Origin of the sequence: Streptomyces sp. NPDC051310, assembly GCF_044455245.1 — a bacterium.
Classification (GTDB): Bacteria; Actinomycetota; Actinomycetes; order Streptomycetales; family Streptomycetaceae; genus Streptomyces.
On record NZ_JBITEO010000019.1, the window covers coordinates 1 to 57,671 of the forward strand.

General features: G+C 72.3%; 47 protein-coding genes and 1 riboswitch (1 of these 48 running past the window's edge). Of the genes, 36 read left to right on the forward strand and 11 right to left on the reverse strand.

What is annotated here, in order from left to right; genetic code table 11:
- Positions 1-117: 117 nt before the first annotated feature.
- The 3 genes from ACIA79_RS24725 to ACIA79_RS24735 are packed head-to-tail and all read right to left on the reverse strand — an operon-like array spanning position 118 to position 2,661.
- A complete protein-coding gene (locus ACIA79_RS24725; RefSeq protein WP_399430504.1) occupies positions 118-1,566 on the reverse strand; it encodes a DUF2079 domain-containing protein in 1,449 nt (482 codons plus the stop codon).
- Positions 1,567-1,589: 23 nt separating this feature from the next.
- The gene (locus tag ACIA79_RS24730; protein WP_399430505.1) at positions 1,590-2,177 is read right to left on the reverse strand and encodes a hypothetical protein; all 588 of its coding nucleotides are present in this window, start codon (positions 2,175-2,177) and stop codon (positions 1,590-1,592) included.
- The gene (locus tag ACIA79_RS24735; protein WP_391812118.1) at positions 2,170-2,661 is read right to left on the reverse strand and encodes a SigE family RNA polymerase sigma factor; all 492 of its coding nucleotides are present in this window, start codon (positions 2,659-2,661) and stop codon (positions 2,170-2,172) included. Before ACIA79_RS24735 ends, ACIA79_RS24730 begins: the two co-directional genes overlap by 8 nt.
- Before the next feature lie 184 nt (positions 2,662-2,845).
- On the opposite strand from ACIA79_RS24735, the gene mfd reads away from it, so the two are divergent.
- The gene (mfd, locus tag ACIA79_RS24740; RefSeq protein WP_399430506.1) at positions 2,846-6,376 is read left to right on the forward strand and encodes a transcription-repair coupling factor; all 3,531 of its coding nucleotides are present in this window, start codon (positions 2,846-2,848) and stop codon (positions 6,374-6,376) included.
- Between the two features lie 64 nt (positions 6,377-6,440).
- On the opposite strand, the gene ACIA79_RS24745 is transcribed toward mfd, so the two are convergent.
- Together ACIA79_RS24745 and ACIA79_RS24750 are read right to left on the reverse strand one after the other, a co-directional pair.
- Positions 6,441-7,001, reverse strand: coding sequence for a dihydrofolate reductase family protein (locus ACIA79_RS24745; protein ID WP_399430507.1), 561 nt, complete (start codon positions 6,999-7,001; stop codon positions 6,441-6,443).
- A gap of 170 nt (positions 7,002-7,171) precedes the next feature.
- A complete protein-coding gene (locus tag ACIA79_RS24750) occupies positions 7,172-7,753 on the reverse strand; it encodes a TetR/AcrR family transcriptional regulator (protein WP_399430508.1) in 582 nt (193 codons plus the stop codon).
- Positions 7,754-7,887: 134 nt separating this feature from the next.
- On the opposite strand from ACIA79_RS24750, the gene ACIA79_RS24755 reads away from it, so the two are divergent.
- From ACIA79_RS24755 to ACIA79_RS24810, 12 genes are all read left to right on the forward strand, one after another.
- Complete coding sequence (locus tag ACIA79_RS24755; RefSeq protein ID WP_399430609.1) at positions 7,888-8,724, forward strand: hypothetical protein; 837 nt, start codon at positions 7,888-7,890, stop codon at positions 8,722-8,724.
- 23 nt (positions 8,725-8,747) lie between these two features.
- On the forward strand, positions 8,748-9,497 hold the full coding sequence (locus ACIA79_RS24760; RefSeq protein WP_399430509.1) for an HNH endonuclease family protein: 750 nt from the start codon (positions 8,748-8,750) through the stop codon (positions 9,495-9,497).
- A gap of 200 nt (positions 9,498-9,697) precedes the next feature.
- Positions 9,698-10,060 carry a hypothetical protein gene (locus ACIA79_RS24765; protein ID WP_399430510.1) on the forward strand — a complete coding sequence of 121 codons (363 nt, stop codon included), beginning with the start codon at positions 9,698-9,700 and terminating at the stop codon, positions 10,058-10,060.
- Between the two features lie 59 nt (positions 10,061-10,119).
- Positions 10,120-10,671 carry a BMP family ABC transporter substrate-binding protein gene (locus tag ACIA79_RS24770; protein WP_399430511.1) on the forward strand — a complete coding sequence of 184 codons (552 nt, stop codon included), beginning with the start codon at positions 10,120-10,122 and terminating at the stop codon, positions 10,669-10,671.
- A gap of 234 nt (positions 10,672-10,905) precedes the next feature.
- Complete coding sequence (locus ACIA79_RS24775; RefSeq protein WP_399430512.1) at positions 10,906-21,552, forward strand: LamG-like jellyroll fold domain-containing protein; 10,647 nt, start codon at positions 10,906-10,908, stop codon at positions 21,550-21,552.
- A gap of 77 nt (positions 21,553-21,629) precedes the next feature.
- On the forward strand, positions 21,630-22,646 hold the full coding sequence (locus ACIA79_RS24780; RefSeq protein ID WP_399430513.1) for a hypothetical protein: 1,017 nt from the start codon (positions 21,630-21,632) through the stop codon (positions 22,644-22,646).
- A gap of 27 nt (positions 22,647-22,673) precedes the next feature.
- The gene (locus tag ACIA79_RS24785) at positions 22,674-23,048 is read left to right on the forward strand and encodes a hypothetical protein (protein ID WP_399430514.1); all 375 of its coding nucleotides are present in this window, start codon (positions 22,674-22,676) and stop codon (positions 23,046-23,048) included.
- Positions 23,049-23,092: 44 nt separating this feature from the next.
- A complete protein-coding gene (locus tag ACIA79_RS24790; RefSeq protein WP_399430515.1) occupies positions 23,093-23,866 on the forward strand; it encodes a tetratricopeptide repeat protein in 774 nt (257 codons plus the stop codon).
- Positions 23,867-23,905: 39 nt separating this feature from the next.
- The gene (locus tag ACIA79_RS24795) at positions 23,906-24,508 is read left to right on the forward strand and encodes a hypothetical protein (protein ID WP_399430516.1); all 603 of its coding nucleotides are present in this window, start codon (positions 23,906-23,908) and stop codon (positions 24,506-24,508) included.
- A 23-nt stretch (positions 24,509-24,531) separates the two neighbouring features.
- Positions 24,532-25,500, forward strand: a complete 969-nt coding sequence (locus ACIA79_RS24800; RefSeq protein ID WP_399430517.1) for an SUKH-3 domain-containing protein — start codon at positions 24,532-24,534, stop codon at positions 25,498-25,500.
- A gap of 29 nt (positions 25,501-25,529) precedes the next feature.
- Positions 25,530-25,895 (forward strand): hypothetical protein, encoded by a 366-nt coding sequence (locus tag ACIA79_RS24805; RefSeq protein ID WP_399430518.1) that lies wholly within the window; start codon positions 25,530-25,532, stop codon positions 25,893-25,895.
- A 93-nt stretch (positions 25,896-25,988) separates the two neighbouring features.
- Entirely contained in the window at positions 25,989-26,114 is a 126-nt protein-coding gene (locus ACIA79_RS24810) for a hypothetical protein (RefSeq protein WP_399430519.1), read from the forward strand.
- A gap of 3 nt (positions 26,115-26,117) precedes the next feature.
- On the opposite strand, the gene ACIA79_RS24815 is transcribed toward ACIA79_RS24810, so the two are convergent.
- Positions 26,118-26,408: a GntR family transcriptional regulator gene (locus tag ACIA79_RS24815; protein ID WP_399430520.1), complete on the reverse strand. Its 291-nt coding sequence runs from the start codon at positions 26,406-26,408 to the stop codon at positions 26,118-26,120.
- A 159-nt stretch (positions 26,409-26,567) separates the two neighbouring features.
- Between ACIA79_RS24815 and ACIA79_RS24820 the strand changes: the two genes are divergently transcribed.
- The 5 genes from ACIA79_RS24820 (at position 26,568) to ACIA79_RS24840 (ending at position 28,966) form a co-directional block, all read left to right on the forward strand.
- Positions 26,568-26,897, forward strand: coding sequence for a hypothetical protein (locus tag ACIA79_RS24820; protein WP_399430521.1), 330 nt, complete (start codon positions 26,568-26,570; stop codon positions 26,895-26,897).
- Entirely contained in the window at positions 26,894-27,184 is a 291-nt protein-coding gene (locus ACIA79_RS24825; RefSeq protein ID WP_399430522.1) for a hypothetical protein, read from the forward strand. The genes ACIA79_RS24820 and ACIA79_RS24825 overlap by 4 nt, the downstream gene beginning before the upstream one ends.
- A 58-nt stretch (positions 27,185-27,242) precedes the next feature.
- Entirely contained in the window at positions 27,243-27,782 is a 540-nt protein-coding gene (locus ACIA79_RS24830) for a hypothetical protein (protein WP_399430523.1), read from the forward strand.
- A gap of 171 nt (positions 27,783-27,953) precedes the next feature.
- Positions 27,954-28,370, forward strand: a complete 417-nt coding sequence (locus tag ACIA79_RS24835) for a hypothetical protein (RefSeq protein WP_031068953.1) — start codon at positions 27,954-27,956, stop codon at positions 28,368-28,370.
- A 116-nt stretch (positions 28,371-28,486) separates the two neighbouring features.
- On the forward strand, positions 28,487-28,966 hold the full coding sequence (locus ACIA79_RS24840) for a hypothetical protein (RefSeq protein WP_399430524.1): 480 nt from the start codon (positions 28,487-28,489) through the stop codon (positions 28,964-28,966).
- Between the two features lie 97 nt (positions 28,967-29,063).
- Here ACIA79_RS24840 and ACIA79_RS24845 read toward each other — a convergent pair whose 3' ends face one another.
- Complete coding sequence (locus ACIA79_RS24845; protein ID WP_399430525.1) at positions 29,064-29,804, reverse strand: hypothetical protein; 741 nt, start codon at positions 29,802-29,804, stop codon at positions 29,064-29,066.
- Between the two features lie 171 nt (positions 29,805-29,975).
- Between ACIA79_RS24845 and ACIA79_RS24850 the strand changes: the two genes are divergently transcribed.
- The 3 genes from ACIA79_RS24850 to ACIA79_RS24860 all read left to right on the forward strand — a co-directional run bounded on the left by ACIA79_RS24850 (position 29,976) and on the right by ACIA79_RS24860 (position 34,341).
- Complete coding sequence (locus ACIA79_RS24850; protein WP_399430526.1) at positions 29,976-32,015, forward strand: N-6 DNA methylase; 2,040 nt, start codon at positions 29,976-29,978, stop codon at positions 32,013-32,015.
- Between the two features lie 125 nt (positions 32,016-32,140).
- Positions 32,141-32,815, forward strand: coding sequence for a hypothetical protein (locus tag ACIA79_RS24855; protein ID WP_399430527.1), 675 nt, complete (start codon positions 32,141-32,143; stop codon positions 32,813-32,815).
- The gene (locus ACIA79_RS24860) at positions 32,812-34,341 is read left to right on the forward strand and encodes a protein kinase (protein WP_399430528.1); all 1,530 of its coding nucleotides are present in this window, start codon (positions 32,812-32,814) and stop codon (positions 34,339-34,341) included. The genes ACIA79_RS24855 and ACIA79_RS24860 overlap by 4 nt, the downstream gene beginning before the upstream one ends.
- A 22-nt stretch (positions 34,342-34,363) precedes the next feature.
- On the opposite strand, the gene ACIA79_RS24865 is transcribed toward ACIA79_RS24860, so the two are convergent.
- Together ACIA79_RS24865 and ACIA79_RS24870 are read right to left on the reverse strand one after the other, a co-directional pair.
- Entirely contained in the window at positions 34,364-35,167 is an 804-nt protein-coding gene (locus ACIA79_RS24865; RefSeq protein ID WP_399430529.1) for a class I SAM-dependent methyltransferase, read from the reverse strand.
- Between the two features lie 10 nt (positions 35,168-35,177).
- Complete coding sequence (locus ACIA79_RS24870) at positions 35,178-37,622, reverse strand: YfhO family protein (RefSeq protein WP_399430610.1); 2,445 nt, start codon at positions 37,620-37,622, stop codon at positions 35,178-35,180.
- 127 nt (positions 37,623-37,749) lie between these two features.
- On the opposite strand from ACIA79_RS24870, the gene ACIA79_RS24875 reads away from it, so the two are divergent.
- The 15 genes from ACIA79_RS24875 (at position 37,750) to ACIA79_RS24945 (ending at position 54,943) form a co-directional block, all read left to right on the forward strand.
- A complete protein-coding gene (locus ACIA79_RS24875) occupies positions 37,750-38,727 on the forward strand; it encodes a glycosyltransferase family 2 protein (protein ID WP_399430530.1) in 978 nt (325 codons plus the stop codon).
- Entirely contained in the window at positions 38,724-39,143 is a 420-nt protein-coding gene (locus tag ACIA79_RS24880) for a GtrA family protein (RefSeq protein ID WP_399430531.1), read from the forward strand. Before ACIA79_RS24875 ends, ACIA79_RS24880 begins: the two co-directional genes overlap by 4 nt.
- A 142-nt stretch (positions 39,144-39,285) precedes the next feature.
- Positions 39,286-39,924, forward strand: a complete 639-nt coding sequence (locus ACIA79_RS24885; protein WP_399430611.1) for a SurA N-terminal domain-containing protein — start codon at positions 39,286-39,288, stop codon at positions 39,922-39,924.
- 9 nt (positions 39,925-39,933) lie between these two features.
- Positions 39,934-40,902 carry a nucleoside triphosphate pyrophosphohydrolase gene (locus tag ACIA79_RS24890; protein WP_399430532.1) on the forward strand — a complete coding sequence of 323 codons (969 nt, stop codon included), beginning with the start codon at positions 39,934-39,936 and terminating at the stop codon, positions 40,900-40,902.
- A gap of 46 nt (positions 40,903-40,948) precedes the next feature.
- Entirely contained in the window at positions 40,949-43,201 is a 2,253-nt protein-coding gene (locus ACIA79_RS24895) for a tetratricopeptide repeat protein (protein ID WP_399430533.1), read from the forward strand.
- Positions 43,198-44,529: a cytochrome P450 gene (locus ACIA79_RS24900; protein WP_399430534.1), complete on the forward strand. Its 1,332-nt coding sequence runs from the start codon at positions 43,198-43,200 to the stop codon at positions 44,527-44,529. The genes ACIA79_RS24895 and ACIA79_RS24900 overlap by 4 nt, the downstream gene beginning before the upstream one ends.
- A 161-nt stretch (positions 44,530-44,690) precedes the next feature.
- Positions 44,691-45,578: a transglycosylase family protein gene (locus ACIA79_RS24905; RefSeq protein ID WP_399430535.1), complete on the forward strand. Its 888-nt coding sequence runs from the start codon at positions 44,691-44,693 to the stop codon at positions 45,576-45,578.
- Between the two features lie 260 nt (positions 45,579-45,838).
- Positions 45,839-46,006: riboswitch (cyclic di-AMP (ydaO/yuaA leader) on the forward strand.
- 3 nt (positions 46,007-46,009) lie between these two features.
- Complete coding sequence (locus tag ACIA79_RS24910; protein ID WP_399430536.1) at positions 46,010-46,687, forward strand: transglycosylase family protein; 678 nt, start codon at positions 46,010-46,012, stop codon at positions 46,685-46,687.
- 265 nt (positions 46,688-46,952) lie between these two features.
- On the forward strand, positions 46,953-48,233 hold the full coding sequence (gene eno, locus ACIA79_RS24915; protein ID WP_399430537.1) for a phosphopyruvate hydratase: 1,281 nt from the start codon (positions 46,953-46,955) through the stop codon (positions 48,231-48,233).
- 90 nt (positions 48,234-48,323) lie between these two features.
- A complete protein-coding gene (locus ACIA79_RS24920) occupies positions 48,324-48,794 on the forward strand; it encodes a septum formation initiator family protein (RefSeq protein ID WP_399430612.1) in 471 nt (156 codons plus the stop codon).
- Positions 48,795-48,807: 13 nt separating this feature from the next.
- The gene (locus tag ACIA79_RS24925; RefSeq protein WP_399430538.1) at positions 48,808-49,356 is read left to right on the forward strand and encodes a DUF501 domain-containing protein; all 549 of its coding nucleotides are present in this window, start codon (positions 48,808-48,810) and stop codon (positions 49,354-49,356) included.
- Complete coding sequence (locus ACIA79_RS24930) at positions 49,353-50,267, forward strand: exopolyphosphatase (RefSeq protein WP_399430539.1); 915 nt, start codon at positions 49,353-49,355, stop codon at positions 50,265-50,267. Before ACIA79_RS24925 ends, ACIA79_RS24930 begins: the two co-directional genes overlap by 4 nt.
- Before the next feature lie 381 nt (positions 50,268-50,648).
- Positions 50,649-52,034 (forward strand): NAD(P)/FAD-dependent oxidoreductase, encoded by a 1,386-nt coding sequence (locus tag ACIA79_RS24935; RefSeq protein WP_399430540.1) that lies wholly within the window; start codon positions 50,649-50,651, stop codon positions 52,032-52,034.
- A 188-nt stretch (positions 52,035-52,222) separates the two neighbouring features.
- Complete coding sequence (locus ACIA79_RS24940) at positions 52,223-53,518, forward strand: class I SAM-dependent methyltransferase (protein ID WP_399430541.1); 1,296 nt, start codon at positions 52,223-52,225, stop codon at positions 53,516-53,518.
- Positions 53,519-53,674: 156 nt separating this feature from the next.
- Complete coding sequence (locus ACIA79_RS24945) at positions 53,675-54,943, forward strand: phosphatidylserine/phosphatidylglycerophosphate/cardiolipin synthase family protein (RefSeq protein WP_399430542.1); 1,269 nt, start codon at positions 53,675-53,677, stop codon at positions 54,941-54,943.
- 97 nt (positions 54,944-55,040) lie between these two features.
- On the opposite strand, the gene ACIA79_RS24950 is transcribed toward ACIA79_RS24945, so the two are convergent.
- Complete coding sequence (locus ACIA79_RS24950; RefSeq protein WP_399430543.1) at positions 55,041-57,578, reverse strand: ABC transporter permease; 2,538 nt, start codon at positions 57,576-57,578, stop codon at positions 55,041-55,043.
- A 76-nt stretch (positions 57,579-57,654) separates the two neighbouring features.
- Positions 57,655-57,671: the 3' end of an ABC transporter ATP-binding protein gene (locus tag ACIA79_RS24955; protein ID WP_031068454.1), read on the reverse strand. The gene runs 754 nt beyond the window's last position; 17 of the gene's 771 nt are visible here — the last part of the coding sequence; its start codon lies off the right edge, out of view — the gene reads right to left on this strand; its stop codon occupies positions 57,655-57,657.

The window sequence follows — 57,671 nt, forward strand, 5'->3', positions numbered from 1 at the left end:
ACGTGCTGAACGCGATCGCGACCGACTGACGGCACGGTCACGGTGGGGGCCGCGGTCCCGGTGGGCGTCCTCCACGCCCACCGGGACCGCATCCGCGGAGGAAGCCCCCCGTCCGGCTCAGGTGCGCCGCTCCAGGACGATGTATCCGGCGGCCGCGCCGGTCAGGTCGTAACGGGCGCCGGGGTGGAGCTGCTTGGCGTAGCCGCGGGGGTCGCGCACCCAGCCGGACCTGTTGTTCAGGGCGATGTAGTCGGGGGCGGGGTTCCTGGCGTCGCCGATCCACAGGACGCGGCAGCGGCCCGCCAGGCGGCTGATGGGGCCGACGTTCGCCTCGACGGTCGCACCGTCCGGGATGCGGGCGAGGAGCCGTTCGGCGGCGACGGCCCCGGGCGGTGTGCGGTACGTCCGCGCCTCGGTGAGCGCCGACAGCGGCAGCGAGGTGGTGAGGGCGACCGCGGCCGCGGCGGCGCACGCGGGCAGCCGGTTCGCGTAGGTCCGCAGCCAGGGGCGCGGGCTGCGGCGTGTGATGTCCGCGGCGTCCGCCAGCGCGAGGAACACGACCGGCATCAGGACGGCGCTGTAGTGCCAGTCGGTGGACCAGTAGTGGGGGTCGCCCGACAGGAACCGCCAGCCGAGGGTGGGCGCGGCGGCCAGCATCAGCGGGGAGCGCAGGGCGAGCAGCCCGGCCGGCAGCAGCAGCCAGCCCAGGGTGCGCAGCTTCGTTTCGGCGCCGGCGAGGGGGCCCGGGCCTTCGCCGACCTTGCTCCAGTAGTCGTAGCCGCCCGTGGTGTTGAACGCCGGTATGACGGCGAGGAGCGTCAGGGCGGTGGCGGCCGCCCCGAGGAGCGCCACACCGGTCGCGTACACGGCGGCACGCCGCGAGGTGCGCCGCGCCCGCCAGGCGACGACGAGCGCGAGGGCGGCCAGGGTCAGGCCGAGGTCCTCCTTGACCAGGACGAGCGGTGCCGCCCACAGCAGCGCGGCGCGCCACCGGGCGCGCAGGACCGCCTCCAGGGAGAAGGCGATCAGCGGGACGGCGAAGCAGATCTCGTGGAAGTCGAAGTCGGCGGCCCGCTGGATGCCCCAGGACAGTCCGTACGCGACGCCGAGGGCCACACCGGAGGACCGGCCGAGCAGGCGGGTCGCGGCGCGGGTGACGGGGATGGCGGCGAGCGCGAACAGCGCGGCCTGCGCGACGAGGAGGGTGACGGGCGTGGGGAAGAGCCGGTAGGCGGGCGCGAGGAGCGCGGTGACGGGGCTGAAGTGGTCGCCGAGGATGTTCGTGCCCGGCCCCTTGAGGTCGGCGACGGGCGCCTGGAGGTGGGCGTAGCCGCGGACGGCCTGCTCGAAGATGCCGAGGTCCCAGGAGCGGCTCCCCATGCGGCGGTGGCGGAGCACGGACAGCGTGGTGTACGCGGCGAACAGGGCGAGCGCGAGGAGGTAGGGGGCGCGGCCGCCCGCTGCCGGTGCGGCGGCGGGCGGCCCGGTTATCGGTATCGGCGCCGTCGGGGGGTTCTCCGGTGCGGTGCGGCGGCCGGCGGGTGCGGCGAGAACGGTTCCACGCATGCGTGGCGGGCTCCTTCGGGTCACTACGGGTGGCGGGACCCGATGGCGGGCGCGGCGGGCGGGACGGCCGAGGCCGAGGCGGTCGGGGCCGCGGCCCTCGGGGCGGGGGTGGCCGGGGCGGGGGTGGCCGGGGCGGAAGCGCCCGGGGACGGGACGGCGGTGGCCGGTGCGTCCGGCGCGGCCGGGGTGGTCGGGGCGGACGAAGGGGTCGCCGTGGCCGGGGTGGGAACGGTCGGGGCCGGGGACGCCGGCGGTACCGGCAGCGAGGCGGAGTATGGCGGGACGGACGAGGGGGAGGCGCCGGTGGGCGGGGCGGACGAGGGGGAGACGGAGGTCGGCGGGGCCGACGGCGAAGGGGACGGGGACGGCGGCGCCGTCGGCACGCCGGGCCGCTCGGGCAGCAGCGTGAGCGCGGCGAGCGTGCCCGTGGCACCGAGCACGCACACGGCGCACGCCGCCGCGGCGGCCAGCGTACGGCTGCGGCGCCGCCGCCCCCGCAGCGCCACCCGGGCGGCGGGCTCGGGCGTGACGAGCAGGGAACCGGTGCGGGCGGCCCGCTTGAGCGCGGCGGCGATGGCCTGGTCCGTGTGCTGGCTGCGCTGGTCAGACACCGTGCTGCTCCTCGGTCAGATGGGGTGCGAGGGCGGCTCTGGCCCGGGACAGGTGCGTCTTGACCGTCCCGGTGGCGAGCCCGGTCTCCGCGGCGACCTGCTCCACGGACAGGTCGCACACGTAGTGCAGGACGGCGACGCGCCGCTGCCGCTCCGACAGCGTGCGCAGCGCCGCGACGAGGGCCACGGAGCCGGCGTCCGGCGCCGGCACGCTGTCGCGCAGACCGCTGCCGTGCCGGCGCCACGCCTCCGCGGCCCGGCCCCGCCGCCGCCACCGGCTGACCGCCAGCCGCCACGCCACCGTACGGACCCACGCCTCGGGCCCGGCGTCCCGCAGCAGCCGCGAGCGGCGCCCCCAGGCCCGTACGAACGCCTCCTGGACGACGTCCTGGGCCTCGTGGAGGTCGCCGGTCATCAGGTACAGCTGACCGACCAGGCGCGTGACCGAGTGAGCGTAGAGCTCGTGGAACTCCTCTTCGGTCAACGCGGGCCCCCAGTGGTCGGACGGTTCTCATGGCCTATACGCACCCCGGCACGTGTCCGGTTGACATCCGGCCCCGGATTGTTTCGAGCGCGGTGGTCCGGGTGACGTCGTAGGCTGGGAACCCCCGGCCCGTGCGACGTGTCGGGCGGTTCGCGTTGCCCCACACACCGGGATGGAAGTCTCCATGAGCCTGCACGGTCTGCTCGACGCCGTCGTCAAGGACCCCGCCCTCGCCGAAGCGGTGAAGGCGGCCTCCGACGGCCACCGGCACCATGTCGACCTGGTCGGGCCGCCCGCCGCGCGCCCCTTCGCGGTGGCCGCGCTGGCCCGCGAGGCGGGGCGTCCGGTGCTCGCGGTGACCGCGACCGGGCGGGAGGCGGAGGATCTGGCGGCGGCGCTGCGCAGCCTGCTCGATCCCGACACGGTCGCGGAGTACCCGGCCTGGGAGACGCTGCCGCACGAGCGGCTCTCGCCCCGCTCGGACACCGTCGGCCGGCGCCTCGCGGTGCTGCGGCGCCTGGCGCACCCGTCCGCGGACGACCCGGCCGCCGGCCCGGTGTCCGTCGTCGTCGCGCCCGTGCGCTCCGTGCTCCAGCCGCAGGTCAAGGGGCTCGGGGACCTGGAGCCGGTGTCCCTGCGCACCGGCGCGCAGGCCGATCTGAACGAGGTGGTGGAGGGGCTCGCGGCCGCCGCGTACGCACGCGTGGAGCTGGTCGAGAAGCGCGGCGAGTTCGCGGTGCGCGGGGGGATCCTGGACGTGTTCCCGCCCACCGAGGAGCATCCGCTGCGCGTCGAGTTCTGGGGCGACGACGTCGAGGAGATCCGCTACTTCAAGGTGGCCGACCAGCGGTCCCTGGAGGTCGCCGAGCACGGACTGTGGGCGCCGCCCTGCCGCGAGCTGCTGCTGACGGAGTCCGTCCGGGCGCGGGCGGCGGCCCTGGCCGAGGCCCACCCGGAGCTGGGCGAGCTGCTCGGGAAGATCGCCGAGGGCATCGCCGTGGAGGGCATGGAGTCCCTGGCCCCGGTGCTCGTGGACGACATGGAGCTGCTGCTGGACGTGATGCCGAAGGACTCCATGGCGGTGGTGTGCGACCCGGAGCGGGTCCGCACCCGGGCCTCGGACCTGGTGGCCACGTCGCAGGAGTTCCTCCAGGCGTCGTGGGCGGCGACCGCCGGCGGCGGCGAGGCGCCGATCGACGTCGGCGCGGCGTCGCTGTGGGGCATCGCGGACGTCCGGGACCGGGCGCGCGAGCTCGGGATGATGTGGTGGTCGGTCTCCCCGTTCGCGGCGGACGAGGAGCTCGACGACGACACCCTCACCCTGGGCATGCACGCCCCGGAGTCGTACCGCGGCGACACCGCCCGGGCCCTGGCGGACACCAAGGGCTGGCTGGCGGACGGCTGGCGCACGGTCTTCGTGACCGAGGGCCACGGCCCGGCCGCCCGCACGGTCGAGGTGCTCGGCGGGGAGGGCATCGCCGCCCGCCTGGACGGCGACCTGACGGAGATCTCGCCGTCCCTCGTCCACGTGGCGTGCGGTTCCATCGAGTTCGGCTTCGTCGACCCGGGCCTGAAGCTCGCCGTGCTGACCGAGACCGACCTGTCGGGCCAGAAGACGGCCGGCAAGGACGGCCAGCGGATGCCGACGCGCCGCCGCAAGACGATCGACCCGCTCACCCTGGAGACGGGCGACTACATCGTCCACGAGCAGCACGGCGTGGGCCGCTACATCGAGATGGTGCAGCGCACCGTGCAGGGCGCCACCCGCGAGTACCTGCTGGTCGAGTACGCCCCCGCCAAGCGCGGCCAGCCCGGCGACCGCCTCTACATCCCCACCGACCAGCTGGAGCAGGTCACCAAGTACGTCGGCGGCGAGGCACCCACCCTGCACCGGCTGGGCGGCGCGGACTGGACGAAGACCAAGGCCCGGGCGAAGAAGGCGGTCAAGGAGATCGCCGCCGACCTGATCAAGCTGTACAGCGCCCGCATGGCGGCGCCGGGCCACGCCTTCGCCCCGGACACGCCCTGGCAGCGGGAGCTGGAGGACGCCTTCCCGTACGCGGAGACGCCCGACCAGCTGTCCACCATCGCCGAGGTGAAGGAGGACATGGAGAAGACGGTCCCCATGGACCGCCTGATCTGCGGCGACGTCGGCTACGGCAAGACGGAGATCGCGGTGCGCGCCGCCTTCAAGGCGGTCCAGGACGGCAAGCAGGTCGCCGTCCTCGTGCCGACGACGCTCCTCGTGCAGCAGCACTTCGGCACGTTCTCCGAGCGGTACTCCCAGTTCCCGGTGGTCGTGCGGGCCCTGTCGCGCTTCCAGTCGGACGCGGAGGCGAAGGCGACGCTGGAGGGCCTGAAGGACGGCTCCGTCGACGTCGTCATCGGCACGCACCGGCTGTTCTCGTCCGAGACGAAGTTCAAGGACCTGGGCCTGGTCGTCGTCGACGAGGAGCAGCGCTTCGGCGTCGAGCACAAGGAGCAGCTGAAGAAGCTCCGCGCCAACGTCGACGTGCTCACCATGTCCGCCACCCCCATCCCGCGCACCCTGGAGATGGCGGTGACCGGCATCCGCGAGATGTCGACCATCACCACGCCCCCGGAGGAGCGGCACCCGGTCCTCACCTTCGTCGGCCCGTACGAGGAGAAGCAGATCGGCGCGGCGATCCGCCGTGAGTTGCTGCGCGAGGGCCAGGTCTTCTACATCCACAACCGGGTCGAGTCGATCGACCGGGCGGCCGCCCGGCTGCGGGACATCGTCCCCGAGGCGCGGATCGCGATCGCCCACGGCCAGATGTCCGAACAGGCCCTGGAACAGGTCGTCGTGGACTTCTGGGAGAAGAAGTTCGACGTCCTGGTCTCCACCACGATCGTCGAGTCGGGCATCGACATCTCCAACGCCAACACCCTGATCGTGGAGCGCGGCGACAACTTCGGCCTGTCGCAGCTGCACCAGCTGCGCGGCCGGGTCGGCCGCGGCCGTGAGCGGGGGTACGCGTACTTCCTCTACCCGCCGGAGAAGCCGCTGACCGAGACCGCCCACGAGCGGCTCGCGACGATCGCCCAGCACACCGAGATGGGCGCCGGCATGTACGTCGCCATGAAGGACCTGGAGATCCGCGGCGCGGGCAACCTGCTCGGCGGCGAGCAGTCCGGCCACATCGCCGGCGTCGGCTTCGACCTGTACGTGCGGATGGTGGGCGAGGCGGTCGCGGACTACCGCGCGTCGCTGGAGGGCGGCGTGGAGGAGGAGCCGCCGCTGGAGGTCAAGATCGAGCTGCCGGTCGACGCGCACGTCCCGCACGACTACGCGCCCGGCGAGCGGCTGCGTCTCCAGGCGTACCGGGCGATCGCCTCGGCGAACACGGAGGAGGACATCAAGGCGGTCCGCGAGGAGCTGACCGACCGTTACGGCAAGCTGCCCGAGCCGGTGGAGAACCTGCTCCTCGTCGCCGGCCTGCGGATGCTGGCGCGGGCCTGCGGCGTCGGGGAGATCGTCCTCCAGGGGCCGAACATCCGCTTCGCGCCGGTGGAGTTGCGCGAGTCGCAGGAGCTGCGCCTGAAGCGCCTGTACCCGCGGACCGTGATCAAACCGCAGACCCACCAGATCCTGGTTCCCCGTCCCACCACGGGCAAGATCGGCGGGAAGCCGGTGGTGGGCCGCGAACTGCTGGCGTGGACCGGCGAGTTCCTCACCACGATCCTGGGTTCGTAGGTCCGGTACGGCGCTGGGGGCGGCGGCTCTCGCGGAGGGCCGCCCCGCCGCGGGTCGAGCCGGGTCAGGGGCGCTTCGGCTCGTAGTGCAGCGCGGTGATCCCGCAGTCGAAGGGGCGGGCGGTGACCAGGCGCAGGTGCTGGTAGGCGTCGGTGTGCGGGAAGACGGGCATGCCGGCGCCGATCGCGGTGGGGTTGACGAAGAGGTGCAGCTCGTCGAGCAGGCCCTGGGCGATCAGGTCGCGGACGAGCGTGCCGCCGCCGTAGGCGATGATGTCGCCGCCGGGCCGGGACTTGAGCTCGCGCACGGTTCCGGCGAGGTCGTCGGAGACGACGGTGTTCTCCCAGGGGGACGCGGTGAGCGTGCGGGAGATGACGACCTTGGGCGTGTTGTTCATCTTGTCGATGGACGCCCGGTCCTCGCCCTCGGGGCCGGCGGCCCAGGTGGGGATGAAGCCCTCGGCGAGCCTGCGGCCCAGGACGATGCAGTCGACCGGGGCGGTGAGCGCGTCGACGTAGGTGTTGATGTCGTCGGTCCACGGGCACGTCATCCAGTCCATCTCGCCGTTCGGGCCGGCCATGTAGCCGTCGGCGGTGACCTGGACCTGGAGCTTGAAGGTGCGCATGGGGTGACTCCCGTGGTGTCGTCGGTGCTGGTGGTGTGGAGACCGGGGGCGTACGGAAAACTCATCGGCCGGTGCGCCGCGGTGTTCAAGGCGGCGCCGCACCCCGCCACGCCTTGCCGTCAGGTCCGCCGCGGTGGGCCGCTTCAATGCGTCGCCGCTGTGGGCGGCCGTCAGGGGCCGTCCGTACGGAACAGCAGGCCGGCCAGGGTGCGGAAGGCGTCCTCCGGGTCGCGCCCGGCCATCGGCCCCTCCAGGTTCCGGGTGAGCAGCAGCGTCGCGAAGCCGTGCGCCAGGGACCAGGCCGCGACGCCAGCCAGCCGGGCGTCCTCGCCGCGGCCCCCGGCGGGCACCGCGGTGACGGCTTCGCGCAGCCGGTCGCCCGCACGGGTCCTGGCCTGCCGCAGCTCCGGGTCGTCCGGGTGGTGCAGGTCCGGCTGGAACATGACCTGGAAGTGCGCGGGGTGCTCGACGGCGAAGCGGACGTACCGTACGCCCGCGTCCCGCAGGTCCGCCGCGTCGCCGAGGGTGGCGGCCAGCAGGTCGAAGCCCTCGCTCGCGATGGCGGTCAGCAGGCCGGCGCGGTCCTTGAAGTGGTGGGCCGGCGCCGCGTGCGAGACCCCGGCGCGCCGGGCCAGGTCCCTGAGGCTCAGGGACGCCGGGCCGTCGCTGCGGATGGCGTCCAGGGCGGCGGTGATCACGGCCCGCCGCAGATCACCGTGGTGGTAGCCGCGCCGGCTGTCGCTCGTGCTCATGGAGGCAGCGTACGCCCCATCTAGGCATTGACAAGTTTGCCGGGCCGGAGCAGTCTGGGGTGCAGCAGATCTAGGCAGTGACTAGATGGGAAGTGGTCCCCGTGTTCCAGCCCGACCCCGCACGCGTCCGGCAGATGTGGCACTTGCTGGAGCCCCTGCACGCCGTCCTCTACTACGCACCCGAGGCCGTCGAGGAGGCCGCCGCGCTCGGATACGCGACCGACGAGCGCTGGCCCGCGTACTTCGCCTGGCGTGCCGCCCCCCTCGGCCCCGTGGACGCCGGGCCCGTCGCGTCCGCCTTCTACAGCTTCAGCCCGGCGATGGTGCGGCGGTACGTGCCCGCGGCCTGGCGGACCGCCGCTCCCGGCGACGTCCTGGCGGCGCGGCTGCGCGCGGTGGACCGCTTCTACCGTCGACTCCTCGGGGACGCGGTCGCCGGGCCGGAGCTGGCGGAGGCGGCGGCCCTCGCGCGCCGCGCCGCCGAGGCCGCCGAAACCGCCGGGCGGCCGCTCGCCGCCGCGAACGCCGCGCTGCACTGGCCCGAGGAGCCCCACCTGGTGCTGTGGCAGGCGGCGACCGTGCTGCGCGAGCACCGTGGGGACGGGCACCTGGCCGCCCTCCTCACCGCGGGTCTCGACCCGGTGGAGGCGCTGGTCTCGTTCGCCGCCGTCGGCGCCGCGCCCGTCACCACGTTCGCCAGCCGCGGCTGGAGCGAGGCGGAGTGGGCCGCCGCCCGGGACCGGCTCGCGTCGCGGGGGCTCGTCACCGCGGACGGGGACGCCACCGACGCCGGGCGCGCCCTGCGCGACGACGTCGAGCGCCGCACGGACGACCTGGCCGCCGGCCCCTGGGCGGCGCTCGGCGACAAGGCCATGGCGGAGCTGGCCGAACGGGTCGGCGGCACCTGGGTCGCCGTCCTCGGTGCCGGGCTGCTGCCCCGTGAGAACACCCTGGGGGTGGGGAAGGTGTAGGGACGGGCCCTACCGTGGAGCCCATGCCCACGCTCCGGAAGACCCTCCTGCCCGCCGCGCTCCTGGCCGTCTCCTCGCTCGCCGCGGGATGCGGCGCCGCCGACACCGGTGACGTGGCATCAGGCGCCGCGCCCGGCACCCGCGCGGCCGTCCCGCTGGACAACCCGGACGGTACGCGACCGGGCCTCGCGCCCGTCGCCTCCGAGGCGGACCGCGCCGAGGCCCGGCGGCTCCTCGAACGCCTCGCGGTCAAGGGCCGCGGGCCGCGGACCGGTTACGACCGGGAGGAGTTCGGCTACGCCTGGAAGGACTCGGTCGACGGCGTACCGCTGGCCCGCAACGGCTGCGACACCCGCAACGACCTGCTGCGGCGCGACGGGCAGGCCCTGCGCCTGCGCTCCGGCTCGGACTGCGTGGTCGTCGCCATGACGCTGCACGACCCGTACACCGGCCGGACCGTCGAGTGGCGCAAGCAGAAGGCCGCGGAGGTGCAGATAGACCATGTCGTACCCCTGTCGTACAGCTGGCAGATGGGCGCCGCCCGCTGGCCGGAGGCCAAGCGCGAGCGGCTGGCCAACGACCCGCTGAACCTGCTGCCGGTGGACGGCCGCGCCAACTCGGCCAAGGGCGACTCGGGTCCGGCCACCTGGCTGCCGCCGGACAAGCGGATCCGGTGCGCGTACGCGGTGCGCTTCGCCCAGGTCGCCGTGAAGTACGACCTGCCGGTGACGGCGGCGGACCGTCGCATGATGCTGCGGCAGTGCGACGCCTGAGGCCCCCGCGCCACTCGTACCCGCCGCGCCCCCACCCGGCGCGGACGAGCGCGGGGGCCGGCGCTGCGGCGCGGGCGGGCGCGGGCGGCAGGGGCCCGGGGTGTGAGCCCCGGGGCTGACGCCGGGCGGCGCGGGATGTACCGTACGGCGTCCCCTTCCGCACGACCGTTCCCGCACATGCGCCCGAGAGGTATCCGAACGTGAAGCACGCCGACGCCGTCGCCGCCGAGACGGTGGCCCGACCGATGAGAGGAACCACGCCCGGGTCCGGGCCGGGTCTGCTCGCCCGCGTCCTGCTGGCCGCCGTCCCCGTGGTCAGCCTGGGGATGATGGGGGCGCTGCCCTCGCTGGTCATCGCGTGGCGGCGGGGCGCCCGCGCCGACTGGATCGCCGCGGTGGTGTTCACGGCGGTGACGGTCGCCTGGCTGTTCCAGGCCGTCCTGACGCCGGTGGAGTCCCACGGGTGGCAGTTCGCCGGGGACCTGGTGCTCCTGTCGCTGGCCACCGTCGGCGCCGCGCTGCACTGCCTGCTGGCGTCCCAGCGGACGGGACAGCCGCGATGAAGACGCGACGTACCTGGCGGAAGGCAGAGAAGAGCCCGCGAACCGGGCGAAACGTAGGGATGTTGCTCGCGCGGCTGCGGATGCCGCGCGGACGCGCCGCCTGGGCGGCCGGCAGCGCCGCCGTGCTGGTGCTCGGCCTGGTGGCGGTCGCGCTGTTCGTCGGCGGCGGGCAGGACGGCCCGCCCGACCCGCGGGCGCGGCAGTACAAGGACATCGACGCCTGCCTGCTGACCGGTGAGAAGGGCGTCACCGCGGGCACGCCGGCCGCCGCGGTGTGGCAGGCGATGCAGAAGGCGTCCCTGGACACCCGGTCGCGCGTCAACTACGTCCCCGTCATGGGCGAGCAGACGGCGGCGAACGCGCGCCCCTTCTTCAACAGCCTCATGCAGCGCAAGTGCGCGGTCGTCTTCGCGGTCGGCGTCCCGCAGGTGCAGGCCACCGTCGCGGGGGCGAAGGAGTACCCCGACGCCCGGTTCGTCGTGGTCGACGGTGACGGGGCGGGGCAGCGGAACGTGACGGCGGTGCGGTCCGGGAACGCGGCCGAACTGGATGAAGCGGTCGGAAGCGCGATCCGACGCGCCGTCAAGGCTTCCGAGACGTCGCAGAAGTAACACTCAAGCGCTGGTTCAGCGTGTCGCGTAACGATCAGGTCAAGCGACCGCTCTCAAGTGGAACTGGCGTGCGCACTTCGGGCAAGCTCACGAAGCTTTTGTAGGCTTCGTGTAAGCAAAGGGTTGCCCATGCGCATCCGCTGGGTCCGTAGCCCTCGCCTGTTTCCTCCGGGTCCTACCGGAAGACGCAGAGTGAGGGCTACGGCCGTATCTGTCCTTGTTTCCTTCTCTTTCATGCTCACCACCGAGACGGCGGCCGCCACCGGCGCGACGCTTCCGGCGCTGAGCATGCCCGAGTTGTCCCTCTCGGGACTGTGGGAGTGGGCCAACACATCACCTCTCGACACCCCCGAACAGGAGGGTGGCACCGCCCGCGGCAAGAGCCACCAGGCCTCCGCCGAGGACACCAGCGCCGACGGAGGCGTCGGCCGCAAGCCCGGCAAGGGCAAGGGTGAGCTCGACCCGTTCAAGCGTGCCGGCGACGCCGAGGACCCCGCCACCACCGGCAAGGCCCGGGGCACGGCGAAGAGCTTCGACCCGGCGACGAGCAAGCGCGACGCCAAGAAGTCGACGGCGACCTCGGACTACTACGTCAACGCCGACGGCTCCACCACCATCCGCCACTACACCGGCCGCCACAACTTCAAGGGCGACGACGGCACCTGGAAGCCGATCGACACCCGGCTGACCGAGGACACCGACGGCCGGCTCCAGCAGCGGGCCAACTCCCTCGACGTGGAGTTCGCCCCGGACGCGGCCGACCAGCAGCTCGCCTCCGTCGACTTCGGCTCCGGCCGCAGCCTGGCGTACGCGCTGCGCGGCGCCGTGAAGGCCGAGCCGACCGTGGCCGCCAACGGCACCGTGACCTACGCGGGCGTGCTGCCGGACACCGACGTGGAGCTCGTGCCGCTGGCCGAGGGCTTCAAGGAGAACATCGTCCTGCGTTCCGCGGACGCGGCGAACTCCTGGGTCTTCCCCCTCGACGTCAAGGGCCTCACGCCGCGCATCGCGGCCGACGGAGACGTGGAGTTCACCGACGCCGACGGCAAGGTGACCGCCACCATCCCGCACGCGTACATGGAGGACTCCAAGGTCGACCCGCGCTCCGGCGACGCCGCGCAGTCCCGGGCGGTCCGCTACGAGCTGACCACCGTGGACGGCGAGCCGGCGCTGCGGATGACCGCCGACCGCGCGTGGCTGGACGACCCGGAGCGGGTCTACCCGGTGACCGTCGACCCGACGGTGACCGCCAGCAACTCCACGTACGCCCAGAACACCATCGCCGGCGACCACTCCACCGAGACGCAGATCAAGGTGGGCTCGTACGACGCCGGCACCAACAAGGCGAACTCGTTCCTGCAGTTCTCCTCGCTGGGCACCACGCTCAAGGGCCAGAAGGTCTCCGCGGCCACCCTGAACGTGTACGCGCTGTGGTCCTCGGTCTGTGACGCCAAGCCGTTCACGGTCCACCCGATCACCCAGTCCTGGACCCCGTCCGGCGTCACCAGCTACCCCGGCCCGACCTACGGCTCGTCCATCGGCACGGCCACCGGCACGCCCGGCGCCTCCTGCACCAACTCGGACGGCGGGGCGGACGTCGGCGTGAAGATGCCGGTCACGCTCTCCACGAGCTGGTTCACCCAGGTCGCCACCGGCGGAGCCAACCACGGCCTCGCGCTGACCGCGCCGACGACCGACAACCTGCACTGGAAGAAGTTCCACTCCGACAACTCGGCGACCGCCGCCTGGCGCCCCGCCCTGGACCTGACCTACGCGCCGAACACCAAGCCGCAGGTCAACGCCCAGTACCCGCCGGAGAACTTCCAGGCCAACACGCTCCAGCCGGAGCTGCTGGTCTACGCGAGCGACGCCGACAAGTGGCCGAACGCGTCCCTGCAGTACACCTTCGAGGTGTACGACGCGGACACCGAGAGCACCACTCCGGTCGTCACCTCCGGCGCGACCCCGCTCACCAAGGGCTCGTGGAAGATCCCCGCGGGCAAGCTGAAGTGGAGCAAGAACTACACCTGGTACGTCGGTGTCACCGACGGCTACGAGGAAGTCACCTACTCCAGCCGCTTCACCACCGCCGTGCCGCAGCCGCCGGTCACCTCGGGCCTCGCCCAGAACACCGACGGCCACGAGTTCGACCCGTCCGACGGCAACTACACCACCGAGGACACCGACGCCGAGATCCCGGTGATCGGCCCCTCGCTGGAGATCGACCGCTCGTACAACAGCCTCGACCCACGGGTCGACGGTGCCTTCGGCGCCGGCTGGTCGACGGTCGTCGACATGAAGGCCGCCGAGGTCAAGGACGGCGCCGGCGCCGTCGCGAGCGTGGTCATCACCTACCCGGGCGGTGAGCAGGTCGCCTTCGGCCGCAACAGCGACGGCACCTTCCAGCCCCCGCTGGGCCGCTACGCCCGCCTGGAGGCCGTCACCGGCGGCTACAAGCTCACGGACAAGGACTTCACGGCCTACGCGTTCACGCAGGCCACGTCCAAGACCGGGGTGAAGGCGATATCCAGCATCACCGACTACGCGGGCCGCGCCGAGACGTTCACGTACAACGCCTCGAACCAGCTCACGAAGATCACCAACACCACGTCCAACCGGTCGCTCACCCTGACCTGGCAGACCCCGGCCGGGGCCACCGCCGCGCACGTCGCGACGGTCGCCACCGACCCGTCGAAGACGGGCGACGCCACCACGGTCCAGACCTGGAGCTACGGCTACACCGGCGACCAGCTCACCAAGGTGTGCCCGCCGGCCGACGCCACCAAGTGCACGGTCTACGGCTACGCCACCGGCAACCACTACCGCACCACGGTGCTGGACGCCGACCCGTTCGCCTACTGGCGCCTCGGTGAGACCTCGGGGACCGTGGCCAAGGACAGCGTCGACAGCAACCAGGGCAAGTACAACGGTCTGTACCGCAACGTGACCCTGGGCTCCACGTCCGTCCTGGCGGGCTCCACCCAGAAGACCGCCACCTTCAACGGCACCACCTCGTACGTCGAGATGCCGAGCGCCCCGGGCGCGACGCCGTCGTACATGTCGGTGTCGCTGTGGTTCAAGACGACCACGGCGGGCGGTGTCCTCTTCTACTACGGTGACAAGCCGCTGAGCGGGACCGACCCGGTCGGCACCACCACGAAGAACACCCCGGCGGTGTACGTCGGCACGGACGGCAAGCTGCGCGGCTGCCTCGCCATGTCGCCCGGCTGCATGACCACGATCACGTCCGGCGTGCCCGTCACCGACGGCCAGTGGCACAACGCGGTCCTCACCGGTGTGGCCAACAGCCAGACGCTGTATCTGGACGGCAAGGCGCAGGGCTCCCTGTCCGGCACCATCAACGACTGGGAGCAGCCCTACATCTCGCTGGGCGCCGGTGTGAACACCGACGGCTGGCCGGCGATGAACCCGAACGACAAGCTCGGGCACTACACGGGCCAGATGGCGGAGGTCGCCATCTACTCCGAGCCGCTCGACCCGACGGTGATCACCGCACAGTACGACGCCGCCAAGCGGTCCGCCGGTCTGCTCAACAAGATCACCACGCCGGGCGGCAAGACCCAGGCGTCCGTCACCTACAACACCACCGACGACCTGGTCACCCAGGCGACGGACGGCGACGGCGGCACCTGGAAGCTGAACCCGCCGACCATCACCGGCTCCTCGCAGGTCTACCGCTCCGCCGTCATGGGCTCCGCCCCGTCCGGCTACTGGCGGCTGGACGACACGCAGGGCGCGCCGCAGGCGGCCAACGAGATCCACAGCGGTTTCGGCACGTACAACACCGTCACGCAGGGTGTGGCCGGTCCGTTCGGCACCGGTGACGCCACGGCGGCGCAGTTCAACGGTACGTCGTCGTACGCGGAGATCCCGTTCAACCCGTGGCACGGGAGCGGCGAGCGGGCCGTCGAGCTGTGGTTCAAGACCGGTTCGCCGGGTGTGATCCTGTCCGACCAGTCGCAGCCGCCGACCGGTGCCACCCCGACCGGCAGCTGGAACCCGCTGCTGTACGTGGGCGCCGACGGCAAGCTGCACGGTCACTGGTGGAGCGTCTCGGGCTCCGGGAGCACGGACTTCGGCTCCAAGGCCGTGGTCAACGACAACAAGTGGCACCACGCGGTCCTGTCGGCCTCAGGCAGCACCCAGAGCCTGTACGTCGATGGCGTGAAGCAGGCCGACTACAGCGGTGCCGCGAAGGACCAGAACAACACGCGCACCTTCATCGGCGCCGGCTTCGGCAAGTACTGGTTCAGCTCCCCCGGTGACGTGAGTTTCTTCAACGGCTCCATCGCCGAGGTCGCGGCCTACGCCCACCCGCTGTCCGAGGACCAGGTCGAGCAGCACTGGTCGGCGTACAAGGCGTCCTCCGGGATCGCCCCGGTGCGCACGGTCAAGCTCACCGACCCGACGAACAAGACGCTGACGTACGTGTACGACGCGGAGATGGGCAACCGTCTGCTGGCCGCGATCGACACCAACGGCAAGCGGACGACGTACGGCTACGACACCGGCGGCTTCCTGCACACCGTGACGGACGCCAACGGCAACCGCAGCATCACCGGTCACGACGTCCGCGGCAACACGGTCTCCCAGACCAGCTGCCAGGACACGGCGGCCGCCAAGTGTTCGACGGAGTACTACACGTACTTCCCGGACGCGACCACGGCGTTCCCGCCGATGGACCTGCGCAACGACCTGATGCTCACCGAGCGCGACGGCCGTTCCTCCGGTCCGGCGGACAACACGTACCTGACCAGCTACACCTACGACACGGCCGGCAACGTCACCTCGGTGACCACCCCGCCCGTGGCCGGCCACCCCAACGGCCGCACCGCGACCACGACCTACACCACCACCGCCACCCCGGCGGTCGGGGGCGGCAATGCGCCGGCCGGGCTCGTGGACACGGTGACGACTCCGGGCGGCAAGAAGACCACGTACAAGTACTTCGCCAACGGTGACCTCGCCGAGGTGACCGACGCCAACGGCGCCACGAAGAAGTACACGTACGACAACCTCGGCCGGAAGATCACCGAGACGGAGGTCACGGACGCCCAGCCGAGCGGTCTGACCACCACGTTCACGTACGACAAGAACGACCAGGTCACCACCGAGACGGATCCGAAGGTCACCAACCGCGTCACGGGTGCCGTGCACCAGGCGAGGACGACGACGTCGTTCGACCCCGACGGCAACATCCTCGAGCAGAAGATCGAGGACCTGACGGGCGGTGACGCGCCGCGTACGACGACCATGACGTACGACGCGTACAACCGCATGGCGACCAGGAAGGACCCGGGCGGCGACACCACGTCGTTCGAGTACGACGTCTACGGCAACAAGGTGAAGGAGACCGACCCCGCGGGGAACGTCAACACCTACACCTTCGACGGCGAGGGCCGTCCGCTCACCACCAGCCTGCTCAACTACACCGGCGACCCGAACAACCCGTCGGCGCCGACCACGCTGGTCCAGGAGTCCCGGGCGTACGACCCGGCGGGCCGGCTCGCGTCGATCACCGACGCGATGGGCTGGGTGACGGCGTACACCTACACGGACGACGGCCTGTCGGCCTCCGTGGTCCGCAAGGACCCGGCGAACGGCAAGCAGTTCGTGGAGCAGGCCAACACCTACGACGCGGCCGGGAACCTGATCAAGCAGGTGACCAACGACGGCCAGACCACGACCACCTTCACGGTGGACGCGGCGGACCGCACCACGTCCTCGGTGCTGGACCCGACGGGTGTGAACCGGTCGACGACGGTGTCGTACGACCCGGACGACAACGTGGTGTCCGAGACGGAGCGGGACCCGGCGACGGGTGACGTGTCCACCACGGACACGATGTACGACAACCTCGGCAACGTCACCGGAACCGCCCTGCATGACGGCACCACCGCCCCGGTGGCCCGTTACAAGCTGGACGAGACGACGGGTTACTCGGTCGGGGACTCGTCCGGTGCCAACCACACCGGTACCCACGGCACCGGTATGCACTGGAACACCGACCGGGGTGGCAGCGCGGTCTTCGACGGCGACGCCAACTCCTATGCCCAGACCTCCGGCCCCGTGGTCAACACCAACGGGAGCTTCACCGTCTCGGCGTGGGCGAAGGTCACCGACACGACGGTCTCCCAGACCCTCGTCTCGCAGGACGGCGAGCAGATCTACGGCTTCGTGCTGTACTACTCGTCGGGCACCGGCTGGACGTTCGGCCGCCGCACGACGGACGCCACGAACGCCACCCTGGTGCGTGCCGACTCCGGCACGGCCGCTGTGACCGCGAACACCTGGACCCACCTCGCCGGTGTCTACGACGCCGCCGCGGGGCAGATCCGGCTGTACGTCAACGGCACGCTCGCGAAGGAGGTGGCCTACACCTCTCCGTGGGAGGCGACCGGGGCGCTGCAGCTCGGCCGGCACAAGGCAGGCGGCTACGGCGGCAACCACAAGGGCGGTCTGGACGACGTCCAGGTCTACAGCGAAGCCCTGACCGCCTCGCAGGTGTCGGCGGTACGCGGCGGCACCCTGCCGGCCGCGGGCAGCTCGGTCCGGTCCACGACGTGGAAGCTGGATCAGCGGGGCCTGCCGTTGTCCATGACGGACGCCACCGGTGACACCACCGACTATGGCTACGACGAAGCGGGCCAGCAGACGACGGTCACGGAGCCTGTCGTCAATGCCGAGCAGAACGGTGGCGATCCGGTCGCCGTGCGGCCGGTGTCGATGACCGGCTACAACACCTTCGGTGAGCCGACCGAGTCCTCCGACCCGCAGGGCAACGTCACGGTGACGGCATACGACGCCGAGGGCCAGGAGTCCTCGACGACATTGCCCAACTACACCCCGCCGGGATCAACGACGCCGATCACCGCCACGTCCTGGAACGAGTACAACAGGCTCGGCCAGGTGACGGCGGAGGTGGACGCGCTGGGCAACCGCACCACGTACACGTACACCCAGCTGGGCGACCTGGCCTCGGTCACGGAGCCGGGCGGCGGCATGACGACGTACACGTACGACACCAACGGCGACCAGCTGTCGGCGACCCGGCCGAACGGTGCCCGTGAGGAAAGCACCTGGGACTACCTGGGCAATCAGCTCACCAGCACGGAGATCGTGCGCCAGCCGACGCAGCGGGCGTACACCGCGATCAACGAGTACAACGCTCCGGGCGGCGAACTCTCCCGGTCCGTCAGCCCCACGGGTGTCCAGGAGACGTACAAGTACAACGCCGTGGGCGAGACCGTCGAGGTGACCGACGGCGCCGGCCAGACGTCGAAGTTCACCTACGACATGGAGGGCCAGGTCCTCACTTCGACGGACCCGGACGGCACCAGCACGAAGAACACCTACGACGGCTTCGGGCAGCTGGTCGCGACCAGCGACCTGGACGCCACCGGGAAGGTGCTGCGTACCAGCAGCGTCGCCTACGACCGTGCGGGCAACGCCGTGGCACTGACCGACTATCGAGGTCACACCACGCGGCTGACGTACGACCCCACCGGCCTCATCACCAAGGCGGTCGAGCCGGTATCCGCAACCGAATCGATCACCACGACGTACGGGTACGACGCGTCGGGCAACCGCACGCGCTTCACCGACGGCCGAGGCAACGCGTTCCTGACCACCTACAACAATTGGGGGCTGCCCGAATCCCAGATCGAACCGTCCACACCGTCCCACCCGGACCTCGCGGACCGCACGTTCACAGCGGTGTACGACGCCAACGGCCGGGTCAAGGAGATGCGATCGCCGGGCGGAGTGGTCGTCACCCACGAGTACGACGCCAAGGGCCGGTTGACCCGGCAGGCGGGTACGGGTGCCGAGGCCACGACGGTCGACCACACGTACGACTACGACAACGACGACCGCATCACGGCCGTCGCGGGCTCGGGTACGGAGAAGAACACCTTCACGTACGACGACCGCGGTCTGCTGCTGACCGCGTCCGGCCCCTCGGGTTCGTCGTCCTTCGCCTGGAACGGCGACGGCGCGATGACCTCGCGGACGGACGCGTCGGGCACGTCGACGTACGGGTATGACACCGCTGGCCGTCTGAAGACGGTCAACGACGGTGCCACCGGTACCACGATGACCTACGGCTACGACGTCAACAGCAAGGTGACGTCGATCGACTACGGTGCGGGCAAGTCCAAGCGGGAATTCAGCTACGACGCCCTGGAACAGATCACCAGCGACAAGCTGACTTCTCCGACCGGCAAGGTGCTGTCCTCCATCGCCTACGGGTGGGACGAGAACGGCAACATGACGTCGAAGACGACGACCGGTGTTGCTGGTGCGTCGACCAACACGTACACCTACGACTGGGCGAACCGCATCACGTCGTGGAACAACGGATCCACCACGGAGGTCTACGGCTACGACGCGTCCGGCAACCGGACCCGCGTCGGTGGCGACACCTACACCTACGACGCCCGCAACCGCCTGACGTCGGACGGGCACAACACGTACAAGTACACCGCCCGTGGCACGATGAGCTCCATCACCGCCGACAACGGGACGCAGACAGCCATCAAGGCGGACGCGTTCAACCGTGTCATCAGCGAGGGCGATCGCACGTACGCGTACGACGGCCTCGACCGTGTGCTCAGCGCGAGTGACGCGGACTCCGGTCCGGTGTTCTCCTTCCAGTACAGCGGTGTCGGCAACGACGTCGCCTCCGACGGCTCGGCGACCTACAGCCGGGACGCGGACGGTTCGCTGCTCAGCGTGAAGGCGACCGGCATGGCCGCCGTCCTCGCGCTGACGGACGCGCACGACGACGTGATCGGCCAGTTCACCGCCGCAGGCGAGGCACTGACCGGTTCGACGACGTACTCGCCGTTCGGCAAGGTCCTGAACACCCAGGGCATGGTGGGCAACCTCGGTTACCAGTCCGGCTGGACCGACCCGCAGACGGCCAAGGTCAACATGGCCGCCCGCTGGTACTCACCGCAGACCGGCCAGTTCAACAGCCGCGACACGATGACTCTCGACCCGGTCGGGCAGTCGGTCGAGGGCAACCGGTACGCGTATGCCAACGCCAACCCGATGACGGGTGTCGATCCGACCGGTCACTTCTTCGGCTTCATCAAGAAGGCCGTGAAGAAGGTCGCCAAGAAGGTCAAGAAGGTCGCCAAGTCGGCCTGGAAGAAGACCAAGAAGGTGGTCAAGAAGGCCGCCAAGGTCGTCAAGAAGGTCGCCAAGCGGATCAAGCGTGTGGTGAAGCGGACGGTTCGGAAGGCCTACCGCTCCGTACGGAAGGCCGTACGGTACGTCTCCGACAGCGTCAAAAAGGTCAAGAGATACGTCAAGCGAACCTATAAGCGGGTCAAGCATTACGCCCACAAGGTCGTCAAAAAGGTAAAGAAGACGGTCCGCAAGGTCGCCAAGGCTGTCAAACATGTAGCTAAGAAGGTGGTGAAGGCAGCCAAGAAGGTCGGTAAGGCTGTCAAGAAGGCAGCCAAGGCCACCGCCAACTTCGTCAAGCAGCATGCCTCGACCATCGTCTCCGTGGCTGTGGGTGTGGCCGTGTTCGCCGGATGCACGGCTATCACAGCCGGTGTGGGTGTGGTCGGCTGCGCCGCCCTTGCGGGCGCGACCGCCAACGGCGTCGGCTACATGATGAGTGATGGCCCCAAGTCCGTCGGTGGTTTCCTCGGCGCCGTGGCCATCGGAGGCGTGACCGGTGCTCTGGGCGGTGCCCTGGGCGGTGCCGCAGCAGGGGCGACCGGCCGGCTCCTCGCCGGCGCGAGCAACGCCGTCAAGGGCGCTGCGGCGGGTGCTGCCGGCGGTGGCGCGGAAGGCGCCGTCAACTACGGCGTCACCTGTGTGACAAGCGAGGAAGGCTGCAGCGTCAGCGGTGCGGCGAAGGCCACGGCGGTCGGCGCTGTCACAGGCGGCATCTTCGGTGGCGTGGCCGGCAAGGTATCCGGCTGCCACAGTTTCGGGGCGGGCACCGGAGTGGTGCTGGCCAACGGTGCGACCAAGGCCATCAGCCAGATCAAGCCCGGCGACTATGTTCTGACCGCCGAGCCCGGAAAGAAGAAGAAGGAGGTCCACAAGGTCACCAAGGTCCACGTCACGACGCACGACCGTGACTACGTCAAGGTGACCGTCGCAACCAAGGACGGTCCGCGGACCCTGGAGACCACGGCTCTCCACCAGATCTACGACTCCACGACGAAGACCTGGACGCGGGCCAAGGACCTCAAGCAGGGGGACCGTCTGCAGACAGCGGACGGCTCCGCCGCCAAGGTCCTGAACACGCGGACCTACGCCGACGACAAGGTCACTTACGACCTGACGGTCGACGGCCTGCACACCTACCACGTGGTGGCGGGTGACACGGCTCTGCTGGTCCACAACTGCTCCAAGAAGGCGCAGCAGGACCAGTACGCCTACGGTGGCAGCGTCAGGTACCGGGGCCTGGACGACCTCGGTCGTCCCACCGGCGTGGACGCCCAGGTCCGGCCCGACATGCTGAACAAGGGCACGGAGGCCGGCAAGACCACGCCGCCGGGCTGGCGGGGCAACGGCACCGCGTTCAACGAAGCCCGTGGCCACCTGCTGGCCGGACGGCTCGGTGGGGCGGGCAAGGGGCGGCATGCGCGCCGGAACCTCGTCACCCTCACCCAGGATCCGGTGAACACTCCGTGGATGAGGGACCTGGTCGAGAATGAGGTCTACAAAGCCGTCAAGGCTGGTGAGACTGTGCAGTACTCGGTCAAACCCGTTTATGAAGGGACCAACCCGATCCCCATCAGGCTGGAGTTCGATGCCCATGGCAGCAATGGCTTCCAGCTCAGCGGCTGGCTCGACAACCCGGCCGCTGGTGTGCGGACCGGCAGGCGTTAGCCGCGCAGCATCCCGATAAAACCCTGGGCGCAACAGGTATTAACCTGTTGCGCCCAGGCCATTCGTAAGGACACGAGATGACCCGCACCACCCCCGCTCGCCCCGTCGACATCGAGGCCGTCTTCCCCGAGCTGGCCGCCCATCGCCGCACGGCGACCCGCCTGCATCCCAGGCCCGGGAACCCGGGGCCGCAGGAGAGCTCCGTGGGCGGGCCCCTCCTCTGGCCGGCGGACGAGCCGTGGCCGATGTGCACGCAGCCGCACCGGCGGCGGTACGGGGACCGTGTGAGCGACGTCCGCCTCCGCAGGCGCATCCTCGCCGAGGCGTGGAGCCGCACCCCCGCGCCCGGCCGGCAGCCGGGGCCCACGCAGGAAGAGGGCGACGTACTGAGGTCGCTCAAGCGCGGACGGCACGCCCCCTGGCTGGAGGACACCGACCCCATCCCGATGCTCGCCCTGGCCCAGCTGTACCGCCGGGACGTGCCCGACCTCGCCGGTCCGGCCGACCACGATCTGCTCCAGGTGCTGTGGTGCCCCTTCGACGCTCATGAGGGCCGGCACGAGCCCGCCGTCGAACTGCGCTGGCGTCGCTCCGCCGACGTCGCGGACGTACTGACCGACCAGCCCGAGCCCGAGGTCGTGGGCTCGGAGGGGTACGTGCCCGTGGCGTGTGTACTCGATCCGGAGCAGGTCGTCGAGCACCAGGACATCGAGGCCCTGCCGGAGGATCTGCGGGAGCGCATCGACGCCTGGGAGGGTGACGAGGACGACCTGGACGAGGACGCCGTCCTCTACCGGTCCGACCTCTCCACGGCACCGGGATGGAAGGCGGGCGGATTCGCCCGGTGGCACGGGACCGGCCCGGCGAGGATGCCATGCGACTGCGGCCGCGAAATGGACCCATTGCTGACCGTCGCGAGCCAGGAGTGGGACAACGGCAGCCGCAGCTGGATCCCCCTGGAGGACCGGTCGGCGGCGGACGCCATGGACGCCAACGTCCCCACCCAGGTGACCGTCGGCCGCTGGGGCTCCATGCAGGTCTTCGCCTGTCCGGCGGACGCCTCGCACCCGCCCCGGCTGAGCTTCCAGGGCTGAGCGGAACCCACCGTCGGAGGTGTGCCCATGCCGCAGTTCCTGGTCTTCGTCGAGGGCGAGGCGGCCGGATGGCGGGTCGATCGCGACGCGCTGGCCGCGGCGATCCGTCGCCGATGGGCGGACGCCGAGACCGACGCCACGCATCACGATGAGATGCGCAGTTTCGGCTGGCGCTTCGGGACGGAGGACGGGCCCGGCGAGGCGTACCTGCACGAGGAAGGCACCTGCCTCTCCATGGACGTCCCGGACGAGGACGCCGTGTGGTTGGCGGTGGTCTTCCGCGAGCTCGCACCTGCAGGGCTCGGCCTGGTCTTCTGCGATGCGGGGTACCACGTTCATGTGCCGCTCCGGCAGGACACCTCAGAGGCGGAACTGAGGGACCTGCTGGACGCCGCCGGGTGACACCCCAGGGTGAATGCCGCACGGCAGGGTCCTACAGTGTCCCGGTGCCCGACGGACCTTCCTCCATAGCCGCCACCGCCCACCGCCTCATGGACGCCGCCAGCGAAGGCGACCCGGCCGCCGCCGAAGCGCTGCGCGAGGCCCTGCCGTCCCTGAGGAGCGCCGCCGAGGCCGGTGACCTGGAGGCACAGGAGGTGCTCGGGGGCGTGCTCCTTGAATGGGAGGAGAACCCCGTCGAGGCCGCGCCCTGGTTCCGGCGGGCTACCGAGCGCGGCAGCGCCGTGGGCAAGCGGAGCCTGGCGTACCTATACGTCAACGGTCTCGGGATCGAGCAGGACGCCGCGGCGGCCGAGCGGCTGTTCCGGGAGGCCGCCGACGCCGGGGACGCGTACGCGCAGTTCAACCTGGCCCGGATGTGGTGGGGCGAGCGCGACCCGCAGGCCGTGGCCGCACTCCTGCGGGCCGCCGCGGAGGGCGGCGTCACCGACGCGTACGTCGTCCTCGGCGACCTCCTCGGGGCCATGGACCAGGACACCGAGGCGCTCGACTGCTACCTCATGGCCGCCCGGGCCGGGGACGACCGGGGCATGTACGTCGCCGCCTGCTGGTACCGCGACGGCCGGGCGGAGCGGCGGGACACGGTCGAAGCCCTGCGGTGGTTCTTCGCGATGATCGAGGCCGGCAACGCCGACGGGCTCCACGAGGCGATCACCATGGCGCGCGGCATGACGGACGAGGAGATCCGCCGGGCCGGCGAGCTGGCGGGGCAGCCGGGATCGGCGGAAGCCATGGTGGATACCGTCAGGAAGTACCGCTGACATGGCGCCGCGCGCGTTCCGGTCGCCCGCGGAGGCGCGGTGAGGTTCCTCAGGCGCAAGGCGCACCCCGAAAACCAGCCGGTCAGGATCCAGCGGGCGCGGGTCGCGGTCGCCAGGTTCGCGCCCGTCATCGGCTCCGGGCTCTCCCCGGAGTGGGACGCGACCGTGGCCGGGCGCCCCGGAGCGGAGGTGATCTACCGGGAGCTGGCCCGTCTGGCGGACCCTCAGGCCACGGCCCGTGTCGCGGAGCTGGAGCGGCTGCTGAAGGCCCTCGGGGACCTGCTGGACCTCTTCGGCGAGGAGCCGATGGGGCACGCCTACTACCCGTACAAGGCGGCCGAGCTCATCGAGCTGTACTGCCGGAGCGCCACGGGAGATCTGCCCGATGACGCTCCGGTGCCGCTGACGGAATGGGCGGAGCGGTTCGCCGGGCACGTCGACCGGCAGCTCGCGGAGAGCGGGGTCGACCTGGGCCGACCTCAGTACTTCACGGCTCTGGAAGCCGGTACGGCATCGGAGGAGAGGGCACTCACCGGGCACGACGACGCACACTTCCGGGAGCTGCTCGGCAACGCCCGCGTCGCCGGTGGGCGGTACGTCGGCGCGCTGGCCGCCGCACTCGGGGGCCGGGCCGCGGAGTGAGGTGGCGTGCCTACAGTGGCCCGGTGCCGAGAAGAGAACTCATACGTGCGATCGCGGGGCTCTGGCAGGAGGCGGAACGGCTGAACCGCCCGGCCGCCGCGCTCCGCGTCCCCGGCCTCGCCCCCGACCAGGTGCGTGACGCCTTCGGCGGGCCGGTGCCCGACGACGTCGCCGCGTGGTTCGGCCACGCCGACGGCGTCGCCTGGCGCCCCGGCCAGACCCAGGACGACGCTGCGCTCGTCCCCGGGTACGAGCCCCTCGCCGTACGGGACGCCGCCGCCCTGCGCGGGCCGTACGGCGAGCAGTGGTACCCGCTGCTCGGCACCGGAGGCGGCGACTTCTACGCCGCCGTACCCGCGCCGCCGGGCGACGGGGCCCCGCGCGTCGTCAGTGCCATGGCCGGCGAGGAGCCGAGGCCGGCGTACGACAGCGTCGCCGACATGGCGGAGGCGTTCCGGGACCTCTACCGGGCCGGGGTGTTCTTCGTCGCGGAGGACGGCACCCTGGACGCGGACGACGACCTGTGGATCGCGATCGAGACGGCGGGGACGCGGCCGGGGCTCGATCGCCTCCGGCGCGCGGCGGACGGAGCCGTACGTCTCGACCTCCGCGACATCGACGTCCCGGCGGCCTGTGCGGCCTACGCGGAAGCCGGGTACGCCGTCACACTCCAACTGGTGCAGTTCCTCGCGGACCACGGCGAGCTCACCCTCGGCTGGACACCCCGCGTCGGACGCGGCGAAGCGGTCCTCACGATCTCCGTCGAGGCCGCACTCGACGTCTTCGCACCGAACATCCGCAGCTACGCCCGGCGCCTCGGCATGCCGGTGCTCCCGGTCGGGACGGCCTTCGAGACCGAGGAGACGGTCCTGCTCGCCGAGAACGGTGACATCCTCTTCGCCGGGGACGCCGGGATGCAGCGCGTGGCGAACGGCTTCGAGGAGGCCGTGCGGGCGCTGGTCTCGGGAGAATGGGACAGGACCTTCTTCTGAGGTCGGTCGGTCGTAGAGAAGCAGGGGCGATGGCAGCGGTACTGGTCGAGCACTTCGAGGCACGTCTCGGCGGGCTCGTCGGCGCCTGGTCCGCGAGGGAGGGCGCACCCGAAGGGGCCCCACAGGTGGGCTGCTTCACCGGCGGGCGCCTCGGCGGCGGAGTGCAGTCGTATGCGACGATCGGCCTGCACGCGACCCCGCTCCTGTCCCGGACCACCGGACGCCATCTGCACCTTGAGCTGCTCGGCTGCAACCGGCCGGTCCCGGGAGACGAGACCGGGCCGTTCCCCGGCGTACTGGAGTACGTGGCGGAGCAGCTCCTCGCCGGGCGGAAAGCCCTGCTGCGTGGCGACGTCCTGCGCCTGCCGATGGCGCTGACGCCCGCGGCGCCATGACCGCGCTGTACGCGGCGATCCCCGTGTACTACGACGACGCCTTCGCCTCGGTCGTCCTGGAGAACGGGTCCGACGTCGCCGTGGTGTGGGCTGGTGCCCGTCACCTCCGCGGAGGCCGACTTCGTCGAGCGGCGCGGCTGGGAGGCGTTCGAGCGCGAGCTCGTCCGCCAGGACCCGGACCTGCTGGACCTGGCCCGTGCGGAGATCGCGCTCGGCTGACCGTCAGTCGGTGGCCGCGTCGCCCTGGGGGCGGGCGGTGGCCGCGTCCGGGGACACGTACGTCCCCCGCTGCGGGACCGTGAACACGAGGCCCTCCTCGACCAGGACCGCGATCGCCCGGCGCACGGTGGTGCGTGCCAGGCCGTACTGCTGCACGAGTTGCGTCTCGCTGGCGATGGCCCGGTTCGGCTGCCAGTCGCCCCGCGCGATGCGGGCGCGCAGGATGCCGGCGAGCTGCCGGTACGGGGTCACCGGGCCGGCGTGGTCGATTTCGGCATCGGGTTCGAATTCCATGGCGTCGAAGCTACTCAGTCACCCAGGAGTGGCTTCATTGAGATACGTGTCTATACGTAGCGATACAAGTCGCTATAAGGTGGCGGTCGACAGCAAAGACCCCGGCGAGGTGGCCAGACCTCCCGGGGCGCGGCCGATCTCCTCGAAGGACAGACCGACATGCACGACCTTATCCGGGCCCTCGCCGCATGGGCGAGGCTCACCCTCCTGCCGGGCGCTCGCGGGGCCCATCGCGGTGGCCCCGCCCTCGCAGGGCCCCAGCGCGCGTGCCCGCCCGCCTCTCCGCCGCGGCTGCCCGCCGCCCGGTCGCCGTACGGGATCGGCGGGCCCCTGGACGGCAGCGCGTCGGCGCTCGTGCGGCCGTACCTCGTGGCGTACGAGCAGGGCGAGGAGCGGACGCGCCGGCGGCAGCGGCGGCTCGCGCTCGTGCCGGCGGCGGACTTCGGGGTGGACCTGGACGCTGCGTACGGCGTGGGGGTGGCCTGGTGAGCTGCGACGCGTGCGGGGAAGCCGCAACCGGCCCGCCGGCCACCGTCACCACGGACGCCGCCGGCGGGGTCCGCCACCGGACCGTCTGTCAGGGCTGCGCCGCCGGGGCGGCGGCCCGGCCGCGGCAGCCGGTGCGGATGTGCGTACGCTGCGAGCGGATCACCTCGGCCCCGGTGCTGGTCGCCGAGGTCCACCAGGGCACCGGCCCCGGGTTCAACGTGTACGCCTGTCCCGACTGCGCGCCCCGTCTCCCGGAGCTCCCGGACGCCCTCGACCTGCTCGGCTGACGGCGGCAAAGAGACGAAGGCAAAGAGACGAAGGCAAAGAGAGAAACGGAGCGGCGCGATGGCGACGCTGGTGGAGGCGGCGGTGGCGGAAGCGCTCGCCCGGGGTGGCCGCGAGGTGGTGCGGACGTACGCCGCCGCGTGCGTGGAGCGCCTGGCGCCCGTCTTCCTCGGACTCCGCGGCGGGGATTCCGGCCGGGAGGCGGACGTCGACCTCTTCGTACGGACGCTGTGGCGGCTGTGGGATCCCGCGGATCCGTTCGCGGACGCCGAGCGGCTGGCGGCAGAGGTCGAGGAGTTCGCCGAGCTGCGGCCGACGGAGACCGGTCTGACCGATTCCGCCGACATCCACTGCTTCCACGCCGTGCTGGCGCTGCGGTACGCCGTCCTCTGCGCCGGCACCGGCGAGGCCGCGGAGGCCGGGCAGTGCGGTCACGTCGCCCTGACGGCGGTGGGGCTGCTCGACCGGAACCTGCCCCAGCCGGGTCTGTACGACGAGGAGTTGGAGTGGCAGCGGCGCTCGGTGGCGCCTGCGGAAGGGCTGCGGGAGGCGTGTGCCGAGGTGGGGCGCGGGCGCCTGGCGGTGCTTCAGGGGCGGTAGTGCGGCGGCCGGTGAACGGTGCGGGACCGAAGCGCGCACAAGCGGAGGCTCAGGTTTCGGGGGCGTCACGACTCGGCATCTGATCGGACCGCCGGGGCTCTTGGGCGTTTTGGGTGGTGGCGCGGTCTGTAGCGTTCGCGCGTTCGATCACTCTTTCTTTGAGGACAGCTCATGGCCACGCCGCCTCCGCCGCACACCCCCGACCCTCAGCAGGTCCCGCCGCCCGCCGAGGGGTTCGGTGGACCGGTGCCGCCTCCCGCCGCGCCCCGCAAGGCGGGCTGGGGCAAGAAGATCCTCCGGATCGTCGCCCTCATCGTGGTCGCCGTCGCGGTGAAGCTCGGCATCTCGTACTTCTTCAACTCCCCGGTGCACGCCGCGGCCGGCGACTGCGTCCAGGTCACCGGCAGCGACACCGACCCCAAGGTGGAGACCAAGGAGTGCGGCGACAAGGACGCCAACTACAAGGTCGTGAAGGTCGTCGACAACACCTTCGACGTCAACGCCTGCGGTACGACCGGTGAGGCCGCCCTGGCGCAGCAGTGGGACCAGGAGAAGTTCGTCCTCTGCCTGAACGGCATCAAGAAGTAGGACCCACGGGTCCGGGGAACCCCGGTCCGGCCGCGCACGTGCGGGCGGGCCGGGGTTCGACTCGTCACTCTCCCGCGCGATAGCGGAGTATCCAGTTTCGAAGTAGTTTCAAACTTATGAGCGCCGAGAACGCCGCCGTGAACTTCTCCGAGCTGGTGAACAAGAACAAGCAGACGCTGGCCCGCCTCAAGGAGTCGCCACGGCTGCTGCTGCATCGCCGGGACGGGGAGGACCTCGTCCTCACCACCGCCGCCCGCGCCGAACAGGACCGGACCGTCGTGTCGGCCGCCACCCGGATGCTCTCCGCCCTCGCGCGACGGGAACCGGGAAGCGTGCAACTGCTCCTCGACATACTGCCGGATGCCTTCCCGTGGGTCCGCTTCCTCCCGGAACAGGACGTCCACGCCTTCGCCGTCGAGCTCGTCGGCACCATGCGAGCCGCCGACTCGGTGGGCAACAGCGCCGCGGTGGCGCAACTCCTCGCCGCCTGGCAGCACACGGCGGAGGTCCACTCCGACCCGGAGCTTCTGTCCGCCCTCACCAGGGACCACGACGCGGATTACGGGCCGGCGGCCGATCCCCGGGAGCTCGGGTGACGCCCGGGCGCGGCGACCGGGCCGCGCCCCCCGCGCCCGAAGGGCAGGGGCGCAGGGGCAATGGCCAGGGGCGGAACCGCCTGTCACGACCCCGGGCTCAGCCCGTCTTCACCCAGTCCTTGCAGCCCGAGGTCTTGAAGTACGCGTCGGTCGCGCTGATCCTCACCGTCGCCGTGCCCGACACGTTGTCGTTCGCCAGGATCGCGTCCGTGTGGTGGGAGGCGTCCTTCGCGCGCTCCCAGTAGCACATGTCGTCCTCGTTGCCCGTGGACTTGTACGTGCCCGGGGCGAGGTCCACGCCCACCTTGAACATGCCGCCGTCGCCCTTGGCCTCCGTCTTCGGGGTGCCGGTGGCCTTCTCGTCGACGGCCTCCCAGTCCTTGCAGTCGGAGGTCTTGAAGATCTTGTCGCCCGCCTTGATGGTCACGTAGCTGGTGCCGGTGACGTTGTCGTTGGCGAGGATGGAGTCGGTCTCGCCGGAGGCGTCCTTGGCGCGCTCCCAGTAGCACAGGCCGTCCTCGTTGCCGCTCGTGCGGTACAGGCCCGGCTTGACGTCCGTGCCGACCTCGAAGTCGCCGTCGCCCTCGATCGCGGCCGCCTTCTTCGGCTGCTCCTGCTGCCCGGCCGGCTGCTGCTGCTTGCCCTTGGTGTCGCCGGCCGCCGGCGCCTTGCCGCCGTCGTCGCCGCCCCCGCCCACCGCCGAGGCGATCGCCACGACCACGACGACCGCGCCCAGGCCGGTCAGGAGCTTGTGGCGGGCGATCCAGCCGCGCTTCTTCTCCGGGCGGCCGTGCTGGGGCTGCTGGGGCTGCTGCGGGGCGTACATGGACTGAGACATGGCTGTGGCACCTTCCCGGGCGCTGTTCGTGTACTCCGTGCTTCGACGTGGTCAACTACAGCAGAGCCTGTGAACCGAGTCAACACGGTTCACGAAATTCAGGTGCGATCACACTGTGAACCAGCGCCTCGGTATGCTCGACGCTCATCGCGGATGAGGGGAGGCGGACACGTGCCGCAGGAGCACGCAGCAGAGGTCACCGCCGCAGCAGAGGTCACCGCCGCCGGTATCGCCCGGCTCGCCGGAGTGGGCCGGGCGGCCGTCAGCAATTGGCGCCGCCGGCACGCCGACTTCCCCAAGCCCGTCGGCGGCACCGAGACCAGCCCGTCCTTCGCCCTCGCCGAGGTCGAGCAGTGGCTCCGCGACCAGGGCAAGCTCGCCGAGGTGCCGCTGCGCGAGCGCGTCTGGCAGCAGCTCACCGCGCATCCGGCGGGGGCCGTCACCGCCCTCGTCCACGCCGGCTGCGTCCTGCTCCTCGTGCACGAGCGGCCCACCGGCTGGCTGGAGCGGGCCGCCGGCTCCGACGAGCGGCTCGCCGCCGCGCTGCCGGCCGCCCTGGAGGACGTGCTCACCGCCCGGTTCGGCGCCGAGCGCGCCGTACGGACCCCGACCGAGGCCGCCCTCGGCCCCTCCGCGCCCCTGCTGCGCGGCGCCGCCGAACTCGCCGCCCAGCTCGGCGCCCGCCAGGCGTTCGAGTTCCTGCTCGGCCGGCACCTGGACGCCAATCCCCGCCAGTACACGCTCACCCCGCCCGGGCTCGCCGAGCTGATGGCCGCCCTGGCGGGCCCCGCCCGCACGGTGCTGGACCCGGCGTGCGGCACCGGCGGGCTGCTGCGCGCCGTCGAACGCCCCGAGAGCCTCCACGCGCAGGACGCCGACCCGGGCGCCGCCGCGCTCACCGCCCTGCGCCTCGCCCTGCACGGCACGGCGGACGTCCGCGCGGCCGCCGCCGACACCCTGCGCGCCGACGCCTTCCCCGGGCTGCGCGCCGACGCGGTGCTGTGCCACCCGCCGTTCAACGAACGCGACTGGGGCCACGACGAACTGGCCTACGACCCCCGCTGGGAGTACGGCTTCCCGGCCCGTACCGAGTCCGAGCTGGCCTGGGTGCAGCACGCCCTCGCCCGCCTCCGCGACGGCGGCACCGCCGTCCTGCTGATGCCGCCCGCCGTCGCCTCGCGCCGCTCCGGGCGCCGCATCCGCGCCGACCTGCTGCGCCGCGGCGCCCTGCGCGCCGTCGTCGCGCTGCCCGCCGGGGCGGCGCCCCCGTACGGCATCCCGCTGCACCTGTGGGTGCTGTGCCGGCCCGGCGCGGACCAGCGGCCCGGGCCGGAGCTGCTGTTCGTCGACACCACCGGCCTCGTCCCCGACGGCGGCCGGGACAAGATGCCCTGGCAGGCCCTGCGGACGGCCGTGCTCGACGCCTGGCGGGGCGGCGAGGAGCAGCCCGGCGTCAGCCGCTCGGTGCCCGTCATCGAACTCCTCGACGACGACGTCGACCTGGCCCCGGCCCGGCACCTGTCCGCCCCGGCCGCGGGCGGCTCGGCGGCCGACCTGGACGCCGTCCGCGAGCGCCTGGAGCGCACCCTGCGCCGCACCATGGAGCTGACGCCGCCGCCCGCCGCGCCCGCCCGGCCCGGCTCCCGCCCGCTGACCACCGTCGGCGAACTCGCCCGCGCCGGCGCCCTCCTGCTCCGGGCCGGCGGCACCGGCACCGCGCCCCCCGGCGAGCCGGCACCCGTCCTCACCGAGCACGACGTGCTCGCCGGCACGGCCCCCTCCGGCACCCTCCCCGACGGGGACCCCGAGGAGCCGGTGCTCACCGAGGAGGGCGACGTCGTCGTCCCCGTCCTCGGCGGCGGGTCCGTCGCCCGGGTCGTCGACGCCGCCACGGCGGGCGCCGCCCTCGGCCGCAACCTCCAGCTGCTGCGGCCCGACCGCACCGCCCTCGACCCCTGGTTCCTCGCCGGCTTCCTGCGCGGCACCGCCAACCAGCGGCAGGCCAGCAGTTACGCCTCCACCGCCACCCGGCTCGACGTACGCCGGCTCCAACTGCCCCGGCTGCCCCTGGCCGACCAGCGGCGGTACGGCGAACGCTTCCAGGCGCTCGCCGGGTTCGAGGACGCGCTGCGCCTCGCGGGACGCCTCGGCGAACAGCTCGTGCAGGGCCTGTACGACGGCCTGGCGGACGGGACCGTACGGCCCGAGTGACCCGGGGGCGACCGGAGCGGCGGGCCGTGTCGTACAACCCCGGGGCGGCCGGGGGTGTCCGTGTATACGCTCGTCTTCCCTCTGATCCGCACCTTCTGGAGCGACTTATGCACGGGCACGCGCCCATGACGCCACCGCGCCCCGCCGTGACGGCCGGCGTGATCGCCGTGCGGGTGATCATCTGCGTCCTGATCGTGCTCACGCTCGGGATGCTCGCCTGGGTGGCCATGCTCCGGATCGCGATCATGCGCCGGTCCGGCCGTGACTGGGCGCTGTTCTGGGGGCAGTTGGTGCTGAACATCGCCTGCCTGGCGACCCTGGAGCAGCGGCTGGCCGACCACTGGATCTCGAACGTCGGGATGGCCGGGCTGCTGCTGCAGATGGCCGGGGTCGTCACCTACTACCTGATCGTCGACATCCACCACCACCAGCGTGTCCCCGCCGCCGCGCCGCAGGGCCACGTACTCCTGCCCGCGTACGGCCCCCCGCCGCAGTACGGGTACGGCCGCCCGCCCGCGCCCGCCCCGACCCACGCGCCCCCGACCGGGCCCTTCGCCACACCGATCCCCGCCCCGGCCCACGCGCCCGCGCCCCCGACCGGGCCCCTCGCCACACCGATTGCCGCCCCGGCGCCCGCACCGGCACCCGCACCCCTGCCCGTGCAGCCGCCGCCGCAGCCGCCCCGGCCCCCCGCCGGGCCGCCCGCGCCGCACCGGCACATCGACCAGGTCCGGGCCGAGCTCGACGAACTGAGCGACCTGCTCCGCAGGAACGACGGCCAGGAGGGCGGGCCCCGGTGAGCGGACGGGTCATCGCCGGCCGGTACGAGCTGTCCACCGTGATCGGCCAGGGCGGCATGGGCCAGGTCTGGACCGCCTACGACGGCCGGCTCGACCGCCGCGTCGCCGTCAAACTGCTGCGCCCCGACCACATGGCCGCCGGCACCGCCGCCGACGAGATGCGCCGCCGCTTCGTGCGCGAGTGCCGCGTCACCGCCCAGGTGTCCCACCCGGGGCTGGTCACCGTCCACGACGCGGGCAGCGACGGGGACGACCTGTACCTGGTCATGGAGTACGTCGACGGCGCCGACCTCGCCGACCACCTCGCCGAACACGACCCGTACCCCTGGCCGTGGGCGGTCTCCGTCGGCGCGCAGCTGTGCGGGGTCCTCGCGGCCGTGCACGCGGTGCCGATCGTCCACCGCGACCTCAAGCCGCGCAACGTCATGGTGCGGCCGGACGGGACGGTCACCGTCCTCGACCTGGGCGTCGCCTCCGTCATCGACACCGACACCACCCGCCTCACCCACACCGGCTCGCCCATCGGCAGCCCCGCCTACATGGCGCCCGAGCAGGCCATGGGCGGCGCCGTCGGCCCGTACACCGACCTGTACGCGCTCGGCATCCTGCTCCACGAACTCCTCAGCGGAAACGTCCCCTTCGCCGGCTCCACCGCCCTCGGCATCCTGCACCGGCACCTGTACGAGCCGCCGCTGCCGGTCCGCCAGGTGCGCCCCGAGATACCCGACGCCCTGGAGGCCCTGGTCCTGCGGCTGCTCGCGAAGGACCCGCGGCACCGCCCGTCCGGGGCGCACGAGGTGTACGAGGCCCTCGCGCCGCTGCTGCCCTCGCGCGGCGCCCCGGCAGGGCCCCTGGACCCGACGCGGCCCTTCCTGCGTCCGCTGGCCCCCTGGCCCGACCGGGCCGCCGCGGCACCCCCGCGGCCGCCCGCCCCGCCGGTGGCGCCGCCCGCCGGACGTCCCGACGTCGCGGCCGCCGTCGACGAGGTCAAGCGGCTCCTCGGCGAGGGCAGCATCACCCGGGCCGTCGACATCCTCGGCGGGATCCTCCCGGCGGCCGCCGCCGAGCACGGCGAGCACTCACCCGTCGTGCGGATCCTGCGCAAGCAGTACGCGACGACGCTGATGGACGACGGCCAGTACCGCCGCGCCCTGCCCGAACTGCGGCGCCTCGCCGACGACCGCGCGGCCGAGGCGGGCCCGGCCGACCCGCAGACGCTGCAGTTCCGCTACGACGCGGCGCTCTGCCTGGAGCAGCTCGGCGAGACGGCCGCCGCGCTCGCCGAGTACCGCGCGCTGCTGCCGTACCACGAGGCCGGGCAGCCGGCGGGCGGCGATCCGGGCCGCGCCTTCGACATCCGCCACCGCATCGGCCACCTGCTGCTGGCGATGGGCGACCACACCGGCGCCCACCAGCAGTTGCAGAGCCTGCTGCACGACACGGAGCGGGTGTACGGGCCGTACCACCCGCTCGCGGCGGAGCTGCGGCGCGCGCTGGAACGCCAGCAGCGGATGCGCGGCCTGTGACGCCGGCCGGGCCGGCGGGCGGTCAGGCCGCCCGGGAGTACACGGAGTCCGCGACCCGCCCCAGGCCGGTCAGGCCCGCGGGGCGGGGCTGGTCGCCGAGGACCACGACCGCGCCCGGTGCGGCGAGGTCCCGCAGCGCCGTCAGGTCGTGCCCGTCGCCGTTCACCACGATCACGCCGTAGCGCCGGTCGCCGACCGCCTCCAGGACGCCCGGGCCGGTGAACGCGCCGCGCACCAGCCGGGCTCCGCCGTCGCCGGGCCCGCCGCCCAGCGCCAGGTTGCCGCGGACGACGTCCTCGCGGGCGGGCGAGCCGTCCAGCGGGTCGACCACCGTCAGCCGCGCGTCGATCCCGCCGCGCTGGAGCATGCGCCGCAGCGCCGCCGCGAACAGGCCGTGGCACGTGCCGAGCTCCAGCACCTCGCCGTTCGGCGGCGCGAGCAGCGGCACGGTCGCGAGCCGGCCGCACACGTCGGACACGGAACCGCCGAGCCCGCCGACCCCGAGCGCCTCCAGCGCCACCAGGTGGCGGTAGGCGACGGTGACGTCGTGCCGGACCCGCTCGCTGCGGTCGCCGGTGACCGCCCCGATCTCCCGTACCAGCGTGTCGACCTGCGCGGCGGTGGGCATCCGGTGCCCGTCGCGCCCGGCGCGGTCGAGCAGCAGCCCGAGCCCGTAGCTCTGCCGCCTCAGGTCGGCCACCTCGTGGTGCAGGGCGTCCAGGTCGGACTGGAGCGCGGTCGTCGCGCGCTCCAGGCGCTGCTCGACCAGGGTGAAGGCGGGCTTCAGCACCCGCTGCGCCAGCCGGTTGCTCAGGAGAGAGGGCATGCGCGGCAAGCTACGCCGGGCCCTTCGCGCGCGGACCACGGGACGGTGCCGCTCCGGTGAAGTCTTGGTGGCGCGACGGCGACGACCGCCGCGACACCTGCCGCGGCACCTCGGGCGCACCGCCCCGCCGGCGCAGCCCGTGCACCGCCAGGCCCAGCCACCCGGCCGCCGCGAGCCCGCCCGCCGCCGCGCCGGACCGCAGCCCCGGAGTGCGGAAGGTGCAGTCCAGCGTGCGCTGCCCGGGCCGGACGGGGGAGGCGACCAGGCCCAGGTACGCGCCGGCGGGCCGGCCCTCGCACCGCCAGCCCGCGATCCGCGGCGCCGCCAGGACCGCCGTGCGGGCACCGGCGCCCGGCGGCAGGCCGGCGCGTACGCCGTCGGACGTGACGCGCACCGTCACCGCGGCGGTCGCCCCCAGCCGGGCCACCGCCGCCGACAGCCGCGCCCGGTCCAGGCACCCGATGCTCCCGGCCGGCGGCACCGTGCCCCGGCCGTCCAGCACCACCCGCGTGCCCGCCGTGCGCTGCGTCCCCAGCGGTGCCATCGCCGCCCGCCACTTCGGCAGTCCGCCGCGCAGCCGCACCTCCGGCCCGTCGCCGAGGCGGGCCGTCCCGCCGAAGTCCGGCGCCCACACGAAGACGTCGCGGCCGACCGGGCACACCCCGTCGGCGGGCAGCTCGTAGACGCGTGCCCCCAGCAGCAGTTCCTGGTTGCGGAACGCCGAAGGGCCGTAGCGCGGACCGGCCGTGCCGGGGCGGACCGTCACCAGCGGCAGCACGTCGCCGCGCCGCACGGCCCCGGCGTCGCCCCGTACCCGCGCGCCCACCGCGAACAGCGCGTCCGTGACCGGGTTGTCCAGGGACTGCAGGCTGCGCCCGTTCGACGTCCAGCCGCCGCCCAGCGCCGCCAGGGTCCGCGTCAGCACCGCGGGCGTGTGGCTGCTGTAGTAGCCGGCGCCCTGCCCGCCCACCAGCAGCGGATCGTTCCCCGTCAGCTGCGGGCGCCCCGGGTCGGTGCGGTAGCGGGGCCACCCGTCCGCCCCGGAGATATCCGCCGCCCGCGCCGCGTGCGCCGCGCCCCAGGCCGGGTGGTCGTCCAGCCGGGCCGGCCGCTCGCGGTCGGCGTACGCGGTGGTCGCCGCCGCCTGCCCGGCCAGCGCGCCGGCCAGGAGGACGGCCGCCGCGACGAAGCCGCGGGGGCGGCGCGCCAGCAGCACCCCGCCCACCGAGGCGGCCAGCCCCGCGCCGAACAGCGCGTACGACCACCCCGTCGCGGCCGTCGCGTCCCCCAGCACGGCGCCCGCCGCCACCGCGCCCAGGACCAGCCCCCCGCCCAGCAGCGCGCGCCGCCCCGGCCACCCGTGGGACACCCCCGCCCAGGCCGCCATCACCACCAGGCCCGCCAGTACGAAGGTCTGCCGGTACGGGCTGCCGTTCGGCGTGGTGAAGGCATGCCACACCAGATGCGCCGGCCCCCACTGCAGCGACAGCAGGACCGCGGCCACCAGGCCCGTCCACACCCACCGCTCCCGCGCCGGCACCTTCCGGTGGAAGACGAGCGCCGCCGCGAGCAGAAGGGTGCCGGTCCCCAGGAACAGGGCGGGGGTGAAGAAGCCGTACGTGGCGGGCAGCGCCCGCGCCGCCACCTCCGCCCACCCGGCGGGCCGGAACTCCCGCGTCCACCCCGGGTGGGCGTGCCGCGACCCGAGGAACACCGGCACCAGCAGGGGCGCCGCGAGCCCCACCCCGAGGACCACCGTCCCCGCCGCCCGCGCGGCCACCCGCCACCCCCGCACGCCCCGCGCCAGCAGCACCAGCCCGGCGCCCAGCGTCGCCATGTACGCGGTGTAGAAGTTCGCGGTCCACACCACCGCCACGACCAGGGGCCCGAGCAGCGGATGCCGGCCCGTCCGCACCCACTCGCCGACCAGGCACAGCAGCGGGAAGGCGATCAGCCCGTCCAGCCACATCGGGTTGTACGCGGCCTCGATGACGGACCAGCCGCACAGGGCGTACGACGCGCCGAGCACCGGCGCGCCCCACCGGGTGCCGGCGCGGCCCGGGGTGCCCGCGCGCTGCGTGAGCAGCAGCACCGTCATCGCGGCCGCCGCCAGCGCCATCCGCAGCACCGTGACGGCGTACACGGCGAGGTCGACGCGGTCGCGCGGGAAGACGCCGACGAGCAGCGCGAGCGGGCCGCTCAGGTACGTCCCCAGGTCCGGCAGGAAACTGGTGCCGTACCCGGACTGCCAGTTCAGCAGCAGCCCCCCGTCGGCCCGCCCGTGCAGCAGGTCCCACAGGTGGGCGTGGAACGGTACGAACTGGTTGCCGAGATCGTTGACGGCGCGCGTGCGCGGCCCGAAGGGGAAGGTGCGGGCGACGGCGTCCCCGGCGCACACGGAGGACGCGGTGATGAGCCCGGCCGCGGACGCGGCCCGGAAGGCATATCTCTGCATGACGCCGTCGAATATCGCAGCACCGGCGGCCGGAATCACCACCCCCGCGGCCCAGTTCATGCGATGGTCGACTGCCCGCCATGTGAAGCGACCGCCGCCGACACGCACGTCCGTTGTCGTTTCCTGCGTGCTGATCTCGATAGTGGTGCCGTGCTTCAACGAAGAGGAGATCATCGGCCGCTTCCACGCACGCGTGACCGCGGAACTGGAACTCCTCGGGACGGAATTCGAACTGGTCTACGTCGACGACGGAAGCCATGACCGTACGCTCCCGCTGCTGGAGGAGATGGCGGCCGCCGACACCCGTTCCCGTATCCGCTACGTGTCCTTCAGCCGGAATTTCGGCAAGGAGGCGGCCATGCTGGCCGGCCTGCGGCACGCCGCCGGGGACGCCGTCGTCATCATGGACGCCGACCTCCAGCACCCGCCCGAGCTGGTGGCCCGCATGCTGGAGCTGCACGCGGAGGGCTTCGACCAGGTGGTGGCCCGGCGCACCCGCCGGGGGGACCGCGTCACCCGCACCCTCGCCGCCCGCGCGTACTACCGGCTGATCAACCGCCTGGTCGACGTGGAGCTCGTCGACGGCGTCGGCGACTTCCGGCTCCTGTCGCGCCGGACCGTCGACGCGGTGCTGGAGCTCACCGAGTACAACCGCTTCTCCAAAGGTCTCTTCGCCTGGGTCGGATTCCGCACCACCACCTTCGCGTACGAGAATGCGACGCGTGAGCAGGGCCGCTCGAAATGGAGTTTCGGAAAGCTGCTGAACTACGGGCTGGACGGGTTGCTCTCCTTCAACGACAAACCGCTGAGGGCCGCGCTCTATCTCGGTCTGCTGCTGGTTTCGGTCGCCGCCGGGTATGCCGCCTGGATCGTGGGGGCCGCCCTGCGGCACGGCGTCGACACCCCCGGTTATGTCACCCTGCTGGTGACCGTCACGGCACTCGCCGGGGTCCAGATGGTGATGCTGGGGGTCGTCGGGGAGTATGTGGGGCGTATCTATTACGAGGTGAAGCGCCGCCCCCACTTCCTGGTGAAGGCGACGAACACCGCCGTACCGCACACCGCCGCACCGCCGCAGCAGCCCGGGGAGCTCGTACGCCGATGACCGTCCACGGCCAGATCGTCAGGTTCGCGCTGGTGGGCGTGGTGAACACCGCCACCTACTACGCCTTCTACCTGCTGCTGCTGGCCGCGCACCTGCCCTACGTGGCGGCGCACGTCGTCGCGTTCCTCCTGTCCATGACCGGCTCCTTCTTCCTGAACTGCCGCTTCACCTACCGCACCCGCCCGACCTGGCGGAAGTTCCTGCTGTTCCCCCTCACCAACGCCGCCAACTTCGTGATCACGACCAGTGGCGTCTGGCTCCTGGTCGACATGGCGGGCTTCTCCAGCCGCTGGGCCCCGCTGGTCGCCGCCGCGGCGGCCATCCCCATCACCTTCGTCGTCTCGCGGACGATCATGCTGCGGCCCGAGACCCCGCGGACGCGTGACTCGTTGACCGAAACAGTGGTCCCCAAGTAGTGGCCCGGGCCACGTCCACTGCCTAACATCGATCACCGCAAGGTCGTTCACGCCCGCCCGTCACCCGACCCCCACCCCTCGACGAGACGCTTCGCGTCGCACCTGCTGAACCGACCCACGCCGGGAGGCTCCTTTGCACCGCCTGCATCGCCGCCGTCGCACCGTGCTCACCGTCTCCGCCGCGCTGCTGGCCGCCGCGCCCGTACTGACCGCCTGCGGAGGCGGGGACACGCATCCGGGAGCCGCCGCCGTCATCGACGGGCAGCGGATCGAGGTGACCGCCCTGCAGGCCCAGGTGAAGGACGTGCGCACCGCGCAGCAGGCGTCGCCGCAGGCCGCGCAGCTGATCCAGGCGACCGGGGACCTGAACCGCGAGAAGCTCAACGGGATGATCTTCGACCGGGTGGTGGAGAAGGTCGCCGCCGACGAGGGGATCAGCGCCAGTCGCAAGGAGGTCCAGCAGACCCGGCGGGAGGCCGCGAAGCAGAGCGGCGGCGAGGAGCAGCTGGCCGCGATGCTGCTCCAGCAGCAGGGCGTCGCGCCCGGTGAGATCGACGCCGTCGTCCGCCGCAACGTCCTCATGAACAAGATCGCCGAGAAGTTCGGCGCCACCAATACGCCCGAGGGGCAGCGCAAGCTCACCCAGGTGTTCGCCGCCGCGTCCCAGGAGCTCGACATCGAGGTGAACCCCCGCTACGGCAGCTGGGACGACGAGAAGATCCAGCTCGGGGAGTACAGCGCCCCCTGGATCCGGAAGCTGGGCGGCCGCGAGCAGATGTAGGTTCGAGGGGTGAACGCTGACACCCCCGGCCGTATCGTCCTGCTCACCGCCAGCCACCGCGTCGCGCCCGGACTGCTGTCCTGGCCCGCGTGGCGGACGCTGCACGCCGCGGACCGGGTGCTGTGCGCCGACGCGGACCACCCGCAGCTGCCGTACCTGCGCGAGGCGGGCGTCACCGTCGAGATCGCCGCGCCCGCGGCGCAGGACCTGGTCGACGCCTGCGCCGGGGGCCGCACGGTGCTGGTCGTGGCCTCCGGCGAGGGCGACCGCGCGCTGACCGACGGCCTGGCCCGCATGGCGGGCTCGGGACGGGTCGCCATGCCCGACCTGGAGCTGCTGCCCGGCTCGTACGACCTGCCCGGCGCGCGCCTCCTCGACCTCGTCGAGGTGATGGACCGCATCCGCCGCGAGTGCCCCTGGTCGTCCCGGCAGACCCACGAGGGCCTGGCCAAGTACGGCATCGAGGAGGCGTACGAACTCGTCGAGGCCATCGAGGACGGCGACCGCGACGAGCTGCGCGAGGAGCTCGGGGACGTCCTCCTCCAGGTCGTCTTCCACGCGCGGATCGCGCAGGAGCACGAGGAGGAGCCCTTCTCCGTCGACGACGTCGCCGGCTCGATCGTCGAGAAGCTCATCCACCGCCACCCCCACGTCTTCGGCGACGAGCGCGCCGAGACCCCGGAGGAGGTCAAGGAGCACTGGCTGCGCACCAAGGCGGTCGAGAAGCAGCGCGACTCCGTGACCGACGGCGTCCCGCTCGGACAGCCCGGCCTCGCCCTCGTCGCCAAGCTGGCGAGCCGCGTGCGCAACGCCGGGCTGGACGTCGCCCCGCCCGCTGGCGAGGGCATCGGGTACGAGCTGCTCGCCCTGGCGGTGCGGGCGGAGGCGGCCGGCGTGGACCCGGAGGCGGCCCTGCGGGCGGCGGGCCGCGCGTACCGGGACGCCATCCGCGCGGCGGAGGGGCACGGCGGTCAGTAACGTGGCCCCGTAGGGCGAACGGGCCGGCGGGGGCGGGGGATCGACGATGGACGACGGGGAACTGCGGGCTCTGGCGGCCGATCTGCGGCAGCAGCTGACCGGCCCGGCGTGGCCCGCGATCAGGGCGCGGGTCGCGGCCGTCGACAAGCTGGCGGCGAGCGAACTGGAGCTGCTCGCCTTCGAGCTGGGCAGGTACGGCGACAACCCGCGGGTGCGCGGGGTGCTGACGGAGTGGGTGCGCCGTTTCGTCGCCCCGGGCCCGTCGGGGCGCGCCGTGCTCCGGGAGACGATCCGCTCGGCCGCAGCGGACGCCTCGACCCGTGCGCCGGCGCCGCCGGCCGCACCGGCCGCGGAGCTGCGGGCGCTGGCGGCCGATCGCGAGGCACGGAACCGTGCGGTGGCGCGTGCGGCGGCGGAGGCCGCGTCGGCGGACTTCGCGGCGGCGGCCCGGCAGGCGGCGGTCCGTGCGGACAACGACGTGACGGGCGGTGTGTTCCTCGGCCCGGTCGTCCAGACGGGCACCCTCGGCACCGTTCACTTCGGGCCGCCCGCACCGCCCGACCCCGCGGTCTGGATGCCCGTCCCCGAGACCGACCCGGTGGTTTTGGGTGCCCGCCCCGGAGTAGGCCCGTACGTACGCCGGGACCGCGACGCCGAACTGGCGGAGGTCGGCGGCTTCGTCCTCGTGACCGGGGAGCCGCTGTCCGGCAGGACCACCACCGCGTGGGCGGCGATGGCCCGCGCCCTGCCCGGCCACCGCGTCTGCGTCCCGCCGCCGGGCACGGACCTGCGCGCCCTGGCCCCGCACGGCGGCGGCCCGTGGGTGCTGTGGCTCGACGACCTGGAGGGACACCTCCACGAACGCGGCCTGGACACCGGGCTCCTGGCCCGGCTCACCGGAGCGGGCGTCCCGGTGCTCGCCACCATGTCCGACGAGGCGTACGACCGGCACCGCTTCGGCTCCTCCCCGCACGCGCGCGTCCTCAGCCGCGCCCGGACGGTGGAGCTCTCCCTCGACTGGAGCGACGACGAGCTCGAGCGGCTGGCCGAGCCCGGGGAGCCGCGCTACGAGGAGGCGCTGCTGTGGCGGGGCGCGACCGGCGTGACGCAGTACCTGGGCCTCGGGCCCGAGCTGTGGGCCGAATGGCAGCGCGCCCGCCGCCCGGCCAACCACCCGCGCGGCCATCTGCTGGTGCGGGCGGCCGTCGACCTGGCGCTCTGCGGCACCATGGCCCCGCTGCCGGAGGAGCTGCTGCGCGCGACGCACGAGCTCTACGGGGCGGACGCCTCGGGCGAGTCCTTCGAGGACGCCCTGGCGTGGGCGGCCCGGCCCCGGCTCGGCATCACCGGACTGCTCGTCCGGGAGGGCGGCGGGTGGCGGCCGTACGGCTCGCTGTTCGCGGACGCGCTGCGGTCGGACGCCGTGCCGCCGACCCCGGACACGGTCTGGGACGCCGCCCTCGCCCACGAGCCGGAGGCCGTCACGACGGTCGCCCGCATCCACTACCGGAGCGCGGCGGAAGCGGGGGACCCGGACGCGATGTTCCGCCTCGCGCGGCTGGGCGACGACGAGACCTGGCTGCGCAGGGCCGCCGACGCGGGACACGCCGGCGCCTGCGGCGAGCTGGGCGCTCTGCTCGCCGGGCGCGGCGAGGGCCGGGCGGCGGAGCCGTACCTGGAGACGGCCGCCGAGGCGGGTGACGCGCGGGCGGCGACGCTGCTCGCGAAGCTGCTGCAGGACCGGGCCAGGCACTGGCTCACCACCGCCGCCCGGGCGGGCGACCCGGAGGCGGCGCACCGGCTGGGTGATCTGTACCTGGCGGAGGGAGACGCCGAGAGGGCATTCCACCTCTACCTCGACGCCCTCGGCGACGGATACGGCCCGGCCGCGCGGAGCCTCGGCGCGTATCACCGGTACAAGTGCGAGGAGATCGTCGCCGGGCTCTTCTTCCAGCGGGCCGCCGACGCCGGCGACGAATCGGCGCGGGCGGCGCTCGGCTCGCCGGAGTCGCTTGAGGGTGCCGAGGATTACCTGCGTGAGTTCGCCCTCCAGGGGGAGGCGGTGGACGCCACCCACCTCGGGGCGCTCCTGGAGAAGAGCGATCGCAGGGAAGAGGCCCGTACCTGGTACGAGAAGGGCTTCGCGCTCGGTGACGCCTACGGCGCCTTCCGGCTCGCCCGCCTCCTGGAGAAGGACAGGCCCGGGGAGGCCGCCGCATGGCTGCGCAAGGCCGCCGCAGCCGGGCACCCGGGTGCGAAGGAGGCGCTCGCCGCCGCGGCGGATACCGTCGAGGAGTGAACGACCAGCCCGCCCGCAGCACCCCGCCCGAACTCTTCACCTGGGAGTTCGCCACCGATCCGTACCCCGCCTACGCCTGGCTGCGCGAGCACGCGCCGGTGCACCGCACCCGGCTGCCCAGCGGCGTCGAGGCGTGGCTGGTCACCCGGTACGCGGACGCCCGGCAGGCCCTCGCCGACCAGCGGCTGAGCAAGAACCCTGCGCACCACAACGAGCCCGCGCACGCCAGGGGCCGGACCGGCATCCCGGGCGAGCGCAAGGCCGAGCTGATGACGCACCTGCTCAACATCGACCCCCCGGACCACACCCGGCTGCGGCGCCTGGTCTCCAAGGCGTTCACGCCCCGCCGCGTCGCCGAGTTCGCGCCGCGGGTGCAGGAGCTGACGGACCGGCTCATCGACAACTTCGTCACAAACGGGGAGGCCGATCTCATCCATGAATTCGCCTTTCCGCTCCCCATCTACGCCATTTGCGACATGCTCGGCGTGCCCGCCGAGGACCAGGACGACTTCCGCGACTGGGCCGGGATGATGATCCGGCACGGCGGGGGGCCGCGCGGCGGGGTGGCGCGGTCGGTGAAGAAGATGCGCGGCTACCTCGCCGAGCTGATCCACCGCAAGCGGCAGGCACCCGGCGACGACCTGATCTCGGGCCTCATCCGGGCCAGCGACCACGGGGAGCACCTCACCGAGAACGAGGCCGCCGCCATGGCGTTCATCCTCCTGTTCGCCGGGTTCGAGACGACCGTGAACCTCATCGGCAACGGGGTGTACGCGCTGCTGCGCCACCCCGGCGAGCGCGCCCGGCTCCAGGCGTCCCTCGCCGCCGGCGAGCGGGGCCTGCTGGAGAGCGGGGTCGAGGAACTCCTGCGCTACGACGGGCCGGTGGAGCTGGCGACGTGGCGGTTCGCGACCGAGCCGCTGACCATCGGCGGGGAGCGCATCGCGGCCGGCGACCCGGTCCTGGTGGTGCTCGCGGCCGCCGACCGCGACCCGGAGCGGTTCGCCGGGCCGGACACGCTCGACCTGGCGCGGCGCGACAACCAGCACCTCGGGTACGGACACGGCATCCACTACTGCCTCGGGGCGCCGCTGGCCCGGCTGGAGGGGCAGACCGCGCTCGCGACGCTGCTGACCCGGCTGCCGGACCTGCGGCTCGCGGCCGACCCGGCCGAACTGCGGTGGCGCGGCGGGCTCATCATGCGCGGGCTGCGCACCCTGCCGGTGACCTGGGGCCCGGGGCGCGAACCGGGGACGGATCCGGGGAAGGAACCGGGGAAAGGGGACACAGCATCCCCTTTGGGAAGTGACGGTCCGTCAGAACTGTGATCTTCGCGTGATCTCCGCTGCATCGACTTGTGACTGACGTTCGAATGCCGCTACGTTCACCCCCACCTCAGCAGTCACGCGAAAGGCAGCACCGCATGCGCTCCGGGAACGGCCGTCACCGACGACCCCGTCAAGCCCCCGCCATCGTCGTCGCCGCGGGGGTGACCGGATCCGCCCTCGCACTTCCGCTGCTCGGCGCGGGATCCGCGTCGGCGGTCGACGCCGCCACGTGGGACCGGGTGGCCGAGTGCGAGTCCGGCGGCTCGTGGAGCATCGACATGGGCAACGGCTACTACGGCGGGCTCCAGCTCTCCCAGGAGACCTGGGACGCCTACGGCGGCACGCAGTACGCCCTGCGCCCCGACCTCGCGAGCCGCGCCCAGCAGATAGCCGTGGCCGAGAAGGTCTACGCCGCGACCGGCGTCAAGGCGTGGGAAACCTGCGCCCCGATCGCGGGCCTCGGCACCGCCGGTGGCGCGGCCGGGGCGAGCCCCGAGGTCACGCCCGAGAAGACCGTCCCGGCGCCCGACCCGGCCGAGTCGGCCGACCCCCTGGAGCCCTCGGACCCCGACGCGCCCGAGACCCCCGCCGACCCGGTGGAGAGCCTCCTGCCCACCGAGCCGGCCGAGTCCCGGCCCACCGAGCGGGTCGAGCCCACGGAGCCGGTGGCCCCGGGCACCGGCAAGCACCGCGGTGAGCCCGACCCGGCCGAGTCCGACGGGGCGACCGGCCCGGCGGCCCCCGAGGATGAAAACACCACGAGCGCCGACAATTCGGTCACTGAGCGCGAAAACGATGGACATGCCTCGCGAGGTGACGGAACAACACGTGAGCCCGCCGTCGGCGAGTCCGGCGCGTCCGAGGACCCGGGCTCGTACACCGTCCGCCCCGGCGACAACCTCTCCGTGATCGCCGACGCGCACGAGCTGCCCGGCGGCTGGACCGCCCTTTACGAGTCCAACCGCGAGACGGTGGGCGAGGATCCGGACCTGATCGTGCCCGGGCAGAGCCTCGACCTGACGCCCGCGGAGGAGCAGCCGGCGGGGTGATGAGTGACGCTATGTCCGCTTCTGTGTAAGTGAGACAAGCGTCTCTTTGCGCCAGCGGGCGCATCACGAACGCACGATCTGTCCGTTCCGCCCCTCACCTGCGCAAACGTCCGTCAAGCGCAGGGCGGTAGGGGCGGATTGGGCAGGATGTCCGTCTTTGAACTTCGACGGCGACTGTGTCTACGGTCGTCATCGCTCGCCACCGCGGGCCCCTCCGGCCGGAACGCCGAATCCTGCCGCCGGCCGCGAGGGAACAGTCGACGCGTCATGCGCCGAAGGCAGGAGCGGGGGACCCAAGGTTTGCGCCGACCCCGGCCGTTGGAGACGACGGCAGGGTCCGGCTCGGGGTGAAGCCGCGCACACCGCGCGGCCGGGCAGCTCACGCCCGAACCCGACAGCTCACCTCGCAGGCGTCGGTGAGGAGAAGTTCCATGCTGTTTTCCGGCACGTCCAAGCACCGTCGCCCGTCCAAGGCCGCCCGTTTCGCCGCGTTCGCCGGTATCACCGGTATCGCCGTCGCCGCCCCGCTGATGGGCGCCACGTCCGCCTCGGCCGCCACCGCCGCCGAGTGGGACAAGGTCGCCCAGTGCGAGTCCGGCGGCGACTGGTCCATCAACACCGGCAACGGCTACTACGGCGGCCTGCAGTTCTCGGCCTCCACCTGGGCCGCGTACGGCGGCACCGCGTACGCCCCCACCGCCGACCAGGCCACCAAGTCCCAGCAGATAGAGATCGGCGAGAAGGTCCTCGCGGGCCAGGGCAAGGGCGCCTGGCCGAGCTGCGGCGTCGGCCTGTCCGGCACCCCGTACGGCGGCGGCTCCGCCGAGCAGGCCCAGCCGCAGCAGGAGCGCGCGGCCGAGCAGCCCACCACGCGCAGCGAGCAGCGCACCGCGCCGAAGGCTCCCGCCGGGGAGACCGTGACCACCCCGGCCGGCAAGAAGGTCGAGAAGGGCGACGGCGAGTACAAGGTGCAGGCCGGCGACACCCTCGGCTCCATCGCCGCCGCGAAGAAGGTCCAGGGCGGCTGGGAGAAGCTCTTCGAGCTCAACAAGGACATCATCGAGGACGCCGACCTCATTTACCCGGGCCAGCAGCTCCACCTGAGCTGACCCCCCGGCACCCCGGCCGCCCCGGCCCGGCGCCCCTTCCCCCGTACGCGCCGGGCCGGGGCCCTGCCGGTTACCGGTGAGTAGACCTTGTGGGGTTCTGCCCCGCTTTCGGAGCCCCCGGGTCCTTTTTCGTCCCACGGGGCGGGCGTCGGCTGGTCAGGGACCCGCCGCCGGTTAGGCTCTTGTCGCAAGACCGTCGCAAGGGCCGAAGAGACCCTGCACCACTTGCGTCACATTGTGCGTCACATCCCAGAAGGAGATGCTCGTGCCGTCCATCGACGTCGTCGTAGCCCGGGAAATCCTGGACTCCCGAGGCAACCCCACGGTCGAGGTCGAGGTCGGCCTCGACGACGGCAGCACCGGCCGTGCTGCCGTCCCGTCCGGTGCCTCCACCGGTGCGTTCGAGGCCCTCGAGCTCCGCGACGGTGACAAGGACCGCTACCTCGGCAAGGGTGTCGAGAAGGCCGTCCTCGCCGTCATCGAGCAGATCGGCCCGGAGCTCGTCGGCTACGACGCCACCGAGCAGCGGCTGATCGACCAGGCGATGTTCGACCTGGACGCCACGCCGGACAAGTCCTCGCTCGGCGCCAACGCCATCCTCGGCGTCTCCCTCGCCGTCGCGCACGCCGCATCCGAGGCGTCGGACCTGCCGCTCTTCCGCTACCTGGGCGGCCCGAACGCGCACCTGCTGCCCGTTCCGATGATGAACATCCTGAACGGCGGCTCGCACGCCGACTCCAACGTGGACATCCAGGAGTTCATGATCGCCCCGATCGGCGCGGAGTCCTTCTCCGAGGCCCTGCGCTGGGGCGCCGAGGTCTACCACACCCTGAAGAAGGTCCTGAAGGACAAGGGCCTGTCGACGGGTCTGGGCGACGAGGGCGGCTTCGCCCCGAACCTGGACTCCAACCGCGCCGCCCTCGACCTCATCCTCGAGGCCATCAAGCAGGCCGGCTACACCCCGGGCAAGGACATCGCGCTGGCGCTCGACGTCGCCGCGTCCGAGTTCTACAAGGACGGCGCGTACGCGTTCGAGGGCAAGTCCCGCTCGGCCGCCGAGATGACCGACTACTACGCCGAGCTCGTCGACGCGTACCCGCTGGTCTCCATCGAGGACCCGCTGTTCGAGGACGACTGGGACGGCTGGAAGACCATCACCGAGAAGCTCGGCACCCGGGTGCAGCTCGTCGGTGACGACCTGTTCGTCACCAACCCCGAGCGCCTGGCCCGCGGTATCGAGGAGGGCGCGGCCAACGCGCTGCTCGTCAAGGTCAACCAGATCGGTTCGCTGACCGAGACCCTGGACGCCGTCGAGCTGGCCCAGCGCAACGGCTTCAAGTGCATGATGTCGCACCGCTCCGGCGAGACCGAGGACGTCACCATCGCCGACCTGGCCGTCGCCACCAACTGCGGCCAGATCAAGACCGGTGCCCCGGCCCGCTCCGAGCGCGTCGCCAAGTACAACCAGCTGCTGCGCATCGAGGAGATCCTCGACGACGCGGCGGTGTACGCGGGCCGCAGCGCCTTCCCGCGGTTCAAGGGCTGATCACCGCACCAGCCTCCGTACGTCCCCGGCCACGGTCCCGTACCGTGTCCGGGGACGTACGTACGTAGGAGAGGGAGGCGCGTGGGACGCATGGCCCGGGACCGGTTCTCCACCGCGACCAGACTGCGGCTGCTCGGAGAGCAGACCGCCGCCCGTGTCTACCGCTCCCAGAGCCGCCGGCAGGACCGCCGTTCGCGGCTCACCGGCCGCGCGGCCTTCCTGGCGCTGGTCGTCTGCTCGATGGTGGTGGCCCTGGCCTACCCGATGCGCCAGTGGGTCTCCCAGCAGAGCGAGATCGCCGAGCAGCAGCGGCTGGCGGCCGAGGCCGCCGAGCGGGTGGAGCGGCTGCGGGACGAGAAGGCCAGGCTCCAGGACGACGCCTACATCAGGCGCCTGGCCCGCGAGCACCTGCACTACGTACTTCCGGGGGAGACCGGCTACACCGTGATCGACCCCGACGCGGTGCGCCAGCGCCGCGCCGACCAGGGTGCGGCCAACCGCCCCTGGTACTCCAACCTCTGGGACGGCGTGGACAGCGCCGACCGCACCACGGACAAGTAGAACCAAGGCAGGCATGGAAACGCCCCCTCCGCAGACCGAACGCACCGAGCCCACCGAGGCGGACGTCGCGGCGTTCAAGGACCAGCTCGGCCGTCCGCCGCGCGGCCTGCGCGCCATCGCGCACCGCTGCCCGTGCGGCAACCCCGACGTGGTGGAGACCGCGCCGCGGCTGCCCGACGGCACGCCGTTCCCCACGACGTACTACCTCACGTGCCCGCGGGCGAACTCCGCGATCGGCACGCTGGAGGCGAACGGCGTCATGAAGGAGATGACCGAGCGGCTCCGGCAGGACCCCGAACTGGCCGCCGCCTACCGCTCCGCGCACGAGGACTACGTCGCGCGCCGCGACGCCATCGAGGTCCTGGAGGGCTTCCCCAGCGCGGGCGGCATGCCCGACCGCGTGAAGTGCCTGCACGTCCTGGTGGCGCACTCGCTGGTGGCCGGCCCCGGGGTGAACCCGCTGGGCGACGAGGCCCTGGCGATGCTGCCCGAGTGGTGGGCCAAGGGCCCCTGCGTGACGCCCTGCGCCACGGACGGCGGCGCCGGGGAGGAGGCGCAGTGACCCGGGTCGCCGCCATCGACTGCGGTACCAACTCCATCCGCCTGCTCGTCGCCGACATCGACCCGGCCACCGGCGAAGTCACCGACCTGGACCGGCGGATGACGATCGTGCGGCTCGGCCAGGGCGTCGACAGGACCGGGCTCCTCGCGCCCGAGGCGCTGGAACGCACCTTCGCCGCCTGCCGGGAGTACGCCGCCGTCATCAAGGAGTACGGCGCCGAGAGGCTGCGCTTCGTGGCCACGTCGGCCTCCCGCGACGCCGGCAACCGCGACGACTTCGTACGCGGAGTGCTGGACATCCTGGGGGTCGAGCCCGAGGTCATCACCGGTGACCAGGAGGCGGAGTTCTCCTTCACGGGCGCGACCAAGGAGCTGCCCGGCGCCGAGGAGTACCTGGTCGTGGACATCGGCGGCGGCTCCACCGAGTTCGTCGTCGGCACGGCGCACGCCCGCGCGGCGCGGTCGGTGGACATCGGCTGCGTCCGCCTGACCGAGCGTCATGTGCGCAGCGACCCGCCGTCGCAGGCCGAGGTCGCGGCGATCCGGGCGGACATCGAGGCGGCCCTCGACCTGGCGGAGGCGACCGTCCCGCTGCGCGAGGCGGACACCCTCGTGGGGCTGGCCGGTTCGGTGACCACCGTGGCGGCGATCGCGCTCGGGCTGGAGGAATACGACTCGGCCGCCATCCACCGCTCCCGCATCTCCTACGACCAGGTCGCGGAGGTCACGGCACGGCTGCTCGGTTCGACCCACGACGAGCGGTCCGCGATCCCGGTGATGCACCCGGGCCGGGTCGACGTCATCGTCTCCGGAGCGCTGGTCCTGCAGGCCGTCATGGACCGCGTCGGAGCTCATGAGGTCGTCGTCTCCGAGCACGACATTCTGGACGGAATCGCCCTGTCGCTGGTCTGATCGGCCCCGGACGGAAGCCCTCCGGGCGCCCGTCCGGACAGGCCGCCGGAAAAGTTCGTGAAGTTCTTCACAAGGAAAAGGGCCCCGAGGGGGGTCACGGAGCCGCTCCAGGGCCTCCAGGACCCCCTCCGGGGCCCTTTCGCACGCCCGCGAGCGGGCCTGTACCTGTGTTTCGTAGGCGTGAACTCCGGGGCGGTCCACCGTTAAAAGGTGCTCGCACGCCCAGTTCAGCGGGGGTGAACAACGTCTTCCGTTACACCGTGGTTCCCCTGTGGCGCCATGACCTCGGTCACGTGGGCCGCGCAGTGTAGCAGAGGTCTCCCGAGACCTTGTGAAGGGGCGCACGAGCACCCCCCCTCCGGCGGGTGGATACTCGATGGCATGAGCACCACGGAGCGTCCCAGGATCCTCGTAGTAGGCGGTGGGTACGTAGGCCTGTACGCAGCTCGGCGCATCCTCAAGAAGATGCGCTACGGCGAGGCGACCGTCACGGTCGTCGACCCCCGGTCGTACATGACCTACCAGCCCTTCCTCCCCGAAGCCGCCGCCGGCAGCATCTCGCCGCGGCACGTCGTCGTCCCGCTGCGACGCGTGCTGCCCAAGGCCGAGGTACTCACCGGCCGGGTCACCAGCATCGACCAGGACCGCAAGGTGGCCACGGTCTCGCCGCTCGTCGGCGAGGCCTACGAGCTGCCCTTCGACTACCTGGTCATCGCGCTCGGCGCGGTCTCCCGCACCTTCCCGATCCCCGGCCTCGCCGAGCAGGGCATCGGCATGAAGGGCATCGAGGAGGCCATCGGCCTGCGCAACCACGTCCTCGAGCAGCTCGACAAGGCCGACTCGACGACCGACGAGGAGGTCCGCCGCAAGGCGCTGACCTTCGTCTTCGTGGGCGGCGGCTTCGCCGGTGCGGAGACCATCGGTGAGGTCGAGGACCTCGCCCGCGACGCCGCGAAGTACTACAAGAACGTGAGCCGCGAGGACATGCGGTTCATCCTCGTGGACGCGGCGGACAAGATCCTGCCCGAGGTCGGCCCCAAGCTGGGCCAGTACGGCAAGGAGCACCTGGAAGGCCGCGGGGTGGAGATCTACCTCAACACCTCCATGGACTCCTGCGTCGACGGGCACGTGGTGCTGAAGAACGGCCTGGAGGTCGACTCCAACACCATCGTGTGGACCGCCGGCGTCAAGCCGAACCCGGCCCTCGCGCGCTACGGCCTGCCCCTCGGCCCCCGCGGCCACGTCGACTGCGAGCCCACGCTCCAGGTCAAGGGCACCGACTACATCTGGGCCGCCGGCGACAACGCCCAGGTCCCGGACCTCGTCGGCCGCAAGGCCGGCAACGAGAACGCCTGGTGCCCGCCGAACGCCCAGCACGCGCTGCGCCAGTCGAAGGTCCTCGGCGACAACGTGATCTCCGGCATGCGGGGCTTCCCGCAGAAGGAGTACAGCCACGCCAACAAGGGTGCGGTCGCCGGTCTCGGCCTGCACAAGGGCGTCGCGATGATCGTCATGGGCAAGATGAAGATCAAGCTCAAGGGCCGGCTCGCCTGGTACATGCACCGCGCCTACCACGGCATGGCCATGCCGACCTGGAACCGCAAGATCCGTGTCTTCGCGGACTGGACCCTCGCGGTGTTCCTCAAGCGCGAGGTCGTCTCGCTCGGTGCGATCGAGTCGCCGCGCGAGGAGTTCTACGAGGCCGCCAAGCCCGCCCCGCAGGCGTCGTCCGCCGGGTCGGCGCCGCAGAAGGCCAAGGCGTCCTGACGCACGCTCAGCCCTGAGCCCGGTTCGTCCCGGGCTCACCGAGGGGCCGTCCGCCATCCGTGGTGCGGGCGGCCCTTTCGCGTGCGATTTTTTGCCCGCCCATTGCGTCGGACGGGACTGCATCCGGTTGCTCTGGGTGTTTACGTGGTGACGAGCTTTTCCGGGATCCGAATCACGGAGGTGTCACCATGGCCGACGCCGCGTCGCGGCTGAACACTCTCGCCCAGGATCTGCTGGGGGTTTCCCTGCCGGTGCGGATCCGCGCCTGGGACGGGAGCGAGGCGGGGCCTCCGGGCGGCCCGGTACTGGTCGTGCGCAGCCGGCGGGCGCTGCGGCGGATGCTGTGGAAGCCGGGCGAGCTGGGCCTCGCCCGGGCCTGGGTCAGCGGCGAGATCGACGTCGAGGGAGACCTGTACGAGGCGCTCGACCGGCTCGCCGGCTTCCTCTGGGAGCGCGGCGGCGAGGCGAAGGACGCCGTGCACTACGTGCGCGACCCGCGGGTGCGCAGGGCGCTGCGCGAGCTGGTGAGGATCGCGGGGCCGTGGCCGCCGCCCCCGCCGCCCGCCGAGGAGGTCCGCCGGCGCACCGGTCCGCTGCACACCAAGCGGCGCGACAAGGAGGCCATCCGACACCACTACGACGTCGGCAACGACTTCTACGCGCTGGTCCTCGGCCCCTCGATGGTGTACTCGTGCGCGTACTGGAGCGAGGGCGGCACCCTGGAGCAGGCGCAGCGCGACAAGCTCGACCTCATCTGCCGCAAGCTCGGCCTGAAGGAGGGCGACCGGCTGCTGGACGTGGGCTGCGGCTGGGGCTCCATGGCCATCCACGCCGCCCGCGAGTACGGCGCCCGGGTCGTCGGCGTGACGCTCTCGGACGAGCAGGCGGCCTTCGCCCGCAAGCGGATCGCGGACGAGGGCCTCACCGACCGGGTCGAGATCCGGGTCCAGGACTACCGGGACGTCACGGACGGGCCGTACGACGCGATCTCTTCGATCGGGATGGCCGAGCACGTCGGCGCCGTCCGCTACCGCGAGTACGCGGACGACCTGTACGCCCTGCTCAAGCCGGGCGGCCGGCTGCTCAACCACCAGATCTCGCGCCGCCCCGAGCCGGACGAATCCGCCTACCGTGTCGACGAGTTCATCGACGCCTACGTCTTCCCCGACGGCGAGCTCGCGCCCGTCGGCCGCACCACCTCCACCCTGGAGGACGCCGGGTTCGAGGTGCGCGACGTGGAGGCGATCCGCGAGCACTACGCCCTCACGCTGCGGCAGTGGGTGGCCAATCTGGAGGCGCACGGGGCCGAGGCCGCACGCCTGACCTCGCCCGGGCGGGTGCGGGTGTGGCGGCTGTACATGGCGGCGTCCGCCGTCTCGTTCGAGCGCAACCGGATCGGGGTCAACCAGGTCCTCGCCGTGAAGACGCCGCAGTCCGGCGCCTCGGGGATGCCGCTGCGCGCGCGGACCTGGGGCACTGCCTGAGGGTTGCCCCTGCGCCGCCGGGCGCCCGCAGGTCCGCCCGGCCGCTGGGATATGTTCACGTCCGGGCCCGGCGGGGCGCCGGCTCCGGAGCTCCGGGGCCTGCGCCCCGCGTCCCGTGGGTCCGCAATGCCCCATTTGTCATGCACTCACCATGGGTTGCCGTACGTACTGGAGGTCGGTGTGCAACCGCACCGCAGATCCTGGCTCCTCGGGCTGGTCGTCGCCCTCACCGCGGTTCTCGCCGCGCCCACCCCGGCCGCCGCGGTCACCGTCACGCCCGGGGCCGTCTTCAACGACCCCGCGGGGACGGCCGCCGACCAGAACAGGATCCGCGACCACCTCGTCTCGCTCATCGGCGACGCCCCGGCGGGCAGCTCGGTGCGCATGTCGATGTACACCTTCACCGACGGCCCCGTCCGGGACGCGCTGATCGCGGCCAAGAACCGGGGCGTCTCCGTGCAGGTGATCCTCGACCACTTCTCCTCCGGAACCGTGACCGAGGGCGGCGAGCTGGAGACCCTGCGCACCGCGCTGGGCACCGACCGGACCCAGCCGTCGTGGCTGCTGGACTGCGGCAGGAACCGCGGCTGCATCGGCACCCGCCCGCTGACGAAGTCCGACGGCTCGCCGGACTACCCGATCAACCACAACAAGTTCGTCCTCTTCTCCCACACCGGAGGGGCGGACAACGTGGTGGTGCAGACCTCGTTCAACCTGACGACCCACCAGCGCGAGCGCCTGCACAACAACGCGGTGACCCTCGTCGACAAGGGCCTCTACGACATCTACCGGGCCTACTTCGACGACCAGGTCGCCCACGCGGCCGGCGCCGGCCTGAGCCACTACTACAAGACGCCGATCAGCGCCACGAACCCGGCGTACAAGGCGTACTTCTTCCCGCGCAAGGAGACGTCCGGCACCACCTACCAGACCGACGCCTCCACCGACACGGTCAAGCTGATCCTCGACAAGGTGAACTGCGCGGCGGGCTCCGAGGTGCGCATCGCGGCCAACCTGTTCTACCGGACCCAGATCGCCGACAAGATGGTCTCCATGGTGGACGCGGGCTGCTCGGTGATCCTCGCCCACGACAGCGACCCCAACGGCGGCGGCGACGGTGTGAACTCCATGGGCAGGACCGTCGAGGGCATCCTCTCCGGGCAGCTCACCCAGCGCGTGGAGTGCTGGGAGGCCCCGCCCGCCGGGCGCACCGGCAACATCGGTCTGCACTCCAAGTACCTGCTGGTCAACGGCGTGTACGACGGTGTCGCCGGCAAGAAGATCGTCTGGACCGGCAGCCACAACTACTCGTACCAGGCGCTGCGGTCGAACGACGAGACACTGCTGAAGATCGACAATGCCGCCGTCTTCGACCAGTACAAGGCCAACCACGTGCAGCTCATGAGCTACTGCGCGGGCAGCTGACCCGCACCGCCGCCCGCCCGTACGGACGGCGGCGGCAACGGCCGGAGGGCCGGGCTCCCCATGGGGAACCCGGCCCTCCGGCGCGTGCGGGCGCGGACTACTCGGCCTTGATGGCGTTCAGCATGTTCAGCTTCGCCGCGCTGCGCGCCGGCCACATCGCGGCCAGGACACCCACCAGGGCGGCCAGCAGCAGGAAGATCCCGATGCGGTCCCACGGCATGACCATCGCGTACCCCGGGATGGAGTCCTTGAGGGTCTGACCGATGGCCCAGCCCAGGAAGCTGCCCATCGCGACCCCGACCAGGGCGCCGAAGAGCGAGATCACCACGGCCTCCAGGCGGATCATCCGCTTGACCCGGCGGCGGTCCAGGCCGATGGCCCGCAACATGCCGATCTCCTGCTGGCGCTCGAAGACGGACATGGCGAGGGTGTTGACGACCCCGAGGACCGCGATGATCAGGGCCATGGCGAGGAGGCCGTACATGATGTTCAGCATCATGTTGATCATGCCGCCGAACTCGTCGCGGATGTCCTGCTTGTCCATCACCTTGATGGCCGGGTTCTGACCGAGCGCGTCGACCAGCGCCTGCTCGCCGGCCGCGCTCTCGCCGCCGTCCATCTTCACGAAGATCTGCGGGATGTACGGCTTGGGGTCGTGCGGGTCGAGCACCGACAGCGGGGCGATGACGGTCGAGACGAGGTCGTTCTCCTCGTACGTCGCACCGATGGTGAGCGTGCCGGTCTTCCCGTCGTCGTACTTCACCGGCAGGGACTCACCGGTCCGCCAGCCGTTCTTGGCGGCCGTCTCCCGTTCCACCGCGATGCGGCCCTGGGCGAGCGAGGAGAGGGAGCCGTCGACGACCCGTACCTTCACGACCTTCTCGAAGTCGCCGGGGACGACACCGGAGACCGAGCGGCTCACGCCGTCCAGGTCGAAGTACGAGGCCTGCTGCGGCGAGACCGCGACCGCGCCCTTCGCCTTCTGCACCGCCTTGAGCGCGGACTGGTCCAGGCTCATCCCCTCGGCCGCCATCTGCACCATGTAGTCGGCCTTGATGTGGTCCGTCGTCGTACGGTCCAGGGCCGCGCCGATCGAGACGCCCATCACCGACAGGCCGGTCACCAGGGTGAGGCCGATGGCGAGCGCCGAGGCGGTGGCACCGGTGCGGCGCGGGTTGCGGACGGCGTTCTGGCCGGCGAGCTTGCCCGAGACGCCCCACAGGCGGACCAGCAGCGGGCGGATGAGCGCGATCACCGGGCGGGACAGCAGCGGGATCAGGATGATCAGCCCGATCAGGCCCAGGAAGGCACCGCCGGCCACGGTCCACTTGCCGTCCTTGCCGATCGAGACGCCCCACAGGATGACGGCCGTGCCCAGCAGGGTGACGATCGCGCCGATGGTGTTGCGCACCACGAGGGACTTGGTCGTCGGCGCGGCGTGCACGCTGTTCATGGCGGCCACCGGTGGGATCTTCGCGGCCCGGCGGCCCGGCAGGTACGCGGCGACCACGGTGACGAGCACACCCACGGCGACACCGGAGAGGATCGCGGTCGGCGAGACGATCAGCGGGCCGCCCGGGACCTTCAGGTCGAAGGCGTTCATGCCGGAGCGCAGGCCCACGGCGAGCCCCAGGCCGAGCGCGAGGCCGACCACCGAGGCGACAACACCCACCACCACGGCCTCCAGCAGCACCGAGCGGGTGATCTGTCGGCGCGAGGCGCCCACGGCGCGCATCAGCGCGAGCTCCTTGGTGCGCTGGGCGACCAGCATCGAGAAGGTGTTGGAGATCAGGAAGACGCCGACGAAGAGGGCGATGCCGGCGAAGCCGAGCAGCATCTGGTTGAGGCCGCTCAGGCCCTCCTCGATCATTTTCGCCTCCTCGGCCGCGAGGGCGGCGCCGGTCTTGGCCTCCGCACCCTCGGGCAGCAGGGGCTCGACCTGGTCGAGGATCTTCCGGTCGGAGGCGCCGGGGGCGGCGGTGACCGTGACGTCCCGGTAGAAGCCCGGCTGCAGGTAGAGCTTCTGGGCGACGGGGGTGTCGAACAGGACGAGGCTGCCGCCCGCGCTCACCTGGCCGTCGTCCGTGGTGAACACACCGGAGAGGGTGTACTCGTGCACCGGCCCGTTGGTGGCCACCCGCACGGTGTCGCCGACCTCGTACTTGCCCGCCGTGGCGGTGGCCTTGTCGAGCGCGATCTCGCCGGAGCGGGCGGGACCCGCGCCCTCGACGAAGGAGTAGCGCTCGTCCTTGCCGTCCTTGCCGGGGGCGAAGTTGGCGCCCTTGTTGGTCCAGCCGTTGCCGATGAGCTTGCCGCTCGGGTCCGCGACCCCGGCGAAGCCGTCGACCCGCCCTGACGCCCCGGCGACGCCGTCGATCTTCGCGATTTTGTCGACCGTGGCGGCGGGGATGCCGGGCTGCTGGTTCTGCGCCTGCCCGGGGGGCGGGCCGTAGGAGGTGACGGCGACGGCGACGCCGTCGTACCCCTTGGCCGCCTGGTTGCGGAAGGCGTGGGAGAGGGTGTCGGTGAAGACCAGGGTGCCGGAGACGAAGGCGACGCCGAGCATGACGGCGAGCACGGTCATCAGCAGCCTGGCCTTGTGCGCGAGCACATTGCGCAGGGCGGTACGGAACATGAGGTGAGGTCCTGGGGTGGGTGTCCGGTGAGGCGGAGGCGTGCGGGCGGCCGGAGCGGGTGCGCCGGCCCGGGCGTCAGCTGGTGCGGCCCT

Excerpts from the sequence above, each read along its gene's own strand:
- ACIA79_RS24725 (WP_399430504.1), bottom strand. The coding sequence starts at position 1,566 with ATGCGTGGAACCGTTCTCGCCGCACCCGCCGGCCGCCGCACCGCACCG.
- mfd (WP_399430506.1), top strand. The coding sequence starts at position 2,846 with ATGAGCCTGCACGGTCTGCTCGACGCCGTCGTCAAGGACCCCGCCCTC.
- ACIA79_RS24745 (WP_399430507.1), bottom strand. The coding sequence starts at position 7,001 with ATGCGCACCTTCAAGCTCCAGGTCCAGGTCACCGCCGACGGCTACATG.
- ACIA79_RS24750 (WP_399430508.1), bottom strand. The coding sequence starts at position 7,753 with ATGAGCACGAGCGACAGCCGGCGCGGCTACCACCACGGTGATCTGCGG.
- ACIA79_RS24755 (WP_399430609.1), top strand. The coding sequence starts at position 7,888 with ATGTGGCACTTGCTGGAGCCCCTGCACGCCGTCCTCTACTACGCACCC.
- ACIA79_RS24760 (WP_399430509.1), top strand. The coding sequence starts at position 8,748 with ATGCCCACGCTCCGGAAGACCCTCCTGCCCGCCGCGCTCCTGGCCGTC.
- ACIA79_RS24770 (WP_399430511.1), top strand. The coding sequence starts at position 10,120 with ATGTTGCTCGCGCGGCTGCGGATGCCGCGCGGACGCGCCGCCTGGGCG.
- ACIA79_RS24775 (WP_399430512.1), top strand. The coding sequence starts at position 10,906 with ATGCTCACCACCGAGACGGCGGCCGCCACCGGCGCGACGCTTCCGGCG.
- ACIA79_RS24780 (WP_399430513.1), top strand. The coding sequence starts at position 21,630 with ATGACCCGCACCACCCCCGCTCGCCCCGTCGACATCGAGGCCGTCTTC.
- ACIA79_RS24785 (WP_399430514.1), top strand. The coding sequence starts at position 22,674 with ATGCCGCAGTTCCTGGTCTTCGTCGAGGGCGAGGCGGCCGGATGGCGG.
- ACIA79_RS24805 (WP_399430518.1), top strand. The coding sequence starts at position 25,530 with ATGGCAGCGGTACTGGTCGAGCACTTCGAGGCACGTCTCGGCGGGCTC.
- ACIA79_RS24815 (WP_399430520.1), bottom strand. The coding sequence starts at position 26,408 with ATGGAATTCGAACCCGATGCCGAAATCGACCACGCCGGCCCGGTGACC.
- ACIA79_RS24820 (WP_399430521.1), top strand. The coding sequence starts at position 26,568 with ATGCACGACCTTATCCGGGCCCTCGCCGCATGGGCGAGGCTCACCCTC.
- ACIA79_RS24830 (WP_399430523.1), top strand. The coding sequence starts at position 27,243 with ATGGCGACGCTGGTGGAGGCGGCGGTGGCGGAAGCGCTCGCCCGGGGT.
- ACIA79_RS24835 (WP_031068953.1), top strand. The coding sequence starts at position 27,954 with ATGGCCACGCCGCCTCCGCCGCACACCCCCGACCCTCAGCAGGTCCCG.
- ACIA79_RS24840 (WP_399430524.1), top strand. The coding sequence starts at position 28,487 with ATGAGCGCCGAGAACGCCGCCGTGAACTTCTCCGAGCTGGTGAACAAG.
- ACIA79_RS24845 (WP_399430525.1), bottom strand. The coding sequence starts at position 29,804 with ATGTCTCAGTCCATGTACGCCCCGCAGCAGCCCCAGCAGCCCCAGCAC.
- ACIA79_RS24855 (WP_399430527.1), top strand. The coding sequence starts at position 32,141 with ATGACGCCACCGCGCCCCGCCGTGACGGCCGGCGTGATCGCCGTGCGG.
- ACIA79_RS24865 (WP_399430529.1), bottom strand. The coding sequence starts at position 35,167 with ATGCCCTCTCTCCTGAGCAACCGGCTGGCGCAGCGGGTGCTGAAGCCC.
- ACIA79_RS24870 (WP_399430610.1), bottom strand. The coding sequence starts at position 37,622 with ATGCAGAGATATGCCTTCCGGGCCGCGTCCGCGGCCGGGCTCATCACC.
- ACIA79_RS24880 (WP_399430531.1), top strand. The coding sequence starts at position 38,724 with ATGACCGTCCACGGCCAGATCGTCAGGTTCGCGCTGGTGGGCGTGGTG.
- ACIA79_RS24895 (WP_399430533.1), top strand. The coding sequence starts at position 40,949 with ATGGACGACGGGGAACTGCGGGCTCTGGCGGCCGATCTGCGGCAGCAG.
- ACIA79_RS24910 (WP_399430536.1), top strand. The coding sequence starts at position 46,010 with ATGCTGTTTTCCGGCACGTCCAAGCACCGTCGCCCGTCCAAGGCCGCC.
- ACIA79_RS24920 (WP_399430612.1), top strand. The coding sequence starts at position 48,324 with ATGGCCCGGGACCGGTTCTCCACCGCGACCAGACTGCGGCTGCTCGGA.
- ACIA79_RS24925 (WP_399430538.1), top strand. The coding sequence starts at position 48,808 with ATGGAAACGCCCCCTCCGCAGACCGAACGCACCGAGCCCACCGAGGCG.
- ACIA79_RS24935 (WP_399430540.1), top strand. The coding sequence starts at position 50,649 with ATGAGCACCACGGAGCGTCCCAGGATCCTCGTAGTAGGCGGTGGGTAC.
- ACIA79_RS24940 (WP_399430541.1), top strand. The coding sequence starts at position 52,223 with ATGGCCGACGCCGCGTCGCGGCTGAACACTCTCGCCCAGGATCTGCTG.
- ACIA79_RS24950 (WP_399430543.1), bottom strand. The coding sequence starts at position 57,578 with ATGTTCCGTACCGCCCTGCGCAATGTGCTCGCGCACAAGGCCAGGCTG.